The sequence below is a fragment of the Pseudoalteromonas sp. CO109Y genome, assembly GCF_004208935.1.
GTDB lineage: Bacteria > Pseudomonadota > Gammaproteobacteria > Enterobacterales > Alteromonadaceae > Pseudoalteromonas > Pseudoalteromonas shioyasakiensis.
In genome coordinates, this window is sequence record NZ_SGPD01000039.1 from 1 (window position 1) to 57,671 (window position 57,671).

Genomic DNA, 57,671 nt, shown 5'->3' on the forward strand with positions numbered 1-57,671 from the left:
CACCCTAGGGTATAAAAGTCCCATGCAGTACGAACAAGTTAATTAAACCCCGTGTCTACTTTATCGGGGTCAGATCAGCTACAGGTCGTCTGACCGCTGAAGGCTGAAAGCTGACAGCTTCTTTCCCCTTTCCCCTCGCTAACTTTACTCTTTCTAACTTCCCCCCACAAAAAAGCAGCCATAAGGCTGCTTTGAAGGGAAATCACATTTTAATGATGGGCATTAAATGTGGTTATTACACTTAAAGTGCTTTCCATACATCCGCGACACCTGGCTCGTCTCCTTGAGTCCACCATTTCGCTTCGTATTTATTACCTTGGTAAGTGACTTGGTCGCCACCGTTGTAGATACCCGCAGCTTGCCACACAACATCACCGTTCCCATCGGTTGGTTGTGAAGTTGCTTCCCATGGGCCGCCTAAATCAGGGCGCTCACCTTGTGTCCACCACTTAGCGGTGTACTCTACGCCGTTATAAATCACCGTATCACCACCAACATAAGTCGCCGCTGCATCCCATGTGGTTTCACCATCTGGCGGAGTTGTTGTACCAGAATCTGTCACGGTGACATTAAAGCTCACTGCTGTTGCAGTTTGACCATCACTTACCGAAACCGACACAACATAACTTGTATCTGCATCAACGCTGCCCGCTTGTAAACTCACATCAGCACCAGAGCCTACTAACGTTAAGCCTGCTGGCACTGTCCAGCTGTATGAAAGCGTATCTCCATCAGCATCAGATGCCGAAACAGCCACGTCCACACTCGCGTCTTCTGCCACTGTTTTATCAGTAATTGCCGCAACGACTGGTGCTTGGTTCTCGCCTGTCGTTGGTGCTACTACATTCACTGTAACGTTACGGCTTACACTTGCCTCGCCATCGCTCACACTGACAGTAACCGTGTATTGCGTATCAGCACTCACTGATGGCGCTGTGATTACAAGGGTATTTGAATTTTCACCGCTTACTGTTAACGCACTGTCAGCTGTCCAGCTAAAGCTTAGCGGATCGTTATCAGCATCTGTTGCCGATGCACTAACAGATACACTTTCGCCAGAGTTAACAGATACAGTGCTTGATACAGATACCACTGGCGCTCTATTGCTAGGCTCAGTGACGGTACCACCAAGTGCCTCGTGCATGGCATTAAGAATATCGCCATTATCAGCATCAATTTCCCATGCAAACAGACCACCTAAATTATATTGATTAACATAAGCACCTTTTGCCAAAACAGAACGACGGTTATCGTATGTAATTAATTTACCGTTGCTACGGTTCCATACATAAGCGGCTTCGGCTTGTTCGTCATAACCTGTTTCAAACCCATTGATGCCATTTTCTGCAGCGCCCAACATGTAAGTTTTGATGCCTTTGTAATCAATAACACCGTCTTCCCATACGCCTTGCGCTGTAGTGCCTTTAAGTTTGCCGTTGCCTGGTGCTGTCATAGGGTTATCAGCGATAGTCGTGTTTTCTGGATAAACGCCTTCCCAGCCACGGCCATACATAGCGGCACCTACCACGATTTTCTTCGATGGTACGTTTTGCGCGAGTAGATTTTGCACTGCGTTATCAGTTGTGTAAGCAGGGCCTTTATATGGAACGCCTTCTTCATCAACACCCGTGCCATCACACTGACCAACACGGAAATGCGATGAACAATAAAGCGCAGCCTGATGGCCAGTTACATTGCTCCATGCACCATAGTAGTCGTAGCTCATTAAGAAAATGTAATCCATATATTGCTGAGCTTGTGAGTAGTCGACATCTTCAATTTTGTCGTAACCTGCACCAATCGCTGATGTTAACTCATACTCACGACCTGTCTCTGCTTCAAGCTTATCAAGCATCGCGCGCAGCTCTTGCATTAACGCAACGTATGCTGGGCCGTCAGCAACTGGGTCGCCTAAGTTTGGATTAGCACCCTGACCACCTGGGTATTCCCAGTCAATATCAACACCGTCGTAGAACTTCCACGTTCTTAAAAACTCTTCCATTGATGCAACAAACGTGTCGCGATTTGCTTTATCGGTAAAGTAGGCAAATGGGTCTGATAAAGTCCAACCACCCACTGATGGTAAAATTTTCAGATCAGGATAGCGCTGCTTTAACGCCATTAACTGCGAATACGTACCACGAATTGGGTCATTACTATCAACACCTGGTAGTGCTTTTTGAATCGCAGCCCATGGGTCGTGGATCACGACTTCAAAATCTTGCGAGCCTGCACACGCCGTATTTAGCGCGTTTTTAGGACCGCCAGTTAATGAATCATTAGGTCCACAAATTGGAATAAATCCATACAAGATATGACTGAGGTTTTGCGCTGGGATATTAGTTACGTCGAAATCGCGACCATAAATACCCCATTCAACAAAGTAGGCACCGGTTACAAGGCCATCTTTGGTGCCAATATCTTGGTTGTTTGGATCATAATCCATCGGCAATGGCGCTAAGTGACCGCCATCTGTATCGGCAATAACAATTGGCTTACCTTCACTGCGAGCACAGGTGGTACCGCCTTCACATAGTTCTACATATAATGTGTGACGACCAGCTTTATCATACGGGAAGCTAATAACACCACTTTTAGTGCCCGCTGCCAGCGAGCCTTCATTAACCAACATATCATCGAAGTACACTTTATAGCTGTCGCCGCCGTCACCACTCCATGCGTTCCATTCAATGCTGATAGTGACTTCATCAACGCGGTTCACCAAGCTCTTATATGAACCGGTGCCTTCAAGGTCAACCTCAACAAATGAGTACTCTTGTGGTTCCCAAATAATGGTCGGTGTTGATGGCGCTGCATTTGCTGCACTTGCAAAGAGTGCAACACCAATGGCTGCGCTTAATTGTTTTATATTCATGATTCTCTCTTATCTGTTTTTATATAGCGTTACGCTGTTATTGATAAAGTTTGAACTACAAAACTTTAGATTTCTGTCCATACTTGGCTGGCACCCGGTACATCTCCTTGGGTCCACCACTGCGCTCGGTAGCGCTGTCCTTGATAGGTTACTTCGTCGCCGCCTTGATAGGCTTTGCCGCTGTTCCATTCGATTGATGCACTGCCAGATTCAAGCTGCCATGCATCACTACTGTCTGGTTGTGCGCCTTGGTTCCACCATTTCGCACTGTAAACTCCGCCGTTAAAACTCACTTTATCGCCCGTGTTGTATTGGCTTGTGCTATTCCAAGCAGGCACGCTCGGATCAACAGGATCAGGGTCGACAACAGTGCTATTAAGCACAGTCACGGTAAAACTTACTTGGCTTGTGAGCTCGCCATCTGACACCGATACGCTCACGGTGTAACTTGTATCAGCATCTACAGCGGGGGCGTTTAGCGTGATGTTGGCATCGCTACCCGTAAAGCTCAGTGGTGCCGGTACATCCCAGCTATAAGTTAAGGTGCTTTGCTGATCATCAAAGGCGTGCAGGTGTATCGCTGTGCTGCTCTCTTCTTCAACTTGAAGGTCATCTGGTTGATGAATAATTGGCGCGGTATTTTCAGGAGCCGCTTGTACGCTTAGTGCAAAGCTGTAGTTTGCATTCGTTGTAAAGACTTGATTAGTCATTAAATCAGACGCATCAAAGGCAATATCTCCGGCGCTATTTTGCACGCCAATATTAACTAAGTGCGCGTAATTAAGGTTTAACAACGCTGCAAATTCAGCCTGCCAATTAGCTTGATTATCAGCAGTGATCTGCATTTGTTGAGTAAGTAACTCTTGGCCATTTTCATCAAATAACCGAGCTGACACACTACCGCCAACCTCAGCGTCTTGTCCTTGACGAACAAAGTAGCTGATTGCTGTCCAATCGCTTGGCTCTGTCGGGGTCGCATCGCTAACGATATTAATATCGCTACAGTTGTAGAAGCCTTCGCCACCGGCATCATCTCGTTGCCAACGCGTGTATAAAATGGCATCGCCACTGCGCCCTTGTGGAATCGACAGGCTCATTTCATAGTAACGATCGTTGTTAGCGTCAATGCTAAAATCAAGATTGCCGTACTCTTCAACAAGCTCTAGATCGTCCCAAGTAAGCACTTGAGTTGCACTATCAAAGCCCGGTTTTGTTAAATAAAACTGCCAAAAACTCGGGTTATGCGGCGTACTCGCTAAAAAGCGCACTAAAATATCGCCATTTGCATTAGGAATAACCTCACTGCGTTGCCAATGCGCTGAAGGTAAATCCATACCGCGTTTTTCTGGGTCGCCTGCGGCACATAATCGGCCATCAGGTACACTTTGTTTTACTGCTTCAAGGTCAGTGTAGTTAACCGTATTTGCCGAGTATTCAATGTCTTGCACAAACTGCACATGTCCTGCTTCAACAAATGCTGCGCGGCAAGCGAGGTTAGGGATCCCTGTGCCATCAGCAGGCCACCAGTACCCGCCATCAGCATTACAAAATGCTTGGCGTGCCTTTGGGCTTTCTAAGAATCCGTGGGCATTCACATGGCTTGATGCACAGGCAATCAGCATGCTGGTTGCCACTGCCGATAAAGACAATGCCTTTGATTTCATTACTTTCATTGTTGTTCTCGCTGTAGTAATGCGGAGCAAAGTGCTTGCTCCGCTTAGTTGGTTAAAGCGTGCAACTCACCGTCCAGTCAGCCGATGTGCCTGGCTCTGTGCTCGTCCACCACTTTGCTTCGTAAATCACGTTGTTGTGATTCATTAAGTCGCCGCCAACAGCATGGCTTGGGTTACCAGCCCAGTCAGTTTGCGGCCAATTTGGATACACAGGGATGCTTGCTACATCAACACCATTACAGCTTCCCTCGCCACCCGTATCACCACCGGTATCACCACCGGTATCACCGCCAGTATCACCACTGCCTGCAGTGCCATCTGGTAGCATTGGGTATTCGTATTTAAAAGCGTAAGTTTTGCCATTTTTCTCAATAGTGAAATTAGTTGGCCCCGTAATTGGCATGTAGTACATAACTTGTGCCTCAACGGTTTCACCTGTGTTAAATGACTTTTCGATACCGCCCCACTCATTCACTAAGGTGATTGAAAAACGATGGAACTCATTTTCAAAGCCGCCGATATTATCGCCAGCTGCATTCGAGCCATTCGCTTCAACAGCCATGCCGAGCTTTTCTTGTGCATTCCAATTTGATTTGAAAATTGCCGAGGTAGAAACGGGCACATCAAAGCTGATTTTTGCGCCGCTTAAGTCGATATCTGAGTTATTGGTGAATGCGAATGTAGGTGAAATTGGGTAGTTATCATCACCAATTGGGAAGTCTTTCACTGTAAAGCTTACGTCTACAGCTTCGCTTGGCAGGGTAAAATCGACATTGCCTTGATGAGTGTTGTAAGCCACACCACTTTGGTTAAATTTATCGTAAGCAAGTGTGGTTAAGCTTGAGCCCATGAAGTACTCACCTTTCGCTGAGTCATAATCATAGTCACCAGCAAGCTCCCAGAACATAATGCCACCAAGGCCATTGTTGATAACATAATCAACTTTGGTTGCCATTGATTGCTCATCTTCAATTGATAAGAATACCTTTTTCTCTGCATTCCATAGCCATGGAGCAACCGCTACATCATCGTAAAAACGTGTGTAAGTACCCGTTAATACATCATCTGCATCGGTTTCTGGCGTTAGGCCATAGATTTCAAGGTAAGAAGGGTTAATGCCATTTTCGAGATTTTTCGCATGCCATAGCGGGTTCGAACCTGCTGGCATTTCTTCACCAACATCGTTCTTATCGTGCCATAGGTTATCTATGCCAAGTGCGCCATTACCGCATTGGTTTTTCTCACCAACGCCTGTCCCTTTAGCACATTTTGATTGATCTGGCAGCGCTGCTTGGCCCCATAAACCATTAGTACCGCCCGACACATCTTTAAAGCCACGGGTGTAATATGGAATACCAATATTGATTCGACCCGCAGAGACCGCACCGCGGAAGTAACGCACAGCCCAATCCGTATTTAAGTAACCAATACCTTCAAACTCAGCGGTGGTATAAACGCCCCATTGCGCTAATTCAGAATCAAGACCGGTATCAAACAAGGCTGCGTTGTGGCCTACATGTGAATTCCATGCACCATGTAAGTCATAAGACATAATGTTAACGTAATCGAGATACTTCACGCTTTGGAATGTTTCCATACCACGTAATAAGTAACCTGAAGATGGCGAAGCAATTGTTAACAAATAATGCTTACCTGCCTTTTCACCTGCAATATCAAGTTCTTCACGTAGTTTTTGCATCAATACGCGATACGAGGCATTAAGACCTGCACGACGTGCATTAGAGATAGGAAAATCATCAGGGTGGCCTGAGTCATTCATTGACGATGGGTATTCGTAATCAATATCGACACCATCAAAGCCGTAGGTTTCAATAAATTCAACGGCACTTTTCGCAAAGGCATCAATTCCCGCTTGATTCACGGAGCCATCGGCATTGGTTGTCATCGTGTAGAAACCACCGCTATTTACGCGAGTACCGTCTTCACCAAAATAACCGCCAGTTTCAGCCCAACCACCTACAGAGATTAAGGTTTTTACATCTGGGTGTTGTTTTTTGAATTTATTGAGTAAGTTAAAGTGACCTGTGTAACTAAAACTTGGATCCATTTCAGCGCCTGTAACGCCCGGCCAAGTCATATTTGTCGCTGGGTTGCCAGCTGCATTGGGATCACCAATCGAGACCTTGTTATTGCCATCAACATGCGCAAAGGCATAGTTAATATGGGTGATCTTGTCCCAAGGGATATCATTCACTAAGTAGCTTGGCTGACCATTGGCACCATTTCGCCAACTCGTAAAATAACCAATAACTCGGCGTGGATGATCGGCGCCCATTTTCTCGCGGCCATTTGTATCATACACACTACAGTATGGGGTATTCACACCCGGTGTTTGGTATAAGCCTTGCGGTTTACAATCGCTACCAGGTTCTGTTGCTTCAACAACATTAACAACTTTGCTTTGTGTATCCGTCGCGCCTTCGTTATCGGTCACCGTTAAGGTAAATGAAAATTGCCCAAGTGCTGGAGCCTGCCACGTATAACTTGAAGAAGCGGCACTTGCTTGATGAACTTCAGTGCTGTTTTCAGTTAACGATAACGCAGTCACTTGGCCATCGCTATCAGTGCCAGAAAGCGCAAACACCACACTGTCACCCACAGTTACTTGTGATGGCAGTGAGCTAAATTCAATGCTTGCCACTGGCGCTTGGTTAACCGGCTCAACGTCATCAGACACACTCACTGAATGTGCAACCGCTGTAGAGGTTAGCCCCAAATCATCCGTTGCGACCGCGCTTATCACATGGCTGCCTTGCGTTGCTTGCCAGCTCGCTGAATAAGGTGCGCTTGTCACTACACTCAGCGATGTACCATCAACAAAAAACTCTACACTTGCCACGCTACCATCAGGATCAGCGGCGACAGCGCTTATGACAACGCTGTCACTTGTGGTAAATAAAGAACCCTCTGCGGGTGTTAAGCTGCTAATTTGAGGTGCTTGATTCTCATTGACAACGCTGTCACAAACACTCAATAAACGCCACTCTTGATCGACACCAGAAGTCTCCACAGGGTTGGTTTGCGTCCACCACTTCGCTTCATAAGCGCTACCTTGTGCCTGAACCTGATCACCACCAACATGTGTTTGCCCTTGTTGCCACACTTCTAAGTTGCTGCAATCAATCGCAGCCTGTGCTGTAAAGCCGTATAAACCTAGTGACAGCGCACTCAGTTTAAAGGCATTTCTTATTAATTTATGCGAGCTCATTCGCTCCCTCCGCCCAAAGTTTTAATAACATTTATTTTACAAATCCAACTTTAAAGTAACACAAAGCGCTATTACGTCAAGCTTGTATTTACCTTTAAAGGGTAAAATAAACACACTTTTTGATGCGAGATTCAGTTAAAACCACTAAAAAAGAATTAATTATTTTTATCAACAAGCAAAAACGAGGATGATTCTACCGAGTAAGAATGAACATAAAGTTAACAATATTTTAACCATGGAAAGCACGGCACTTCTGGCTTGTATAAAAAACAAGCAACGTTTGTGTGAGGGTAGGCGAAAATAATTACCGTATCGATTATGGGTATATAACGAATAAATTAGTTTTCAGGTAATAATTTCTATAAAAATAGAGTGAAAATTATTCTTAACACGAAATTTAGTCATAAAAAAAGCAAACACTCAGTGTTTGCTTTTCACAAAAATCCTATTTGATCACAACTTAATTAAGCAGCGATTAAATAGGACTCTCGTCCTGCATGTTTTGCCTTACGTTGATATGCACCTTTACCTTTTTTAGGCTTCTCTACTTTTGCTGTGAACAGCTTAGATGTCACCATTGCGGCGTACACATTATCGTTAATGACACCGCGACCAGTATCTACTTGGCCTTGTGTGCGTTGTTTCTTTTTGCTCATTTTTTGCTCCTATTAAATGTGTTGCGAGTATATACCTAGCCTAGCGCTACGCAAGTATTTTTAAGGAAAAATCGATGATTTTTTACCCCTTACTTTGTCTTACTCGTTTTGACTAAACACCATGCCTTGTTGTCATTTTACTGACTAAATTCGTATTTTGATTGCATTCACTACCTAACTGCTGGCAAAACTAGCGAAAACAACCATAGTTAATTAAAAACAAACAGGATTACGATGACTGACTTTCTCTTAATCGCCTATATATTCCTCATTGCAGGCATTATCGCCGTGCCTATTGCCAGCAAATTTGGGCTTGGCTCTGTGCTTGGCTATTTACTCGCAGGTATTGTTATTGGGCCAACACTGACATTTTTAAATGTTGATGTGATTGCCATCCAGCATTTTGCTGAGTTTGGTGTAGTAATGATGCTGTTTATTGTTGGCTTAGAACTTGAACCCAAAGCGCTTTGGTCAATGCGAAAACAGCTTATTGGCCTTGGTGGCGGACAAGTGATTTTATCAGCTGCCGCGTTTACTGGGATTGGTTTAGCATTTGGCCATGCTTGGCAAACAGCACTTACAATAGGCTTAATTTTATCGCTTTCATCGACCGCGATTGTGCTGCAAACGCTTTCAGAGCGCGGGCTATTAAAATCAGATGGTGGCCAAGCCTCATTTAGCGTACTACTCACCCAAGACATAGCCGTTATTCCTATGCTTGCGTTTATTCCCTTGCTTGCTTTACCTGAATTAGCACCCGCCATTGCAGGTACAGCCCATGCAAGCGAAGACGGTCATGGTGGTTTGAGTTTGGTAGCAAACCTTGAGAGCTGGCAAGCAGCGCTGGTTACTTTAGGTATGATTACGCTCGTCGTTTTTGGCGGTAACTACTTAACCGCACCGATTTTTAGATTTGTTGCACAAGCACGGCTTCGCGAGCTATTTACCGCTACAGCCTTATTCTTCGTGATTGGTATCGCTTTGATGATGTCATTAGTTGGCTTATCACCTGCACTTGGCACCTTTTTAGCGGGTGTTGTGCTTGCAAATTCACCTTATAAACATGAGCTTGAAAGTAATATCGATCCCTTCAAAGGGCTATTACTTGGATTATTCTTTATCACCGTTGGCGCAAGTATCAATTTTCAATTACTCGCAGATAACCTAGCTACCATCGTGCTATTAACCGGCGCACTGATTGCAACTAAAACAGTTGTGCTATTAATTTTAGGCCGCATTTTTGGCTTAAGAGGCGCCGCACTTTGGTTGTTAGCACTAGGGCTTGCACAAGCTGGTGAGTTTGGTTTTGTACTACTGGCTTACAGTGTGTCTAATAATGTTTTAGCCGCAGCCGTTGCCGACCAACTATTACTGGTTGTGACCTTATCAATGCTGCTTTCGCCGGGGTTATTTATTCTCTATCAACGTGTGATAGCACCGCGCTTTATTTGTGAGCAAGCAGGAAAAGAAACAGAAGAGTTCCCTGATGATAGCCATGTGATCATCGCAGGCTCAGGCAGAATGGGTGGGCTGGTTGACCGTATTTTACAAGCTGGCGGCTATAAAACCACCGTGATTGATTACAACTACAAACAACTTGAGGCCCTTGAGCGTGTTGGTATTCGTAACTTTTTTGGTGATGCCACTCGACCAGATCTACTCAGTGCTGCAGGCATTGAAGATGCAAAACTGCTGGTTGTTGCGCTTGATGATGCCGAACAAATCACTAAATTAGTTCGCTATGCGATGCAAAATTACCCGCATTTACATGTGGTTGCCCGCGCCGTAGACCGCCATCATGTATACGATTTATGGGCTTACGGCTGTCGAGATATTATTCGCGAAACCTACGACAGCACCATGCGCATGGGCCGTTCATCATTTGAAGCACTCGGTATTGAACGAGAAAAAGCCCAAGAAATGGTCGATATTTTCAGTGAGTTTGATAAAGAAATGCTACGAGAAGCTGCCGATGTCTACGAGATCGGCGTGCCATTCGAAGAAAACCATGCCTATATCGAACGTATCACCAAATTATTCGATGAAAAAGAACCCGAAATAAAACAACAAATGCGCGAGATATGCGAGCGAGTTAAAAGGGACTAGGTTCGAGGGGCTAGGGGCTAGGGACTAGGAGCTAGGTTCGAGATGCGAGGTGCGAGGTGCGAGATGCGAGGTGAGAGATGTGAGGTACGAGATGCGTGGTGAGAGATACGAGATACGAGAGTAAACGCGATATAAATCTGATGCGTTCGTAGGAATGGCTTTAGCCATGAGCTCTAAAACACCACACAAATGTAAAACTAGTAGACGTAGGCGTGAAATTTATTTCGCGCGCCATGCAAGCATAACGCCTACGTAGCTAGGTTCGAGGTTCGAGGTTCTAGGTTCGAGGTTCGAGGTTCGAGGTTCGAGGTTCGAGAATAAACGCGATATAAAATCGCTGCTACGAATTTGATGTCGTTTGTAGGAATGGCTTCAGCCATGAACTCTCAAACACCACACCTATGTAAAACGATTAGACGTAGGCGTGAAATTTATTTCGCGCGCCATGCAAGCATAACGCCTACGTAGCTGGGTTCGAGAGAAACGCGATATAAAATCGCAGCTACAGACTCGTGTCTCTTGTCTCGAAACTCGCTAACTTTCCCCTTGCAACTTTACTCCCGTAACTTACCAAAATATAAAGGTATTAAATAATGTAATAAGGAGTATTACAGTATGGAAACGCTTAATAAAAAGGAAAAGCTGCTATCTATTTTGTTCAGATTGGCAGCAATTATTAATTTAACTGTCGGTATTTATTCGCTTATATTACAAGATCTAGACTGGATCGAATTCATTAGTTGTCTAGCAATTTCACTTATAATTTTAGCGGGTAGCTTAAACCCAAAGCTATTCTTTAAACCGGTAAAAAACATATTTTCACTACACTTCACTTTAGAGCCAATAATTAATTCGACTATCTACTACACAATTATAATTACAAGTTTGATTTTATTATTTGGGAGCATCCTACTAGAAAAATTTTGGAGTGCTTAAATGCGGGTGGATACCCTAATACAAGATGCGAGGTGCGAGATACGAGATACGAGAGTAAACGCGATATAAATCTGATGCGTTCGTAGGAATGGCTTCAGCCATGAGCTCTCAAACACCACTCAAATGTAAAACTAGTAGACGTAGGCGTGAAACTTGTTTCGCGCGCCATGCAAGCATAACGCCTACATAGCTAGGTTCGAGAGAAACGCGATATAAAATCGCTGCTACAGACTCGCATCTCATGTCTCGTATCTCGCACCTCGAAACTCGCTAACTTTCCCCTTTCAACTCTCTAATTAAAGACAACTGTCATTGATAAAGCGACAAATGTCGAATACTACAATTAAGCAAAAAAATAGCGCCGTTAGGCGCTATTTAAGTTTCATATCAACTTAGGAATTAAAAACTAAAACTTAGTTTTGCGTAGTAGGTCATACCATCAAAACCATAAGGTAGTGCACGAACAGGGTATTTGAATGCTTTATTCGTAATAAAATCAAGCGCTTCATCTTCGCCTAGCTCGTCTGGCGTTACATCAAAGATATTATCAATACCCGCCGATAGCATGAGTTCGTCAGTTAGCTGATAGCCCACGTTAACATCCACTAATACCGCTGATTCTACCGTGCTTGTGTCTTTAAACTCACCGGTAGGTGATAACTCATCAGGTAAACCAATGTGGTCATTACCAAAGTATTTAACGTCTGTTTCACCATAGTAGTTAAAGCGTAGCATGCTGTTGAAATCACCACGATCGTATTCAAACGTTAGCGTTGCACGCTCACCAGGTTGACCGTCTGTTAAGAAACTACGTTGTAAATCATCAAGGGCGATTGACTCAGGAATCCCCTCAGGTGCATTTACATCATCAATTTCAGTTTCGTTAATGTTACCCGCAAAGGTTGCTGAGAAATTACCGTCATACAAATCGGTGGTGTACGAAGCAATAATATCAACCCCTTTGGTGGTTGAATCAACTGAGTTTGAGAAGTAGTTAGCTTGCTGTGCTCCTGTTGCATTAAGCGCGGCCACGGCCTCGGCACTAAATGAAACATCGTCCGCCGACATTAAGCTGCCAAGGGTAATTCTGTCTTTAATAGCAACATGGTAAAAATCAACGGTTAGCGATAAATCGCTAGTTACGTTGTAAACAAAACCTGCACTTAAGTTTTCTGAGCTTTCAAGGCCAAGGCTATCAACGCCAAGTGCTGATGGGAAATCAGAGCCCGCTGTTGCTGTGAATGATTGCAATAACACGCCACCAGCACCTAAGTTGGTGGTGTAGGCTGTATAGGCACTTTGTTGCAGTGATGGTGCTCTAAAGCCAGAAGAAATCGCACCACGCACGGCAAAGTCATCGGTAATTTCATAGCGCGTTGCTAGCTTACCAATGATGTCATCACCTGCATCAGAGAAGTCTTCATAACGAAGCGCTGTACTTACTTGCCATGCGTCCGTGATCAGCGTTTCGGCATTTACATAAAATGCATAGCTGTGACGGCTCTCTTTGTTTGACGCTTCAGGGCGTAAACCGTTATAAGCTTGGAAACCACACTCAGCGAATACGCTGCTGTCGTTTACCGCAGGGTATGAGGTATCTGAATTAGCTAAACCACATGCATAAGAGGCTTCTTCGCCCGGCACGATTTCATAATTTTCTTTACGGTACTCAGCACCCACAGATACGTATAATGGCTCGCTGCGACCAATATCTACAATACCATTAAGGTCTGCATTAACGGTTGTTTGATCAAATCTAAAGCCACCTGAGTATCCGCCTGAAGGGCCCGCATTAGCAGCAATATCAGCATCACTTGCATCTGGGTTATTCGCCACATATTCAGCAGCATACGACGCATTTAGAGTATTTTTTGAAGTGAAATCATAGCTATTCTCACCATATACGGCAGATACGTCATAGCTCCAATCTGGATTTAGCTCTCCGCGCAAACCAAGTGAAAACGAAATATCTTCGGCTTCGTTATCGATACGAGGTAAAAAGCCATCGCCATATACTTGCACAACGTTCTTCGCTGCTTGGTCAAAGTTACGGTAAAAACCATTACCTAGGGCAGTACGGTTTGAGTATCCGCCAAATGAGTAAAGCTCGGTCTCACCAAATGGTAATGCCATGTTATAAAACACAGAGGTAAATTCGCTATCAGCATTCCCCTGTCCCCAACGAACTTCGTCAGACAGCGTACCGGCTGGTACATCAACTGAGCCTCCAGTATCACGTTCAGCTCGGTTGGTGCCATCAGCATCACGGTATTCTAAAGAAAAGTTAATGAAGCCGCCTTCATCACCTAAATCAAAGCCACGGTTTAAACCCATTGAAATAGTGTCACCATCGCCTTCACCCGTGCTACCCGCTTGCACATAGCCCGTTGTAACACCCGTTGAATCGTTTAACGATAAGTTGATAACACCGGCTATCGCATCAGAACCATATTGCGCAGCAGCACCATCACGAAGTACTTCAACGCCTTTTAACGCAGTAAGCGGAATCGCATTCATATCGGTACCCGCAGCACCGGCACCTACAGTACCATTTAAACCAAAAATAGATTGGTTATGGCGGCGTTTACCATTTATAAGCACTAACGTTTGGTCTGGCTGTAAACCACGAAGAGTCGCAGGTCTAAATAAGTCAGAGCCATCTGACACTTGCGTACGAGAAAAGTTAAATGAAGGAGCCGTCGCTTGCAGACTTTGGCCCAGTTCAGTGAAACCACCTTTGTTTAAGTCGTCAGCATCAATCAAATCAACCGGCGATGTTGATTCGGTAGCCGTACGATTGGCAACCCGCGAGCCTAATACAGAGATTTGTTCGATGTTTTTATCTGCTTTTACAGCAGATGCTTGCTCTGCTGCTTGCACTGAAGTCGCAGAAACAGCCACACTAACCGCAACGGCCAGCATACTTAAAGAATGTGTTGTCATGTGTATCCTGTTGATATTCCGGCTTTCCTTAAAACAAAAAGACGCCCCTTTTGGAGAAATTAAGAAAAGCACTAAGCACGTGTTGTTGATTTTAGAAATCACGATTTTGAAAGCTAACTCAAGCCTGCGAATTAACTCTTGCAAAACATCCTATCAACAAATCCACAAAATGAAAGAAAAATCAGGTACGACTTAGGTATAAATATTTCCATTTGTAGTATTAATGGAGTTTTTAAGGTTGGGATTATTCATTTTTCAGTAGAAATAAGCAAAATAATGCAACTATCAGCTTATCTCCACTATGGAGGGAAATGTTTACTGATCTTGCTCAAGCATCGCCAGTTTTTCATCTTCAAGCATTAACGCCATAGTGGCAATCTCAGATAAGCTCTCGTCTAGCGCATTAAAGAAGGTGACAAACCCTTCGCCTAGTTTTTCTGGTTCAGGATGATTTGCCAGCGCCTGATCCCACATTGCAAAAGTAGTAAGTAAATCGAGTGTTGCTTCAAAATTATCAATAAACAACTGGCCATCTTCGCTTTCGTTTTCTTGCTGCGAATCAGCCTTGAGTAAAAATTGTAAATCGCTGTGCCAAATATCTTGGTTCACAATGTACGCTGCAATATACCCGCTACAAAAGTCTTGTAGTGCTTGGCTTGGTTCATTGCTGTTAACTTCATTTGGGTATAATTCGGCTAAGATTTTCTTTTGTTCAACTTGTGCTTCGGTAACGTTGTCGAGCAGCTCAATCATTGCATCGCGCGGCTCTGAATCTGTCATTAAGGTGTTGAATACCGCTTCATCATTATCGGCAATATAATTTGCTAACTCTGACTCACCAAAAAACTCTGAGCAGGCTAACAAACCAGACATATAGCCAATCACTTGATCCAAGCTGACTTGATTAGTTTCGCTTTGACTAGCGAGGTAATTTTTAAATACATCCGAACTTTGTTGGTTAAGCATATTGAGCCTTTACATGTTGTTTTGGTAAGGGTGTATTCCTACCCTAGCGAATTCACAAATTTTTGCAACAACTGAAATACTGTCAGCTAGTTACAGTCTTCCTGACCTGACTTTGTACCGGGAACACGCAGCTAATTCGTGTGCCCATTCCTTCTGTACTTTGAATATCAATACATCCTTGATGTTCATGCACTATGGCATATACCATGGTCATCCCCATGCCGGTACCTTCTCCAACGGGTTTGGTGGAGTAAAAGGGATCGTATATTTTCGCAATGGTTTCTTCTGACATACCGGCGCCATTGTCTTCAACATCGATATAAATATGCTGCTCAAGTTCATACACAGCAACGGATATTTCAGCTTTTGCGCTTAAATTATCACAAGCTTGTTTGGCATTAATTAAGATATTAACAATCACTTGGCTTATTGCGGGTAAGTTACACCAACTTTGCGATATAGGACTGTATTGGGTTTGTAAATTACAATCACGGAGTTGGTTTGCTAGTAGTTTAACGGCACTTTTTACCGCCTCGGTCATATCGGCAAATTGCTTGTCGTGACCTTTTGGCCGAGAAAAATCCAGTAAATTGGCAACAATTTTACTGATCCTTTGCAAGCCTTGTGAGGTGTCGCTTATTAGTTCAGGTAAGTCATCAGCCATAAAGCGAAACGAGTGCACTTTATTAAGCTCTGTTAACTGCTTACAAAACGTGGCTTTATCAGTATCGTTGCAGGCAAATTCATCACATACAGCAAGTAACTCGCTAAAGTAATTACAGTAATTTTTTAAACAATCGACATTACTAATGCTATAGGCAAGAGGGTTATTTATTTCATGGGCAACCCCAGCACAAAGAGTGCCTAAAGTGGCCATTTTTTCGGCTTGAATGAACATAGCTTGATGATGCTCTAAGTCAGCAATTTTTTGCTCAAGCTCACTGTTTAATGCCACTAGAATACGGCTTTTGTCTGCGAGCAATTGTTCAGCTTCTTCTCTGGCCGCTTTTTCTAACAAATAGGCTTGCTTAAAGTCATCCATATTCGTCTCAAACTCTGTTTGTCTCTTTTAAAACCTAGCACAAGGCTTGATTTAAGGCTATGTTATTGATTAACGATGACTCATAGTAAAACGGTATGGCAGAACAAGTTAGCAAGCAACATATTCAGGTTTTATGCATTGATGACGACGAAATCGTCTTGAGGACTCTTTTGCGCCTGTTATCAGCGAATAACATCACTGCAAAAGCCTGCTCAGATCCACTTGAAGGGCTAAAGGTTTTGGCTACTTATAGCTTTGATGTGATCATTTGCGACATGCGTATGCCAAACATGGACGGCGCCGACTTCTTTGCACAAGCACTTAATATAGACCCAGAACCACACCGAATTTTGCTAACCGGTTACTCAGATATCGACAACACCATTGCCGCTGTCAATAAAGGTAAAATTCATGCCTATATCCAAAAGCCATGGCAAAACGAATTACTGCTACGAAACATTAGTGATGGCATAGAAAAAACCTCATTAAAGCGCCAAAACAAGCAGTTAGAGCAAAAAATCAAAGCGCAAAACAGCCAGTTAAAAGAGCTAAACAACAACCTTGAGCAAATGGTAGAAAAGCGTACGTTACAAATTCGAAAAGTGCTCAAACAACTCGAAGAAGTCAACGAGCGTGAAAAACACGAGCACCGTACCACCTTCGAAATCTTATATAACTTTATAAACGCTAACCCCTACCTAGATGGTAACCAAGCGCAAAATATAGCCACAACTTGTAAGCAACTAGCACAAAGCCTTGGCTTAGAAAAACAGCGAATTGAAAGAGCAGAAATAACAGGTTATCTTGCACAAATTGGCTTGCTCGCTATGGAGCCTGAGCTTTATAAAAAGCCAACCAGAGAACTAACCGAAAACCAAAAAAAAATCTTTTACACCCATCCAAGTACCGCGCAGTTAATGCTCATGCCTGCTACCCATTTACATGATGTCTCGGAGGCTATTTATTACCAATTCGAACATTACAATGGGACAGGCCAACCTAAAGGCTTAAAAGGAAAAGAAATTCCGATAAAAGCTATGATATTAGCGGTAGCAAGAGATTTTTGGCTAGCAGTTGAACAATTCAAGAGCGCAGACGAAAGTGACTTTGAAAGAGCACGTGATCAACTACAGCTATATAGCGGAACCTATTATCACCCTAAAATCCTAGAAGCCCTTAACAACATAGAAATTAAGTGTGCCAGCGATCAAAAAGTCGGCACCATGAAAATTATCTCGGCTCAAGATCTTAAAAACGGCATGGTACTTGGGCACGCACTAAGAAGCTACGACGGTATTTTGTTATTACCTAAAGGGCATGTGTTTGGTGCAAAATCAATTGCAAAGCTGCAGCAGCTTGAAGCAAGAAAACCGAATCCTTTCAGGATCATGATCAAAAATTAGCGAATAAAGTGATCACATAATCAGCTTACTTCGTTACAATGTGATTTATATTACGATTACTTCATATAGGAGCACTCAGTGTCGCGATTTTCCGCCATTACCGATAAGCCTCATGACGGCCGATTCAACAAAAAAACGGGCATTTTACTGACCAACTTAGGGAGCCCAGACGCCCCTACTACCGCGGCACTTAGAACTTATTTACGCGAGTTTTTATCGGACCCTCGAATTGTCGAGATCCCACGCTTTATTTGGATATTCATCCTTTATTGCTTTGTACTTACGTTACGCCCAAAACGCTCAGCAGCACTTTATAAAAGCATCTGGACTGAAAACGGCTCACCGCTCACGCATATTACCCGAGAGCAAAGCAAAAAATTGGCAGCCCTTTTAAAAAACAAAGGACACCACGACACTGAAGTGGTCATGGCCATGCGCTACGGAAACCCTTCAATTGAAGCGGGCCTTGAAGAGCTGCGCGAAAAAGGCATCACTCGCGTGATCGTACTGCCAATGTACCCGCAATATTCAAGCACTACTATTGGCTCAACGTTTGATGCTGTATCGAATGTTCTTCGTAAGTGGCGCTGGGTGCCTGAGCTACACTTTATTAATGGCTATCACGACAACCCAACATACATTGATGCCCTAGCCGCTAGCATTAGCGAAGATCTTAATGCCCATGGCACGCCCCAAAAATTGGTGTTTTCGTACCACGGTACACCTAAACTGTTTTTAGAAAACGGCGACCCTTACTATTGCTTTTGTATGCAAACCACCCGTTTAGTAGCAGAGAAACTTGGCTTTGAGAAAGACTTTGCTGTAACAACTTTCCAAAGCCGTTTTGGTAAAGCTGAATGGTTGAAGCCATACACAGACGCAACCCTTGAAAGCTACCCTGCTGAAGGGATTAAAGATGTTGCAATTCTAAGCCCTGCATTTAGTGCTGACTGTTTAGAAACGTTAGAAGAACTCGAAGGCGAAAACCGCGAAAACTTTGAACACGCAGGCGGTGAAAAGTACCGCTACATTCCTGCATTGAATACCCGCGATGACCATATCAATGCGATGTTTGAAGTGATAAAACCATTACTTAAATAACAAAAGGCCCTAGTTATTATATACAGTAACTAGGGCCTTTTTTAATATTTAAGCGTGTCATTAATCCTTACGTGTCATAACCAAAGTTACCGTGCCAGCAACAATCCCCCAAAACGCAGAACCAACAGAGAACAAAGTTAGGTTTGAAGCTGTAACTAAAAAGGTCACGATCGCAGCTTCGGTATAATACGCCTCAGTTAATGCTTGTTGTAAGCTACTCGCAATGGTGGCGAAGAGTGCAATGCCTGCCAACGCCAAAATTAATGCCTGTGGCAAACTTGCTACCAAACCGACCAAGGTTGCCGCAAGGAGCGCCATAATAATGTAAAAAACACCACCAGCAATGCTTGCCCAATAACGTTTGCTTGGGTTTTTATCGGCCTCAGGGCTCATACAAATGGCAGCCGTTATAGCCGCCAGGTTAATGGCATAACCACCAAATGGTGCAATAAATACATTTAAAAGCCCGGTTACATTTAACGCTGCCGATACAGGAGCTTTGTAATGATGTGCTTTTAAAACAGCAATACCCGGTAAGTTTTGCGACGTCATGGTGACAATAAACAGCGGCAAACCAACACTTATCATGGCGTTTAAGTCAAACTCAGGCGCAATGTAAGCAAACTCGCTCATTTTCCACTGCCAGCTAGAGGTATCAATCTGCCCAGTCACACCAGCCATTAAAAAGCCCGCAACAACCACTGCAAGCATAGCAAAGCGAGGAAAATAGCGCTTTCCACATAAATAAACAGCCACCATTAAACCAATGACTAAAGGTAGCTCACTCATAAAGTTGAACACATCAATACCAAAATTCACCAGCACGCCTGCAAGCATGGCACAAGCCAATTGGCTTGGGATCTTGTTCATCATTTTTTCGAACACGCCGGTAATACCAGACAAAAACACCAGCGCCGCCGAGAACATAAACGCGCCAACAGCTTGGTTTAAGCTATAACCTTGGGCACTTGAAATAAGGAGTGCCGCTCCGGTTGTTGACCACGCGATAAGAATGGGCACTTTGTAGTAATAAGACAACGCAATCGAGCTGACGCCCATCGCAAGACCAAGCATTAACACCCAGCTGGCAACTAAATCAGGTGTGCCACCTAACACCATAACAACCTGATAAATAAGCGCGATTGAACTGGTAAAGCCAATAATAACGGCCACTAATCCAGCGGTTGCTCGACTGATGAGCTGACTCATGTACACACACTCCTTGGCAATTAAAAATCTACCATATCCTATGATTTGCCAGATGGCACTGTACACTTTTGTAGTATTTTAAGATTTATTTACTATACAGATGACACAAAAAAGGCGTGTTATAACCACGCCTTTTGAAAGTTTAAACGGCCTCTAAACAAGGCTCTTCGACAACTTTTGGCTTATCAAAAATACCTAAACGAATGCGAATGAAGTGCAAAATCTCTTTGGCTACATCAATACCCAACGCACCTTCTAAGCCTTCAAAACCAGGGCTTGAGTTTGCTTCACAAATTTTAAAGTGCTGCTCATCAAACAATAAATCAATGCCAGCCACATCAAGGTTAAGTACGTTCGCAGTTTGGGTTGCAAGCCATTCGATTTCTGGCGTAATAGGAAATGACTTACCTGTACCACCAGCACTGACATTCGCTTTAAAATTTTTACCCTGTGAGTTACGTTCCATACACGCAACAGCACGGCCACCGATAGTAAGTACTCGCAAATCACGACCATGACTCGACTTAACAAACTGCTGTAAAATGATGTTTGCTTGTGGGTTTGCCGCTTCAATCAGCTGCATTAAGTCATCAAACTCTTCTTTTGATTTTGATAAGAACACGCCACTGCCCTGCGAGCCCGATAACGTTTTAATAACCACAGGAAAGCCAATTTGCTTTTCAACCAAATCAATATTCACCGGAAACTTAACCAACATGGTATTCGGCGTAGGTAAATTACATTCAGCAAGAATTTGCTGTGCAAACAGTTTGTCTTTCACTGTTTCGATTGATTGCGAGCTATTGACACAATAAACACCTAAACGCTCAAGATGGCGGATAATCGCCAGCGCAAAATAGGTTGTACTTGCACCCATACGAGGAATAACAAAGTCCGGTAATTCAACAGATTGACCATCAATTAAGATACTTTTACCGTCTTCACGAGTAATAGTTAGATCAAATTGATCTGGCGAGTAAACTTGTAAATCTATGCCCTCTTCTTTGGCTGCAGCAAGTAAACGTTCAACTTCATAGGTTTCTTGCTTTAACAAGCCTTGGCTATCTTTATAAATGATCCACCCGCGCATGGTAGGTACCTCTAGTCTTGGAGTTTCGGTGACAAAAAAACGCGGATTATGCTCAGCATTCAGAGCCGAGTAAAACAAATTAATTTTATCGACACGATAATAAAAACCACTACTTAGTGATTAACTATTGACCGAGTTGTTAACTTGAGGTAAAAACTAACAATGAGTTAACATAAAACCCCGTAAGAGAAACATGTGAACAGGACGCTTGCATTAATCTTCATTCTGCCACTTACAGCATTTGCACTGAATGAATGGCACATTCAAAGTGATGGTTTTAAAACAAAACCAAGCACACAGCAGTTTGTTGCCTCTTACAAAGCAGAAGCCGACCAAATAGCCCCACAGCCCATTGTGAACTTAACTGCGCCGCTTAATCAGCTATCTAATCACGCGCACGATTACCTATACAAACAAGGCCGTTTGCCTGACCAATTAGCAAACACCGCATTCAGCGAATTTGATTTAGACACCCTAAAAACCCTACAACCTGGCGATCACTTTATTTTAGTCATCGACGAATACCTCAGTTACACCGTCGAAATTAGTAACATCATCGAAGCCAGCAATGGCGATAGAAGTGTATTTGGCAAGGTCAATGATCATGCTAAAGCAGGCCATCAAGCCGTGATGACCCTCACAGAAAACACCCTACAAGGCCAATTTGATGCCGGTAAGCAAAGCTACAAGTTTCAAAGCCATGGTGAGTACGGGTGGGTAACGAAGTTGTAGGTAACGAGCTACGAGTTGCTAGTTTCAAGGGGAAAGGGGAAAGTTAGCGAGTTTCGAGATACGAGGAACGAGATGCGAGATACGAGTAACGAGATACGAGGAACGAGTTTCGAGTCTGTAGCAGCGATTTTACATCGCGTCCTAGAGCCTATTACCTAGCGCCCAGCTCCTAGAGCCTAGCGCCTACTACCTAGCGCCTAATACCCAGCTCCTAGCGCCTTTCCCCTTTCTAACTTTACTCTTTCCCCTAGCAACTTTCCCCTAAAGCCTTTCCCCTCACCAACTCACACCTACTACTCAATCGCGGGCCATAAACTTTCACCGTTGCTGTCGATTGGGCTTAAAATCTCAAGGCCTAGAATTTTGGCGATCAGCGGGTACACATCTAAATTACTTACTTCGTCTAAACGTATGCCTTGTTTAAAGGCGGGGCCGGTGGCGATAAAGGTTGCAGCCATATCTTCGCTATAGGCGTAACCATGAGTGCCTAAATAACCGGCCATTTTGCTGTCGGTAAACACCCGAGGCGCGTCGGTTTGTAAAATAATATCGCCAACGCGCGGGCCTTTATCATAGTGATAATCACGCTTTTGCTGCTCGCTTAGCACGATATAGCGACCATCAGCGGCTTGAGCAAGCTTTTTACTGAATCCATTAATATCTGCTTTGCTATCTGGTTTTGCATAATATAAAACCCGAGGGCCGGTGTTTTGCACTATGAAGTTGTTGTCTTGCGGCAAGCTATCAATTTTAATACTAAGGCTTGGATCTACAGACGCCATACCGTGATCAGACACAATCACTAAGTTAATGTTTTCATCAAGCGCTCTTAAACGGTTCGATAAATCAGCCATTAAACCATCAAGCTTTTGCACTGCGTCATAAGTTTCTTTAGCATCAGGGCCAAACTCGTGCCCCATGCTATCGACCAACGAAAAATAACTTATCACTAAACGTGGGCGCTGTGCTTTTGGCAAGCTCAACCACTGAATAATTTGATCAACACGCTTTTGGTAATCACTGTGTTTTGAATAATGATAAAAGTAATCAGGCAGCATGCCGTTAAAGCGCGCATCTGATTCAGGCCAAAAATAGGTGGCGGCTTTTAAGCCTTGCATTTGTGCAAGGTTCCAAAGCGGAATGCCATTTACCCAAGTGCTGTCGTCTTTCCCTTTACCCATTTTGTAGCAATCGTTACGCTCAGTATCACAAAAGCGGTTCTCGACAATGCCATGATTAACAGGCAATAAGCCGGTTATAATCGACAAATGATTCGGAAAGGTTTTGGTCGGGTAAACAGGGCGCATTTTGTTTGCTCTCACGCCCTGTTCACTGATTGCTTTTAAGTGCTTTGCATGGTGTTTTTCAATGTAATCCCAGCGAAATCCATCTATCGAAATAAGTACCACAGATTGCTCTTGGTCCGCTTTTACAAGAGAGCTGAACGCTAATAAACCCGCTAAAACTAATTGCCAAATACGCATGCGAAACCCTTTTTAGTTCAATTTGTTAATTTGCTCAGAAACTTTACCAAACTGTTTTGAAAATTTTGTGATCATGCTTTCGAGCTTTTTCACACTACGCTTTAAACGTGAGCCGTTTATTTGGCTATAAATAAAGCCCCAAACGCCTGTAACCACACTTAACACAATAAACACAGCAACGGGTAGGCCATCTAAGTGTTCAACCACTTGCGGGTTATTATTGAGTAAATCAATGCCAGCATCTGGTACAAGTGTATTAACTAGTGGGTAAAAATCTTGGGCATCAAAGTACCACGCTAGCCCTACTGACGTAAGACCAAGCAATACCATACGGTTAAAGCCATGTACCATGCCAAAATTTCTGACAGAAGAGTTGTTGTACTTAATGTCTTTACTCACATTAACCGCATACTCACGGTAATACTCAGAGTAACGCTTAGTATCAACACTGCTGTAGGCGTAATACACCCAATCACCAATATCAACAGAGCCCAGTAAATCTTCACCCGCTTTAAAAATAAATGGCTCACCCGATGCGGTTTCGAGCATGATTTCACCTTTTAAAGTGGTGCTACGATTACGATAAACCTCAACGCGCTCTTTTACATCGCTACCAACATACATGCCACCTCGATAGGTGGTTGTGGTTTCTGTGGTGGTCACGGTTTGGCGGGTTTCATTGGCATGTGCGCTTTGCTCTTTTTCTAATACTTTGCCAAGCACTGCACGGTGATGAATAGTGCCTTTTTCGTTACGTGCCCAAACATTTTTATGCACATAATCGTTTTCATAAGCAAGGCTATACTCATCCATAATGGCATGCTCAAGATCAGCAATACTGGTTGGTTTTGTTATGCTTGGCTCTAACGCTTTTTGAATGCTAATGGCTTGCTCATCATCTTTTGCAAGTGACTGTTCTTTTTCAGCAATCGCTTCAACGTGTTGCTTAGCGCCACAGCAATAACAATGTGCAGCATCTTGGCTAATACGCTGCTGGCACGAAATACAAATAACATCTGACTTACTTGGCGTTCTTGCCAGCATGTTATAACCCAATTGATTTAGGGTGGTCGATAGCATCACATCTGTTGCCGCTAAAATCGCATCATACTTTGCTTCTTGTTTGGCTTTGGCTTTTTTATGGTAGTTGTGCTCTGCCATAAACACCCCAATTGCCACAGGCAACGACGCAAGTAGCGCAGGCAAAAACTCAAGCTTTGCAGCAAACAACATGATTAAGAATGTAATAACACTTAGCACCAGCCACAATATCGTTCCGCCAGTGTAGTTTCGGCTAATGGTTTTGTCCCAGCTGCGATATTGTTGATCGGCAAAATGCACAATCACAACTGGCATAAAGCGGTCATTTTTAACTACCCGCCTAGCATTGCCATCAGCAATTCGATAATTAAGCGTTAACGGTGTTTCCTGAAAAGCAGTGATCACATTCCCTTTTTGTAAGTTCGCAATCACATCTTTTTCTGCATCAACACTAAACTCATGAATAATGCCGTCTTTGTCTTCTACTTCTAGCCACCAATAACCATATAGCATGTTGTCTTTATTGGTTTTATAGCGGCGCTTATAGTAATACATTGATTTCACAACGCCTGTGATCGTACTCGCTTGTGGCGCATAGTTTTTTACATCAACCAGCAAGTCAGGGCTGAGTTCTTCAACCGTGTGCATTTGTCTTTTTTGCTCAAGAGCTTCTCCACAATCACAACAGTGAAGATCGGTGGCATACACCGTATTTTGGCAATGTTGCATTTTCATTCCTTGCTTAATTAATTGCTTAAATCAATGGTTAATGTTTGTTCGCCAGCATCTACTTGGTGCCAACGTCGATACGTTTTATACCCAGGCGCCGACACTTGAATATCATAAGCGCCAGTTTTTAATGTCATGCCGGGGCGATATTTAGGGCCGATATTCATAATGCGAATAGTGGCATTTGCCGGATTTGTGATAACGGTAAGTTTAGTTTTTTGCTCAACCAGATATTGTCTACGCTGTTGCTGCTCAGCACTTAAGTTGGCATCGCCGTGGCGCAAAATATCAACCTTGGCTAAAGCATGGCTCAGCGGGCTAAAGCTCTCGTAAATATGCAATTTTTCTTCAAACTTTAAACCAAGCGGATGCAGTAAAGGCTGGGCATGCAAAGTCCAACGAATCGCATAACTAAACACCGGATTGCTCGACTCATCGACCTTGTCTAAAAAGTAGTTAACAGGGCTTTGGTCGTCTTCGGTAAAGGTGTTATGCACAAACATTACTGGCACTATCAAAATCAGCGCAGGCATAATCAGCTTTTGCAAAACAGATACAGCAGTGGTTGGTTGCTTTTCTTGCTTAGGTTTAATCAATTGCCACAGTTTTAACGGCAGCTTGCTAAAGGTTAAGCAAATCAAAAACAGTGACAACGACATCGAGATAGGCGGAATAATCACCGAACGCAATGCTTGTTTACCGTACTCGGCATACTCGCCACCATCAGCAAATTTACCTTCTGAGCTATTAAGCATAGCTAGGTATTTGTCGGTGCGTTTTGCAATGTTTGGATCAAGCACCTTGTCTTTAAAGTTCTTTTTATTCCAATCGGCGCGAATGTTTTTTACGTATAAATCGCCCATTCTATCGGCAATTTTTGCTTGAATTTGCGGGTGTAGCTGAAACGCAACCCAGCTTAAGTTTGGCTTTAAACTCATGCCGCGTTTGCGCATTTCGCTTTGCCATTGTGCATTAGCTTCACTTGTAACCTTATTGGCTACAGCATTAGCAAATGCTTGGCGTTGATTCACATTCCAGTTACTTTCAAGCTGTAACCCTTTGCTGGCAAAATGTCCTCTAAGCTTCTTTTGTGTTGTTTCGTGAGCACGAAACGCCATTAAGTTTTCAATCGTAAATGGGTAGCCCGTTTCACTCACAAACATCTTATGAAAATTTGGATGTTGTAAAAAACGCAGCTGGTAATGATCTGGGTCATCGGTGTATTTGTAGCGCTTGTCTTTAAAGCCGCCATCGCCACCGGTTGCTAAACTAGCAGCTTGTAGTGCGGTATAAACACCACCAGTAAGCACCCCCATTAAAATCGTGCCTGCGGCATTTTCAGCAACCGAAACATCTTCTTCAATAAGCCAGTAATCAGGCTCTATGTAGCCAATACCGGCTTTTAAAATATTGCTTCGGTAGTCTGCTGCTTCGCGTTCATAACAACGATTTCGGCGGTCTTTTTCACTGCTTTTATCATAACGCTCACGGCATTTTGCAATGCTGTGGTGGTAATCATAAATCTTCGGGCCATACTTTTGTGCGCGTGCTGACGCTTTTGCTATATGGGCTTTTTGTGCTTGTTGGTATTTGCTCCAGCCGCTATTGATCTCTTGTTCAACTTGCTGCCAATAACCTTGCTCGCGCTCACCGATACTTGCCAAAGTGCTGTTGTACTTTTTACTGCCATCAGCATAGGCTTTGTATTTAACCACCAGCTCATCATATAACTGGCTGTAGTTTTTATAATGTTTATCAAAATCTTGATACGCTTTTTTCTGTACAAACGCAGCAATAATCTTACGCTTATCTTGCTCTAGGTTGTCTGAAAGGGCGGCATCGCTATACAGTAAGCCACCAAACAGCGCCAAAAAGGTCAGGTTTTCTGAGCTATGTAATTGCTCAGGGTTGTAATCAAGGTCGTTCACTTTAATCGAGTTAATCGCCAGCGCGTCTCTAAGTGCAGCACTGTAGGTAGCAAACTGGCGCTGCTCTGCGGTTGAAGGCTCAATTAAGGTTTTTTCAATGGCATATTTTTGGCCAAAAAACACCACCGGCCAAACTAAACACAATAAAGCGATAAACGAGATAATGCCACGGCCTACTTTGGCAACCATAGCTTTTGGTAAAAAGTCAGCTAACAGCAGTGCAACACCCACCCCAGAAACAGCTCGGCCATAAATTTCAAGGTGTTCAAGATCTTCTGCCGAAGGGGTACCTAAACCGACTAAAGAGACTAACTGGGCATTAAAAATTGCCTCGGGTAATAAATATAAAGTAGCTAAAACAAGTAGCAAACAGCGCCACCAAAACGGCTTTATTAAATCAGTCATAATTTTATTCTTATTGTTTTTTACGCAGTTCTAGTTCAACAGCAGGATCTGTTTCTAGGCTAAAATCTTCATCGGCTTGGCGAGTCCCAATTTCTAAATTAGGTGCTGAAGGAGTCGATGTTACTTTTGGAATATAAGTTTTTTCTTGAGTTGATTTAAGCGTGCCGCCCACCGCAGGGTAAAGCTGATTCCCTTTATAAGCATACAGCTCATCAAGGCGCTCTAAATCAAGGTCAGCAGGCATGCTGGCAATCAACTTAGCGTCTGCTTCATCGCTAAAATACGGCTGCATTTTTGGTAATTCAAACACAGAACAAAAGCCATAAACGGTATCGTCCATAATTACTGAGTCAGGGCGAAGAGAACGCGACTGCGCTAATAGGCTACGCTCATGATAGTCGTGGCCGTTAATAGAATAAGTGGCAATCATAATACCGCGCGCTTTAGCAACCGGCTTTAAGCGTGCTGCACTTTGCTTGTAATGACGAATATCAAGCACATAACCAAAGTTACGTTTTAGCTGTTTTGCTAATTTATCGAGCTTAACTGGGCTGTCGTAACGTTTTTCACGATGATAGCGATTACCAAGAGCTTGTAAGCTCTCAAGCTCTTCTTTGTTGCGCTCGTAAATTGGGTCGCTACCAGCGCCACGTTTTAGGTCACTTGCTAACTTATTCATTGAGGCTTTTGCCGGCGACTGAATAAATGCCAAGTAAATATCTGGGTTAATGTCGCGCATACGGGTCAGGTTGCGCATTTCTAAACTGCTAAAAAAGTAGTTACCACCGCCAACAAACTCATACGCTAAATAATCAAGCATTTTTAAATCGTTAACTGAAGCCTTTGATTTTATCTCAATATTCAATTTTTGATGAGGCTTACGATAGCGCGCAAATGTGGCAGCAAGCTCTCTAAATGAAGGTGGCATATCATCGGTAAGTAACCCGGTATCTTGGTTACGATGACGTAAATAGCCCCACTCTTTTTTATAGCTCATCGACTCAATTTTGCGGCGCTTATTGTCAACTGTGCCTGTTTCGCGACCTGTACGGGCATCATGATGTACAACCCACACATCGTCACGGGTAATTCGCACATCAATCTCAACAACGTCAAAATTGTTGTCGATGGCATCAATTACCGCGTTAAGCGAGTTTTCTGCATAACGAATTGAGCCACGGTGGCTCTGCAAATTAAAGTTACTGCATTGCCTAGCAGAGGCGTAGTTGATATTACCAAGTTGGCTTTCATAAAACCCTCGTGCATACAGTGCACCCTGCTTGGCCTTAATGGCATTTTTTTCGGCCACCGTTAAGGTGCTTTCAGCGCTTGGCTCTGGGGTGCTCTTACAAGCCGTTAAACCAATACAACACAGAAGAATACTGGCTAGTAGCCATGGTTTTTGAGACAAAGTTTGCATCATTGCTATACAGCCAAAAGGCTTTCCTTTCTAATACAAGATAATGAAGAAGTGCGTAAAACTGAATAATATATGAATAAAGGCCACGATTTAAAGTAATAACTTTAATAAAAATGAATATTTTAATTTAAGATACAAGCTGTTAGATTTAATTTAATAAATGGCAAAAAGTTGCTAACAAAACGCAAAAGCCCGATTTTACCGCTTTGTGGGAATATAAAATGATCGATTTTGGTAAAAAAATAACGCCTGCGCGCGAAATGCGCTCTACCAATAATTTACACACTGCGCTTGAAAGTGATCGGGGCCGCATTATTAACAGTGCTGCAATTCGCCGTTTGCAACAAAAAACCCAAGTTTTTCCACTCGAACGTAATGCTGCAGTGCGCTCAAGGCTTACCCACTCGCTTGAAGTACAACAAGTGGGCCGGTTTATTGTGCAAACCATTTTTAATAAGCTCAGTGATGCAAAACAAAAAGAATATGGCTTAGCTGGGCTTGAGCGCCCGCTAGAAAGCCTAGTAGAAATGGCGTGCCTAATGCACGACATAGGCAACCCGCCGTTTGGTCACTTTGGCGAAGCAGCCATCAACCAATGGTTTGATAAACACTTAGACGCACTGACTCCTGAGCGCTGTAAAGGCATTGGTATTAGTGTGATCTTTAAACACCTTGCCCAAGACATAAAAAGTTTTGAAGGTAATGCCCAAGGTATTCGCATAATTCATTCATTACTTTCTCTAAACTTAACCTACAGCCAAAGTGCCGGAATTTTAAAATATACACGCCCGGCCAGCATGGCGAAAATAGACAGCCCGCAAGATAAAAACTACTTGATGAAAAAAGTGGGTTACTACTTCAGCGAAAAGCCGTTTATTGAAGCGCTGCAAACTGAACTCGAAATTGAGCAATACTGCCGCCATCCAGCCAGCTACATTATGGAGGCCGCCGACGATATATCGTATTGTTTGGCCGATATAGAAGATGCGGTAGAAAAAGGTATTATTAGTGTTGAGTCGCTTTGCGAAAAGCTAAAAGAGCAATACACCCGCACACTCACAAACCTAACCATAGACGATACCAAACACAGCGACTTTGCCGAAAAAGCCATTGATTATGCGTTAAGTAAAGCGCAAGAGCAGCCGTACAATTTTAACAGCGAATTTTTTATCTACCTGCGCGTGACCTTGCTACACCCATTAGTAAGCTACGCAGCAGAGCGGTTTATTAATAATATTGAAGCCATTTACCACGGTGATTTTAATCAGGCTTTATTAGAAGATCGCAGTCACTTGCACGCCGTCACGCTCACCTTAAAACAAGTGGCATTAAAGCATGTATTTTGCCACAAAGAAGTAGAGCGATTAGAGCTACAGGGTTACCGTATAATTAGCGGTTTACTTGACTGCTATAAACCTTTACTAGCCCTTGATGCTGATGCTTTTAAACGCGTGTTAAAAGGCGACCAAAACTATTTAATTGAAACTCGTCTGGTTAAAAAACTATCTAATAAACATTTAAATAGCTACCAAAAAGCCATTGATGCCCTAAAAGCCGAACCGGATCATTTTGCCGCTTACGAGTTCTATTATCGCTGCCGCTTAATTCAAGATTACATAAGCGGAATGACTGACCAATTTGCTTACGACGAATACCGTGCGCTCATGGTAATTGATTAACCACTACGAATACGCTTAATTTGTTAACCAAATGTGGATAAATTACTCGTCTCAGCTTAGAATTAATTAACTGTTAGGTCATCGACTAAACCTTACTGGTCCGGAACTTATGCCAATTATAAAAACAACTTTTCTCTTATTACTCCTAAGCTTAAGCTTTACGAGTAAAGCGCAGTACAACGAAGCCATGTGTATTTTGTTAAAACAGCAAATGCATGAATACCGCTTTAACACCAGCAATAAAAACTATCGCTCAGCTGCCAGAAACTATGAGAAAAACTGCAAAAATCCAACGCCAGTAAACAATGCAGCTGCTTTCGAAAAACTAGAACAACAAACGAAAGAAACAGCCCCAGTTAATTCAACTGCAGCGGCTAACCCTAGGGTGCACTCAGGCGCTATTCAAGCAGAACCTGAAGAAACTACGGCACCTATTTCAGAGCAAACCGTTGAACCTATCGAACAGCAAATGCCAGCAATTGAGCCTGAAGTTCAAGAACCAGAGCCTGTCGAACAAACAAGTGCCTCTGCAGAACAAACCGAAATACCAGCAAAAGTTGACCGTATTACGATTTCTGATGCTCCTGAAGAACCTGTAGTAGAATCAACTACTAGACCTGCTATTCAAAATCAAGCCACTGAAGTGAAAACCCAAAGTGCTGAGACTGCAACTGCTGAAAAACCAGCTGAACCTGAAGTAAAAGCAGAACCGGCACCGAAGCCTGCGCCAACACCTGCACCTATGCCAGAACCTATTCCTGCAAACAGCGATAGCTCTTCAAGCTCATTATTAATGCCAAGCTTAATTGTGTTGTTGGTATTACTTGTTGCAGGTTTAGTGATTGTGCGTATTCGTCAAAGCAAAAAAGCAGACGCCGATTCAGAACTTGAACAAAGCTTAATGCAAGCTAAAGCCCTTAAAGCAGCTGCAGAAGCACAAGCAGCAGCTGAAAAAGAAGCTGAAGAACTCAAAGAAGCAACAGCCGCAGTGCTGGCCGAAGAACAAGAGCACCCTCATGAAGACAGCTACCCGCTTGCCAACGATACATTTACAGCAACCGAAACAGATAATAATGACGAGCTTTCTGAGCTTATGCACTTTAGTGCTCAGCGTGATAAAGAAGAACAAGAGTCTGAAACTTCACCTGAACAACCACCAGCAGAAGACTTTGCTGATGCCCATCAATTTGAAGATCTTGAACTTGGTTACGACGAGAAAAATACAAACGACGCTGATGACGACTTTTTGGATGAGCAGCGCGGCCTAGAACAAGAGCTAAAATTAGCAAACCTTGATTCAACGTATAGCATCAACGAGGAAGCTGAGCCGCAAGCTGATGACGTTCAGCAAGACGAGCCTGAAACACAGCCGGAATCAGAAGAACCGAGTTATACTGCTTCGTCATCATTTGGCTTTGACGAGTACACAACCAAAGAGCCTATTGAAGACGAGCCTCTTACAACTGAGCCATTTGCAGATACTGATAACAATGAACCAGAGAAGCCAGAATTAGAAGAGCCAAGCTTTACGAGTTCGTCATCGTTTGGCTTTGATGAATACGCAACTAAAGAGCCTATTGCCGACGATGAACCAGTGTTAGCCGAGATAGAAGAACTCGAAAAGCCGGAAATCGATGAGCTTGAGAAACCAGAAATTGAAGAGCCAAGCTTTACAAGTTCGTCATCGTTTGGCTTTGATGAATACTCAACTAAAGAACCGATTACCGACGATGAACCAGTGTTAGCCGAGATAGAAGAACTCGAAAAGCCGGAAATCGATGAGTTTGAGAAACCAGAAATCGAAGAGCCAAGCTTTACTGCATCTTCTTCTTTCGGTTTTGATGAGTATTCAACTAAAGAACCGATTGCCGACGATGAGCCAGTATTAGCTGAGATAGAAGAACTCGAAAAGCCGGAAATCGATGAGTTTGAGAAACCAGAATTTGAAGAGCCAAGCTTTACTGCATCTTCATCTTTCGGTTTTGATGAGTATTCTACAAAAGAGCCGATTACCGACGAAGAACCGTCTAAAGATGAAGTGCCTGAATATGACTTATCGTCATTGATGGGTGATGATTTATCGTTTGCAGATCATTTTAATGAAGATGAGCACACAGTCACTGCGCCAAACCCAGCAGAAGAACACGACGACATTAACGATGATGATTTAGCTAAAGCCTTACAAGCGTTAGAACAAGAACTACAAGATGAACCAGCTTCCGTTAACGTAGAAGAGCCGTCACAGCCAGCGGTAGAAACTGTTGATTTGTCTGACGAACTGAGAAACGACGATAAGCTTGAAGAAACGCCTGAAGAAAAAAGTGAAGAAGCCGACAAAGAGCCAGAGCAACAAGATGATAAGCCGTATAATCCATTTGCTAACCTATCGCTAGATCCAACCTGGGACCCAAATTCAGACGAAAAGCCTGTGATAGAAAGCAAAACCAAACAGCCAAAATCACAGGCCTTAATTGACGCAGAAGAGCGCGCCAAACAATTTAAAACGGATGAGTGATTAAGTTACAAGAAACGAGTTTCGAGGTGAAAGGTGCGAGGTGCGAGATGCGAGAAACGAGAAGAAAGCCCGTAGGACTGGCTTTAGCCGGGAATGGTTTGAGTAAGTGACGAGTAACGAGAAACGAGTTTCGAGGTGCGATCTCACATCGCGTCATAGCGCTAAAGCCCAGCGCCTATGTTTCCCCCCGTAGGCGTGAAACTTGTTTCGCGCGAAATAAATTTCACGCCTACAGTATCGTATTTTACCTAAGCAATGTGCTGGCACAAACTAACTTAAAGCTTAGAGTTTTCTTTCCCCTTTCACTTTTACTCTCGCTAACTTTACTCTCGCTAACTTTACTCTTTCCCCTTCCCCCTCGCTAACTAAACACTCACTTAACCACTGGCCGTGGGCGCATTAACCAATGGAAAATAAATATCAAACCAAAAAACACCGACACGGCTAAAACACACAATACAATAATATTGGTTGGTAAAAACGAATCGGTGCTGTAGCTATAGCGTTTTAGCTCTTGCTCAGCGCTTAACTTAGCTCGTTCGGCTTTGCTAGGTAAAACAAACTCATGAAACGAATCTGTTGGTTTTGCTTCTGTACGGGCAAGTTGCGCACTTTTTTGCTGCCATAACATATCAAATTGCTGAAACTGAATTTGCTTATTTTCAAGACACGATTCAAGGTTTTGCAGCTGTAATGAACGAGCTGTACAACGTGGCGGCATAACATAAAAGCGCTCCCATGCAGCTTGTTTGCTGATGTAGGCTTGCTCTGTTAATGGCTTTGCCAAGCTGTTTTCAAGCTCTGTAATATCAGGGTTATACAACGACGATTTAAGCTCAGCAATTTGCTCTTCACTAAAACAGGTTTCGGATATACGCGCCGATAAGCTTTGAATGCGCTGTTTATAGGCTTCAATTTTGTCGAGAAGATTGGTTTTACGCAGGGCTATTTGCAGCTCTATACGTTCGGCTTGCATGCTTTGACATGCTTCTGAAGGAGCACTTTGCTGCGCCCAAGCAAAAGCGGGCAACAACAAGGCTGTTGTCATTAAAATCCGTTTAATCATTAATTTACGTCACTGTAAAAGTTAGGGGTACAGATTAGCAGTTTCTAGTAAAACTGCAACAAATCTGCGCCAAATTCACTAAAAAGGCTGATCTATCATTACCCAAAAATTTGCTCCTTCTTTTGAATTAGCAAGCTCTGTTCGAACGACTAATCCCGACATCATAGCTCTTAACGAAACACCATAGTCATAATGGTAGTCTTGCCATAATGCATCAAAGGTTAAATGAGGTGCCACTCGACCCGCTTCTACAAAGCCAACTAACTGAAACCAATCCAGCTTCAAAAACTTTAACCAATTTACATCTGCTATTGGGTTATATTTAAGGGTATAGCGATATTCGAATGCCCCATAAATAGCGGCTTTGTCATGAAACCGATAAAAGTCATAACCCCGTAAACGCTTAAATCCTCCTAATGTAGCGCCTTCGTTGTACGGTGCTGCATCAGAGATAAACTTAGTGCCATCAAGAGTGTGATTTACTTGCCAACTAGGTGAATAAGCAGCCCAAAAATTAAATGCTAAAATACGCTGATGAGCAAACTCACTTGCCCCTAAAGAAATAAACTTACTGCCATTAAACTGCCACAAATCCCAATCATAAATATCGTCACTCCCTGGCATTGATTGGCTATAGGCAAGATACTGCCTGCTTCCGTAACTTGGGTTAGTTGCAAAATCGGTGTTGTCATAGAGCAGGCCAAATTCCATTGCTGAAATACTGCCATCTTGTGTACCCTCATTAAATTCAAAGCTTTGCGAGCGCCTAAAATAGCGTGCAGTTGCAACCATTACACCCGATTCCAACGGGTTCCACTGTGCCCCGCCCGATGGCTCAGAAACCAACAAGCCGTTTTTTAGTTGGTAACGCACCATACCTGTTTGCGATGTTGCGCCAAACGGTAAAGCGTATTCGATGCGAGCGTCAAACCAATTAGAGCTACCATCGGCTTCTAAATACACCTCGTTTGAAGAGTCATTACTACCGGGGAACACGGCGTTGTCAGCAATGGGCACTTTATGGCCTCCGGTATAAGCTCGCTGATCAGGAAAATATGCAGCCATACCACTGGCACTAAAATACCAGCGTTCTGAATCTAACACCTTATAGTTAAACAGGCCTGCCCACGCGCCTTCGCTCACGTCACCTTTAAACGCAGTAGCGCCAACGGTCATTTGTGGTTGATGGTAACCTTTGATCATGCCACCCACACCAAAGTTAAGCCCCATGGTATCGGTGCTAAATAAGTAGGGAAGCACTAAAGACTCGTGCTTTTTATTCGCGCTCTCAACACGCTCAATACTTGCTTTTACACGGGAAATATCAGCATTGGCCGTTAGGCTTGCAGCCACACAAACGACACAAAAAATAACTTTAAAGTTAAGCATTACTAGCTCCTTTAGTAAGCGACTTAAATAAGCATAGCTGGTGCTTAAAAACTTTAAAATGATTTAACGCAAATGTTACTGATGAAGTTGATAAAACTGCTGATCATCTAAAGCAAATTGAGCAAGCAACCAATCTTTAAACAGCTGCACTTTTTGCCATTTAAAATGTTCGGGCGGCGCAGCAAGGTAGTACTTATATTGGCAGTGATACTCATAGTTTGGATAAATCTCTAGCTGACCAAGTTGCAGTTGAGTTTCGATTAACCGCCGCCTTACCATTGCAATACCTTGCCCTGCTAACGTGGCTTGAATAACCAGTGCAGCGTTATCAATTTCAAGTGCGGGGAGCGCATCTGGGCTTACAGCTAATTGCTGAGCCAAAGTTAACCAACCGCGCTCTGCGTCTGGGCACACATCTTTAATTAGTTTCTGTGCCAGAATCTGCGGTTTAAGGGGTTTATTAACATCAATGGCACCGGGTTTATAAGCCAAAAATAGGCTGTCGTCGCTGATAAGCTCACTGTGCAAACCTGGGTAGTTTCCTTGACCAAATCGAATGCCTAAATCAACTTGCCCCGCTGAAAAGTCGGCAAGTTGATCGCTTGGTTCAATACGCACTTTGATATTGGGGTATTTGTTTTGAAAATCACTAATACGGCCCAGTAACCAACCACTGGCGAACGAAGGCAGCACAGTTAAGTTTAACGTATTCGGGTGGCTATCTTGGCTAACAGCCTGCACACCTGCCTGTAAATGACTAAAGCCCTTAAGTACATGGGGTAATAGCTGTTCGCCTTGGCGAGTCAGCTCAACATAACGGGTATGACGAGTAAACAAGCTGCAATCAAGCTGTTGTTCTAACAAGCGAATTTGTTGGCTAACCGCAGCTTGGCTAACAAACAATTGCTCTGCCGCAAGCTTAAAACTACCTAACTCTGCCGCGTGCTTAAAATACCAAAGGCTTTTTAATGGAGGTAACTGCATACGCATTTATGGTTAATAAAAACTTAAGCATAGGCAATTTTTAATCGTTTGTCAGTAGTAGTAACACGAGTAATACTCATATTGCCAACCGCGACAAGACAAGGACAACCACCATGAAATACTTAATTATTTTATTACTTTTATTTGCCTCAAGTTTTAGTTATGCCAACCAACCCGTAATTACTCAGCTTGATACCGATGAAGGCTACCCTTATAAAAACTTAATTAAAAAAGTAGAGCGAGTAGAAATTCGCTATGTAGAAAACAGCCATTCGGTGACCTGCAAAGTCAATGTGCAAACACTGCACAACCAATACATGGGCAAAGAACAAACAGTCTCAGCCAAGCTATTTGCAAAACGCCCAATGGCCGCGTGTTTAACCCGCGAAAAAGCTAAGCAAATCCTGCATATGCTGTAACCATTTCAACCTTGTGAAACTAGGCTACGAATAGCTGTACTTCCCCAGTAGCCTAGTTTTTTTTAGCTGACGGCGTGACCTGTTTTGTCTGACGGCTGAACACTCTTTTATGTTTTATTCGGCACTAAAGTACCTCCTACAATACCTCCTACAAGATTGTTATTGCAGAGAAGAACACACGACCTAACAACCCCACAGGTCGACTTTCCCCTAGTACCTAGCCCCTAGAGCCTAGCTCCTTCCCCCTAGCATCTCGCTAACTTTTCTCTCAACACTCCTCTACCTTCTCTACCTCAACCGGCTCTGCCAAGGCATTTTCATAAAACGCGAACACAGCCTTGGTATAAGGCTGAGCATAATGCTCATCAAGGGCGGCTTGCGATTCAAACTGCTCAACTAAAAACAAACAACGCTGCTCTTTGCTTGCAAACAACTCAAAACGATTACAACCAGGCTCTGCACGAGTGGCTGCTAATATGGCCTGTAAACGCCCTTTACAGTCGTCAAATAATGCCGCCTTTGGGGTAATTTTTGCCACGATATTAATCATACTGACTCCTTACTATATAACTTTAAAACCAATGCCCGAATAGGCGGGGCAACCGTAAAAGCCACCACAAACGCAGCAGGCCATGCATTGGCAAATGCCTTCATCCAACTTAGAAAAAATGTATCGCTCAGCCCTAAGTTGACATAAGTGACCCATGCCGAAAGTAAAAACGACATTAAAAACGAAAATGCCGCAGTAAAAGTAAAATGAATTTTCATATGTCCTCCTTGGCGTTACTATATTTGCATTGGCCTAGTGGCAACAGTCACGAAAATGCAAACTAAGATTGAGGGAGTCGTATGCTGGATGATCTGCATTTATTTATTGAAATAGCGCGCCGTAAAAGCATGAGCCAAACAGCAAAAGATTTAGGACTGAATCTATCGACCCTATCAAGGCGCATTCAGGCGTTAGAAGAAAAACTCGCTGAGCCATTACTGCAACGCACAGCCCGAGGCATTGTGTTAACCGCCAAAGGCGAATCACTGTATAACGAGTTAGGCGAACAAGTGCTTGCTCTTAACAGCCAGCTTGAGCAATTAAATGACTCGCCCGCCGCAAAAGAGTTTTACCTGTTGTGCCCACAAAACATCATTGCGGGCCCACTGATAGGGGCAGTTAATCAGTTTGCGATGGCAAACCCTGCGCTAAACCTCCACATTTACCCAAGTAATGCCAACAGCCAACTAAGCCAAAAACGTTTTGACTTAGCTATTCGCATCGGCGAACAACAAGACTCAAGCTACTTTCAAAAGCGCCTAGGCATGATCGCAATAAAGCTAATTAAAAAGAAAGATGCCCCAACATCAAGGCTGATACTGCCCTATTCAGAGTCACAACTTCCCAGCGGTTTACTAAACAAATTAAAAACCGAGTATAAACAAATAAGCTTTTGTTTTGATATTACAATCGCCAGAAAAATGGTTGAAGCAGGCTATGGCATTGGCTTACTACCCATGAGCGAAATATGCTGTATAGAAGACACCAGCAACTTTAGTTATATCGACTCCCCCCACAACATTCCCGCAAGGCCAATTTACGCCCTCTGGCCACATTCACGCACGCCATCAGCGAATGCCCAATTGTTGATAGAGCAACTTCAAACCAGTATTGCAGACGCACCGAGTTTACAAGGAGAAGTGTTGGTGCTGTAGTTGCGAGATGCGAGATGCGAGATGCGAGATGCGAGGCATTGTAGGTCGGGCTTTAGCCCGTTTAACAACTCAATCTTTAAACCAACGATAAAGACCAAACACAAACAACATGGCCGCAATGCCAGCCAAGGCTAATTGCCAAATTTTAAGGTCATTCAACTTTGTTAATTGCGGACCAACACTCTCATTTAAAGGAGCCGAAGCTTGTATAACGGGTGCTTCGATTACCGAGCTTTTTATCGCAACTTGGCTTGTGGTTTTATTTGCATTAATTTCTGTAATGGTCGGCTTTACAGTAATAACAATATCTTTATAGTCTGCTTTAGCTTTACCACTCCAAGCAGATTCAAATAGCGCCTTTTGCTCAGCTTTATTTTCGCTACACCATACAAAATCAGCTTGCTGAATATTCTTCGCTCTACAACGATCAGGTAATTGATAAAATTGCCCCCAAGCATGGCGCTTTTTATTGTCATTATATGAATTTGAATACACCGTAGAGTTATGTACTTTGGTGTTTAAAAGTGCGGTAGGGTTCGAGCGATACGTATAATTACCGCCATTACCAGTACTTCTTTTTGGGTGTTTGCAGTGTCTCGCCAGCAGCGTAAAAAGCTCATCTAAACGTTGATTCCACCGTTCACCTTGCCTAGCCGTGTAGCTACGATTCATTCTCTTACGAATGTCCTCGCGCTCAGCCTCAATGCTATCACAGCGACTCTTTGAATATTGCTCTTCAGCAACCGTGTTGAAACTCGCAAGCAAAGTAGCGAGAAATAAAATCCATTTATTCATAGCATTACATCTGTGTAATTTGGTAGGCCACATTGTACCAGTTTTAGGGTGTGGAAAAAGTGGCCATTTAACTATTTATTTTGTTATGTCGCGTTGGCGACGGCAACCAAAGAGAAGTAAACGCCGACTTCTCTTTGGAATCTCTCGGCGCCCCAAGGTTCACACTGTTCCCTCAATTTGAATTAATTAAATGAACGTAAACAGCGTAGATAGACCATCCGTGGCCAAGCTACGCTTTTTACAGCATCCATGCTGTAAATTACTCATAATTAATTCAATTTCGGGTGCGAACACGGGGTAAATCAGCATCCTCTACAAGGCTAAATTTGTCGATGTACAAAGAGTTATGTATATTAATTTTAACTTAGCTGAGAATTTAAAATGACAGAGCAAAATCGAAAAGGTGTTTGGCTTAGCAGTAAAGATGCGATGAAGCACCTTAAAATAAGTGCTTGTGAATTAATGCACCGCCGTGAGCAAGGTTCGCTTAAATTTGAAAAACGCGGCCGCGCTTATTTTTATTATTTACTCGAACCTCATCAGACCTCTAATTAACTCATAAGAACCTATAATAGGTCCAAATTAATTAAATGCTCAACTCAACATGAATAAACCATTGCTTATTATAGGCTCAGATAAAAAATATTTTGATTACTTAGAAGCAAACCCCAGCGCATTTCTAGCCAATATTCAAAGTAATAGAAGCCCCAGCTATTTTGTTTTACATCGAACAACTTGTAGAACCATAAATGGGTCAACACATAAAGATAAACCGGGCGCCTTTACCGAGAGAAGTTACATTAAACTAGTAAGCCATGATTTAAATAAATTAGAAGCTTGGGGTTTGAAAGAAGGTTTTATAAAAGATAGATTCAAATACTGTAAAACATGTAAAGTAGGTCTATAAATACGAATTTAAATAACCCTATGGACTTTCCTGAATACAAGCAATTAATTAAAAGCCTAAAGCATGGGAAGTCTTTACCCACCGCTGTTTATCTTCATAAATCTTGTATCGCAGAATGCTTGCCAGAGGCCCTATCAGCATTAATAAATACAACAATAAAAACGTTAGAGGTTGATGCTGATTGGAATCTAATAAAGCTCTATAAACGTGATTTTAAATTTACCCTGCTCGAGTACCCAAGTTTTGATCAAAGCTCATACCCAGAGCTTCTAAAAAGCCACACTATAGACATTTACGAAAACACGGCAAAAACGACAGATTACAGTAGCTCTGCTAACCCACCAATACTACATCGCAAAGAAACATTCGTTTTACCAAACTACCCTAATTACAAGCTCTTTAAAGAATTAACGAAAGAAGGTGAGCAAATAGGCCTTTATCAAAACACCAAAAGTATTGGCTTCAAAAAACAATGGCAAAACTTAATAAAACGCAAAGGCTACAAGTTAGATGAAAATGGCAGACTTCATCAAGTAGCTAAAATAGTTGAATCAAAAAACCCCGAACAACCACAACAAATACAGCGACACCTAACAGCTATAAACAGAGACAGATTATCAGCACCATTCCAAAAGCTTGCAAAGTATGGCTACTTAAATGGTGACTATTCAATACTCGATTACGGTTGCGGGTTAGGTGACGATGCGACCGAGCTTGAAGCTCATGGACTAAACATTAATGCCTGGGATCCTGTTCATCGTCCTAATGCAATTAAAACACCATGCGATATTGTTAATCTTGGTTTTGTACTCAACGTGATTGAGGATCAACAAGAACGCCAAGATACTTTAAAAGATGCTTACCAATACACAAATAAGCTATTACTTGTTTCTGTCATGCTGGCTAACGAAGCTAAGCAAGAGCACTTTAAGCCATACAAAGATGGTGTGATAACTAGCCGTAATACGTTTCAAAAATACTTTAGCCAAGCGCAAATACGCTGTTATATAGAGCAAGTTCTAAAGGTAAAAACAACTCCATTTGGGCAAGGTATCATTGCCGTTTTTAAATCTGCAGAACTTGAAGAAGCACACCATCTTGAACTGCAATTTCAAAATTATAATTGGCAACACATTACACAACGTCCATTACCTAAGGTTGTAAATAAAGCTGAGCAAATATCGTTATTTGAAAAGCATCAAAACTTATTAGCTGACTTTTGGCAGTACTGCTTACACTTAGGCAGAATGCCTGCCAATGACGAATTTGAACAAAGCCCCGCAATTAGGCAAATATTTAGCAGTCATAATAAGGCATTCCAGTTATTGCAAGGCTACTACGACCAAGCCGAGTTCAACCAAGCAAAAACCAAAAGGCATGACGATTTACTTGTGTATTTTGCCCTTAGTCTATTTGGAAAACGTAAAGCTAAAAGCCATATGCCAGCAAAGCTTACCCGCGATATAAAAATACACTTCGAAAGCTATAATCATGCACTCGAAGAAGCTAAGTCACTGCTATTTTCAATTTCTGAGCCTGCCAATATTGGTAATGCATGTTATCAAGCATATGAAAATATAAAACTTGGCGAACTGCACGACAATCATTCTTACATTTTGCCTACCCGCTTTTTAAACCAACTCCCTGCTATTTTACGTGTTTACATTGGCTCTGCAGCGCAGCTTTATGGCGACATAGACGAAATAGATTTAGTAAAAATACATATGCGCTCGGGCAAGGTGACCTTTTTAAAATACGATGACTTTAATAAAAAGCTGCCACTCCTCACGATGCGAGTAAAAGTAAAATTACTCGAACAAGATATAGACTACTTTTTCTATGGCGATGATTACCCAAATCAACCCATGTACAACAAAATTGATTATTTACAAAAAGGCAGTAGTGAATACAAAAGCCAGCAAAACTTCGATAAGAAACTAGCAGCCATGCTCAAAGGAGTCGAAAAATCAGAGTGGCCAAACTGGCCAATACTGCAAAAGGTGTTTGAGTATTGGAAGATAGAATTAAAAGGAGACCGTTTTATAAAACTAAAACATTAAAATCCTATGAAAGTTTATTTAATTTGCTAAAATAACCTCTTTTAAAGCAAGTTTTATGTAGAAATATTACGTAAGGTACGTAATAATATTACGTAAACCATGCATAATGGACTTGCACCAATGAGTAATTTAGATTCAAACTATTGTTACAGCTTCCCTGCTGTAAGAGGCCAGCAAGCTGGCAAACCTTTTTACATTGCTACCTGCCCGCTTCGACTTATCCCGAAAATATTCGTTTATGATGAAGAAGAAGTCCCTGTCGAATTACGAGCGCAGCGTACTTTAAATAAAAATCGTATTCCTGAAATGGCGCGTTACTTGGTTGATTCTCCAAATGATTATGTTTTTTCAGCAATTACCGCATCTGTTGGCTCAGAAGTTGATTTTATAAGCACTGGTGATGGTATTAACTTAGGAACATTAAAAGTACCTATGGATGCCCAAATACTTATAAATGATGGCCAACATAGACGTGCCGCCATTGAAGAAGCTATTAAAGAAAGACCAGAGCTTTGCCAAGACAACATCGCTGTACTTTTCTTTGTTGACGAAGGCCTACAACGCAGTCAGCAGATGTTTGCCGATTTAAATAAGTATGCCGTAAGGCCAAGTGCATCTTTGTCGACCTTGTACGATCACAGAGATCAAGCCGCTGAGTTGGCTCGTTACCTTGCTTTAGAATGTGAACCATTTCTGGGCTTTACAGAGTTTGAACGCTCTGCAATTGCAGCAAAAAGTAGCAAGCTTTTTACCCTTAGCGGTATTAAGCAAGCTAATAAAGCCTTATTTGGTAAAGGCCTTAAAGAGGGATACACCGATGAAGAGAGAAAAATAGCGGTCTCATTTTGGCGCAATCTAAACCAATATATGCCTGAGTGGCAGCAAGTAAGAGACAAACAGCTTTCAGCGACAGAGTTTCGACAAGAGTACATTAGTGCTCATGGTATAGGGCTTCAAGCTTTGGCAATAGTAGGCAACGAACTACTAAAACTCAGTGAGCCTGAGCAGAGTAAATGTTACACTCAGCTACATAAAATTGATTGGCGAAAAGCAAACCCAGCTTGGAAAAACCGTGCTATGAACCATGGTCGACTCTCTAAAGCCGTTTCAAATATATTTTTAACAGCCATAGAAATAAAAAAACAAATTGGCTTAAAGCCCTCTGTTGAAGAGCTAGCTAAAGAAAAAGAATTGTTAAATACATGACATTATTAAATCAGTACGATCTAGACGACTATATCGAGTTTATAGAAAACGAGTCATTTGCAGGTGGAAAGCTTCATGAATTTGTAGCTAATACGCAGCGAGTGTATATGGCCGACAAACGTCCTTGGGTTATAGGCTACAGCGGTGGTAAAGATTCATCAGCTGTGATGACACTCGTTTATTTTGCGTTATTAGGATTAAAGCCCGAAGATCGCCATAAGCCTGTATTTGTTGTTGCATCAGACACCCTAGTTGAAACACCTATGGTTGTTGATCACGTCGATAAATCTCTAAAACTTATTGAAGAAGGCGCAAGACGCGAAGGTTTACCAATTTCTTCGCATAAGGTTGTGCCTAAATCTAACAATACTTTTTGGGCAAACTTACTAGGCAAGGGTTACCCGGCACCAACGCGTAACTTCCGCTGGTGTACTGAGCGAATGAAAATTGATCCGGTAAGTACATTTATAAAAGAGCGTGTTAGTGAATATGACGAAGTAATCGTTGTACTTGGCTCTCGCTCTCAAGAAAGTGCCTCTCGTGCCCAAGTTATCAAAAAGCACAAAATTGATGGCTCTGATCTTGCTGTACACACTACATTAAATAATGCATTTATTTACACTCCAATCGATACATGGAGCGTAGATGACGTATGGAAGATATTACGTCTTTGCCATTTAAAAACGGAAGAAACACCATACGGCACAAAAAATAAATGGCTAGATAAATATGACCTTGAATGGGAAAACCCATGGGGTGGTAAAAACCTAGTTTTATGGAATCTATATAAAGACTCATCTGGCCAAGGTGAATGCCCTCTCGTTATTGATGAAACAACGCCATCGTGCGGTAACTCGCGCTTTGGATGCTGGACTTGTACTGTTGTCACCAAAGACCGCGCAATGGAGAGCTTAATTCAAAATGGTGAGCAATGGATGCTACCACTGTTAAAGTATCGCAACATGCTTTCACGCAGTACTTCACCAAAGCTTAAAAAGAAATATCGCAACCATATACGCCGTGATGGTCGACTTGCATTTAAAACATTAAAAGAAGACAAAGAGCGCGTACTTACCGACGATTACACAACGGGCCCTTACTTATTAAAATACCGTAAACATGCCATGCGTTTGCTGCTTAATATTCAAAAGCAGTTTAATGAGCAAGGTAGAGATGTAGAGCTAATTACTGTCGATGAGTTGCACGCTGTACGTCACGAGTGGCTTAACGATCCTAACGAGCCTGATTGGGACGATTCATTACCTGCTATTGTATTTGATATTTTAGGTATTAAGTTAGACTGGACGATTGATGACTCAAACCAATTCAGCTTTACCGAAAGCCAGTTATTACATGACATCGCACCTAAATATGGCGTGTCACCGCAAATGGTTAAAAAGCTGATCGATGTTGAAAAACAAATGAGTGGGCTTGCTCGCCGTACCGGTATATTTAATCGAATTGGTCGCCTAATTCAGCAAGACTGGGAAAGCGCAGAGACTATTATTGCCTCTAATTTAGATATCCGACAAAAGCAAATGCGCCAAAGTAATGAAGTAAAAACGCTTGAAGACGAGTTAAAGCAAATAAACGCAATGTTAAAAGCTGAGGGCATAGAATGATTTTTAAAACACTCACGCTTAATAACTTTCGAGTTTTTAATGGCGAAACCTGTATCGACTTAACACCTCGCAAAGAAGGTGTTTTTGAACGCCCAATTATATTATTTGGTGGTTTAAACGGTGCAGGTAAAACATCAATTCTAACTGCAATTCGTTTAGCATTACTTGGTAAACGCGCACTTGGTGCCGTGATCACTAAAAAAGACTATCTTGCTTATTTAAATGAACAAACAAATAACACTGCTTTAAAAAGTGATGAAAGCGCACAAGCACGAGTTTCATTAAGCTTTACACACACTCACCAAGGCGAACACAAGCTTTATGAGGTCACACGTCAGTGGCAAGCAGAACAAGATGAAACATTAACGCTTACAATTAATGGAGTGCTAGACACTTCTCTTAATAGCGAACAGGTGCAAGCTTTTTTACATGAATTAGTGCCGCCGGGGATTGGCGACTTATTCTTTTTTGATGGTGAAAAAATTGCAGAGCTTGCCGAAGACGACACAGGCTCGTACTTAAAAGAAGCAGTACAAAAACTGCTTGGTATCGACATAATTAATCGCCTTGATTCTGACTTAAGTATTTACCTTAAAGGTTTGGGTGCAGAAGCAGCTGACAAAGAAACAATCAAAAAGATTAATACTGCCGAGGCCGAAAAAAAGGCGATATCAGAACAAGTTAATGAAGCCCAACAAAATGCAGACCATATCGGAGTTAAGCTTACTGAGCTTAAAACCCAAATAGCCTCTAAAGAGCAAAGCATTCAAGCGCGTGGCGGCGCTTGGGCAAAAACCAAAGATCAAGAAGAAGCCAAAGTATCTGAACTCATTGAACTTGAAAAAGAGCTCACAGCTAAAATTCGCCAAGAATTAAGTGGCTCATTACCAATGGCTTTAGCACCAACGGCAATGCAAAGCTTAATTGAGCAGCTAACAAAAGATCAAAAAATCAAACAAGCAAAAGCATTTGGCAATGAGCTGACCCAAGCTTTACCTGACTTAGAAGCTAAATTAGCAACGCAATTTAGCACTCAAAGTAACGATATTATGGCAACGGTAAACAGTTATTTTGGCCAATTAGTTGCTCAAAGTAGTATGGAATCGCCTGAGCTTGATATTTCTGATTCTGAGTTTGCGCTTATTCAAGCACAGGTTACTGATGCTCAAAAGTCACAGGCATTACTAAAAGAGCTAACACAAGCCCTTGAATCTGTTCAAAATAAGCTAAGTACCTTATCAATAAATATTGAACGTGCACCAGATGCAGAAGAGCTTAAGGACCTATACGAATCGTTACGAGCCCTTGAAAAACAGCGCGATGCAATTAGCAAAGAGTACATTAGCGAATTACTTAAAGCGAAAGACCTCAAAGCGAAAGAGCTCGAGTTGGCAAAACGTTTAGAAAAGTTCTACGCGAAGCTAAAAAACAAACACTCATCAGACAAAGCTGTAGAGCGAGTAGAACAAAGCCAAAACGTACTCCACGAATTTAAAGAAGCACTTACTTCACAGCGTGTTAGCCAGCTTGAAGAGCTATTTGTAAAGGCATATCGCAAACTTGCTCGTAAAGAAGATTTAAAGCTATCAGCTAAAATTGACCCTAACAGCTTTGATGTAAACCTTGTTGATGCCGAAGGCTCAGTGATTAACCGCAAATCAATGTCTGCAGGTGAAAAACAGATTTTTGCTTTTGCTATTTTAGAGGCACTAGGTAAGCTTTCTGGCAAAGTACTACCTGTGGTGGTAGACACGCCTCTTGGCCGATTAGACTCAAAACATCGAGATAAGCTCATTAAGCACTACTTCCCTGAAGCCAGCGAGCAAGTAATTTTACTATCAACAGATACCGAGGTAGATGAAAGCTTCTACCAAGCTATTGAGCACAAAGTGTCTCACGCGTTCGAAATTGAATTTAATCAGCAAACTAGTAGCTCAACTCTTCGTGAAGGTTACTTTTGGGCTGAACTTGCACAGAAGGCCGTATAATGCTCCCACAAACTATGTGGCTTAATAAAGCCGTTGAAGAACAACTACAAACACTAAAAGGCAAAACTGGCGTTACACCAAACGTTGCTGCCCGTATTGCTTTTTTTCGCTCGGTTGAAAAAGGCTTTGTATTTGATAAAGACACTGATTATAAGCTCTCTGGCAGCCTAAAACTGGATAAACACACTTGGCTTGGTAAAACCCAACAAGTAACCGAGTTATTACTAAAGCAGCGTTATCCTGAGTATTCTGATAAAGAGTTACAGATGGCATGGGCAGCTCATATTGAAGATGGTATTTCGGCAATTAGAAACCAAACAAATCTAAAAAACCTAATTGATTATTTATAACTTATGTTTGCTGCATGATTTCAAGTTGAAACCTTGCAGCACACTCTATATCTAAGGATTTAGTTGGTTAGCCCTAAGTGCTCCATGAATTGCTTCTTAAATTGAGCAGAGCCAAGAGCTTTTACTGCGGTGACATCATCGTTTTCAGCTATGTAATTCTGAAGAAAAGTTTCCAAATCATCTATGAGTTTCTCGAACTTCTCGTTTTGAAAAAACTCTTTGAGGTAGATTATATATGCATATTTCAACTGATTTCCATTTAGCTTTGATTGCTTGTAGCACCTGATAATTTGAAAGTAGCTGTCGATCAACTTAGGTGCTTCACTTAAATCAAAATCTTCTATGAAAAGCTTCCTGTAATTCTCTTCAAAAAGGCCTCTCGTACTACTAGTTGTTTTTTCTGGCTGACCACCCTTTGCTTTTAACAATTTAGCAAATGTCTCCATATTTATAGTATGCTTATACTCTTTGTCATCCTTTGGTCCGGTGTCTCCCGTTTTCCTTGCGTATGCAATATCACACTCATCTAGATATCGCTCGATTTCTATCTGCTCGGTTGAGAGCGACTTCAAATCAACAGCTTTAATAGGGTTTTGACTGTTAGTATATTCGGCAATCTTATGGGCTTCATTTGCTTCTCCATCAGGCATAAACATTCTGACTAAAACTTCAGCATCATACAAATATTTCTCTAGGTTTTCAGGTGACTCTTTATTAAATTCATGAATAGTTCTTAACGTCTGTCCTCCATTTACGACCTGCAGCCCGTTTAATTTCACTTTAGACCACTGCTTCCCAGCCAATGTTTTTGATATTATGTTCTCTGCTATTAAAGTGATGCCGTTGTTATACATAAAAAACTTTTTTGGATCATTTTTTAGTGTCTTAGCGATGTTTTTATTATACTTTGATCTTTTAACTAAACCTCTGACGTTATCAAACAACACGCCAAAGTCTAGGTTTACAGAGTGTAACGAATCAGCGTCTTCAATGTTTAGTTCATTACGTAACTCATGGGAGTTGCATGTAATTCTGAGAATTTCACTGCATTTGACTCTTGCTATAAACGACTTCGCTGATGCCTTGTTGTCTTCGCTATAGCTCATCAAAGCTTCTTTATCTATGAGTAGCTGGGCATCTATATTTTCTGGCCTAATAGTCATGAAGCTTGAAATAGTAGGCAGTGCAAGTGAGTTTATTCCAATTGCATACATTTCAGCCAAGCTTTCAAGCTCATAGTTCATTTGCTTAACTTCTTTAGCTTCGTTACTAACCTGATAAAGTTCTACTTTCCAGTCATCGTTTGGCCGATTAAGTACGCTTGATACAAATCTAATTTTTTCTTTAATATCTTCAGGATACTTATCCAGAGCTCCACTTCTTTCCTTTATAGCGAAATTTAAAAATTTGGTCGAAATAAAGTTGTCATTCAATTTCTGATTTTTATCTGGGTTAAAACTATTCCTGTACTTAAAGTTAAATAGTTTTAGCTCTAGTTTTTCATCGTCAATATAAATAGCATCAACACCACAATCGTCTACTGCACGTTCAAATACCAATTTATTGAAATTCGTGTCTATTACGCAACTAGCTAACTTACCTATATCCGACTCATTGCAGACCTGTTCTAAAATGTAAATATAAAAAGACAGCCTGCGCCTTTCAACTTCAGAAATATCTAATTCCAATCCCAAGTGATCTGACAACAGCTTGAAATATTTGTCTAGTTTCTTATTTAAAATTATATAATCATGCCTCGTGGCCATAAAATCTCTCTTCAATTATTATGTAACTTTTTAACACAAACAGTTAGCGGACTAGTTATCTAGCTCCCAAAATGCTTTATCTTTGATACGTTTAATTTGCTTTTCACCGTTGATATAAAGGCTAGTATGTTTTTCTAGCTCGCGAATATTTTTCATCAGTAGCTCTTGCTCTGATTTATCATCCACATTGAATATGCCTTTAATATCTTGATTTTTAATTTGCGCTACGCGGTGCACTATCCAACTTAAAATGTACGCAGAATAGTCGTTTTCACCGGTTTTAAAATGCGTAATATCTTGTGTTGATAAGATGACACCAACACCATATTCACGGCCTTCTTTTAGTATTTTGCGAAGGCTTGGAAAGTTCTGCGACATAAAATTGTCTGCTTCATCCACCAGCACAAGTTTAGTTACTTGCCTAAAGTCACCTTGCACTTCGGGCTTTCCTTGTTTTTGCATTTGCGAGTAAAACAAATCAAGCGTAAGTGCTACCACTAAGTTTTGAACTTCGCTTGGGTAACCAGCTAACTCTACAACCGTAATGCCATCTACTAGATCATAAAGCGACATACACTTGGAAGTGTCATCTTCAAATACTTCAAGCTCACAAACACTTTCTAGCGCAGCATAAAGCGAATCTTCAGCGGGCTCACTATCTAAAAATAGCGCCCAAAGGTCTGCCATTGTTGGTGCAGCTTTGTGCCATGTTGATTTGTCAGATTTATGAATACCCGCAAGGTCGTAAGCTTCACCTATAAGCTTACGTAATTTAAGCTGCTGCTTAGTACCTAAGTTGAATGCTTTACCCATCGTCTCTGAGAAACCGCGGGCAGTGTGCACAGGCAACATTGGCGTATCACCAAACAAACTAAGAGGGTTGTACGGGAGCTTATGCAAATTAAACTTTTTGCCACTCGTAGCATTTAAAAATTTATCATCCACATAATCTGACTTGTAATCAAAAATCAAAATGCCAATCGGTTTTCCCTCTACATTTTGATGTTGATTTCGATAAAGCTGAGTTACTACAGATTTAGTACATTGGGTTTTACCTGTTCCCATTGTGCCTATAATGCCTGAGTTGGTATTCATAAACTTGGCGGTATTTGTGGGCTCCCAATAAACAGGTTCGTTACTAGGTATAACATGCCCCACCAATACTTTTAATGGCTCTTTCTCTTTTCGCTCAGCCACTACAATCGGCCCATCTGCTTCAGCAACTTTAGGATATACAACTGGGGTTTCAGTATTGACTACAGGTGCATCATCACTCGTTTCGGGGTTGTCACTTGCAGGCTTAATGCTAATGCTCTCATCAGCTTGAGTACTACCATTCAATATATATTGTTCGGGTATATAGCAAAGTTCACAGCTTTGAATGTTGCTTAGCAAGCTTTGCAATGGTGTGCTGATAAAGCGATTTAAATTTGCGCTCGGTAATTTTATTTGCAGAATGTCGTCTTGTAGGTCGAATTCTTCTTTTGCAAATGAGGCATTTTCAAAAAATGCCATCATGAAACCTTGCGGGTACTCAGCTAAATCGGCAACTTGGTAGTCACCTTGTAACCACCATTCTCGCTGTGATTTAAGAGCATCAAAGTAATCTGGTTGATAAACTTTATATAATTCAAACTTATCAACTTGCATTAAAATTTGTCTTACGAATAGGCCGCGATATAAATGCCCTGCTAAGTCGTCACGGCCAAATAGGTTTTCAACTAAATAGCGCTTTAACTCTTTAGCTTGTTTAACGCCTTTATCATGAGTACGTTGCTGACCAATTTTCACTTCGAGCGGTAGCAAATACATGTTTTGATCTTTGAAACCAACGAACAATACATCGTCTGAAATAGCGCCGCTTTTAAAACCTTGAGCAAACCGCGAAAACTCACTTTCACTCATTTTTAAACCAACATTACCTGCTACGCGTAGCATTTCGGCCACGCTCATGGGTACCCAGGTAATATCGCTTTGGTGTAATAGGCAGTTAATGTACTTATAAGCGCCAATGATACTTTTTTTCTCTTTTCGCTCGTTATCATTGCAAGTGATCATTTTAAGCAACCACTCACCATTAAAGGCATTAAACTCATCAATTAAGCCTTTAACACCTTGCGAAAGTACTTGGTCGTATAAATCGCGGCGCTTTGTTACGGTGATTGCATCGTAATTAGCTGAATTCGAAAAGTTGTCTGAGTAATGTATTAGTACGGCATCTTTTTGCGATTTAAAAAAGTCGAGCGTTACTTTTGGATCAATAATTACTGTCCAAACAGAGCTCTCATAAACATCTTCTAGTAACTCGGTAAGCTTGCCCGCCACTTTTAATGCTAGACCATTATTGGTTTCATACTTTTGCCCGCACCAAGCTGCTTTGGCTAGATTATTAAATTGACTGCTCAGTTTGAGGCTTGGGTTATTATCTAACGCTAAATTCTGCAAACCGTATGTTGTAAGGTAAGTATTTTGCTCGTTATAGGCGGTTTCACCTGCTAATAAACCATGGCATGCAACACCCGACTTTTCGGTTAACACATCAACAGGTGTTGGCTCAACACTTGTGTCGTTACGAACAAAACTAATGTGCGCATAAGCAAAGTCAAGTTCACTTTCTAATTTGAACTTGCTGTAAGTTATACGGTTTTTAAGCATATCTGCTATAGCATCAGCTTTGTCTTTTTCACCGCTCAGCTCTGCAAGTTGCTTTAACTCATCGTAACTTGGCGCATCGGCAAACTCATCAAAGTAAGTACGCTGTAGTGATTTATCGTATAAATTTACATGGATCCGATTTGCATCGTCTGGTGTTTGTTTTTTTAGATAATCAACTAACCCTAGAAACAATGCTTTGTTATCGGCATTATTAATTGAGTTGATATGCAGAGTTTCTTTTTTGCCCTTACTAAATAGCACATCAAATGCTTTAGCAAACTCGCTTGCTTTTTGTCTTACCAGTGGGCGTACATAACCTAAACTAACGTCTTTATTTGCAACTAGATTACACCACATGCGATTGTCAGGCAGAGCTTGGTTGTATGCAAAACCATCTTTTGCGTGCCAAACAAAAGGTAATAGTCCTTCCGCATTTAAGCGTTTTAATGTGGCTTTTGGTAATGTATTAAAGCTTTTGTCGTTTTCATCACTCGCTTTAGTTACTAATTGAGTAAAATAAGCTAAGCATAGTGGGTGATATGGCGTTATAAACTCTTGCTCTTCAAACTCTGCGATACCAATATTTACTAGCATGCTAGACTCAGGCGAGAGTAATGCTTTGGTTTCTATTTTTTCTATTTCGCTTAAATAGCACTCAACCACATTTTGCGCCAAGCTTGTAAACTGTTTTCCCCAAGAGCATGTACTTATTAGCGCTTTACGTGCATCTAGATAATCAAATAGTTCGCTGTAAGCGTTATATAGTGATGGGTGAGTATTTTCGATATCGCTTAGCATTAATTGAGGTCGCTGCCCCACTGTAGTTGCTAGGGCCCTATTATCTTGTAGCTCTGCTTCCCATTTTAATAGCGTTTTACGCAAACCTTTAGGTGTTAGGTCTTTACCATCTAATACCACTTTCTCTTTTGCACGATTATAGAGACCGTTAAAATCATTGTTATATAGTCGGTTAAATAAATTAGTATCTAAAACTAATGGCAAAGATAGGCTGTCTGATGACACTGCGCCATCGACCTCAAAGTTCAAAATACTTTCGCCACTTTGGACGGCAAAGGTAAGTGTATCGGTTTCATTTGCAAACTCAGCAAAGTCAACTACTTGAGTTTGTTGAACCAAAAACGTTTGATTAGACTGAGTTACCTTAGCAGTACTACCCTGCTCTGAGACTTTAAGCATTCCAGCATTAGTTTGCAGTGTAATTAGTTGTTTTCGAGGTACAAGTAAAAAGCTATCAGCTAAGTCCTCAAGGAAAAATGCCCCTTTTGGTAACACAAGGATCCGGTATTTAAATCTCTCTTGCGGCTTTTCTCTTTTAAAGTCAACGCTAAAGTAAAGAGGCTGCCCAGAGAAAGAGCCTATAACTTCAACGACACTATGCTTTGCTGAGCGGTTATTTACATCTAGCGTAATTGGCTCTTTTGTGTGTTGCAGTTTTAATTCATTTTTTAAAATCTTGCCGCCAGTGAAGTAAGACTCTAATTTAAACTCAGACTCACCCTCTGGCATTTCAATGATTAGATGCCTTTCTTTTTTATTTTCACGAGCAATAAAAGTAAGGTTTTGCGCAATTTCTTTTTCAAATGAAAGTAGATTTTCTTTGTTATCTCTACGCTCTTTTAAAATTGCGCCAAAATCTAGATCTTGCCAGTTTTTATTATCACCAAAGTGCTCTGAGACAAACTTTTCACCAAGGTCTAGATCACCCAGCTTCTCAACTAGCTCTTGTGGGTATTTTTCAACAATTTCACTAATATTTTCAAATAACTGATGGTTTTGTGATAACCGCTTATCTATTTGTGCCGTATCATCCCAACCAATTATTGTGTTGTCATTAAATAGGCCCAGCTCACGAAATTGAATAACGCCATCTTCAAGTGCTTCAAAGAGTTCACTGAAGCCGAACATGGTTGCACCATCTTCAATTATTAATTTAAAGCGGTGTTCAAGTAAGCATTGAGAAATTTGATCCGTACCATTAATTGATGTGATCAATTCACTCAATGAATGCTTTATTGTAGAGGGGTGCCAAACCTCGCCAACATTGCCTAAGTCTCTTGCAGAGTTAATTAATGTATCTAAGTACGAGTTGTGTACTACAAGTAAAATGCAATCGCCCAGCTCTCCATCTTGGCTGGATATTAAATCGCGTAGGTGCGAAATATAGTTTTCACTTAGGCCATTTTCAGATTCACTGTGTACAACTGGAATGAGTTTTTTATCAGCTAGAGATAGAGCTTTAAATTGCTGGTTTATATCTGCCGTTAGTATTTCTACAGTCGTGTCTGCCTTTCTTAATAGGGCTTCATATAAGTTTTGGCTATTTGAGCTATCCGGAGAACGAAATTGAAAACGACTTTCGCCTTCAAAGCCCTTAGCTGCCCACTTACAAAAGTGCTCGACTAAAAAGTCTTCATATAGTTTTTTTGACATATACTGCATCCCCACTGTCACTCATTCGCTCAACATTACCCATGCGCTCAAATAGGTCTATTAAACATTCTTCACTACTTTTATCAAAAAATACGCCACGGTTTTGAAACTCAACTAGCAGCTCATGAAGTCTTAGCTTTTCTCTTGAGCCAATTGAGATATTGGTAAGTAATAAAAGGTAGTCCTGATTTAAAACAAGGTATGAACCAGCCCGTCCACGACTTTGTTCAAAAGGCTTAATTAAGGTTTCACGCGTTGCTTTTACAAAGTTATTAAAGGCTGTTTCACGTGTAGCGCCTTTCTTAAACTGCTCAGTAAATAACTTTATTAGGCTTGTTATTGCTTGATCTATATCTTCTGCCGGTAGTAGCTCACTAGTTAATTTACGGTCTTCATGAAAATCAGCCGCATAGTTGTTAAGCGCATCAATATCATTACTTGTTAATTCACCAACAAGCTCCCACAGCGGCACAATTGATGATTTAGCGTCTTGCAAGCTCTCGTTTAAAGCAAGATAAGGAAATAAAGCATAACTAGATTCAACAACTTGTTTGTGCCCATGAAGCTGCAACTTTGTACGCTCTTTACTTGCTTTTTCGCTATCAAGAATGAAATAACATGGCTTTACTTCTGGTTGGCTAGACCAACCACGTACATTTAGTGCGAGTTGTGCGGTGTATAAAAAGCCATATAGCTTTAAAAATGACTTAATATTCTGTAAAAAATGCTCTGGGTAACCTACTAAAAACTCTAAGTCTTTTTGAAAAAACTCACTAAGTTCAGGTAAGTATGGCTTGTTAAATTTCTTTAGTTTTTGACTTTTTTTAGTAACCAGAGGCGAATCAAATACAGTTTTGATTTCTCTTTCTAAAAAATTTAAGTGTGACGCTGGCGGCTGAGTTAATTGTAAATCGCCCAACAGGCCAACTAAAAAAGCTGTTAAACGCTCATCACCCGCATTGCTACTTTCTGGGTTTAATACTTTCAGAGCTTGCATTTCTGGCGAAATATTGAGTACTTGCTCGTTGTCGAAGTACATTTTTTCAATAATATGCCAAAAAGGCTCACCATCAAGTTTGTTTGTAATTTGAGTTTTACAAAGCAACTTAAAGTCATCTAGCGTATTAATCGTTTTCTCTAGCTCTATGTTATGTAATGACTTGATAAAAAAGCCAACAACGGTTTCCCATTCATACTTATTATTTGCACTGTTGGCTGAAACAGGAAAATAGCTAGCTGCACTGTTATTTTTAGGTTTTAATTGTTCAACTAATGGCATTGCTTATCCCTCACTTACCATTATTTCTTCGTCATCTAACTCTAAGAGGTACTTTTGCCCATCGCCGGTAATGACCAACTCATTTGACGATTTAGCTTCTTGAATAATTTCACTGGCTAATTCATCTAATAGAATAACTGAGTTTTTATCGTGCTTATTTGGTCGATAGCCATTATTAATATTCATTAACAAAGCTAATAAGTTGATGTTTATTGGTAAGGTAAATTTTGTGTTTTTCAACTTGAGCCGAGCATTAAAAAAAGCACTACTCGTTGTTGTATTCAACTTAACTTCGGCTAAATCCATTGATAAATCAGCAGGAGCAGCCACTTGATACTCGCCAAAATCAGACAGTAAGAAGTACTTCTTACCTAGTTTAGGTGCGTTTCTATTTATATAAGTTCTAATTGCTGCAATTAATATTTCGCGATAAAAAGCTTTTATTTCACTTTTTTGCTCTGGTGTATCTTTGAAATCTTTGTGGAGCTGATAAATTTCAATGTATTTATCAATCAAAGTAGCACTGAAATCAGGTTTGAATTGTTTGTGAAAGTTGTTTGCAAAATCTTCATATTTAAGAACATAAAACAGTCTTAAATATTGCGCCCCTGTATTTAAACCACTGATTCCAAAAGCTAGAAGAGCATCTTTAAATGCCTGAAACTCTTCATCAGGCAAGTTTAAGTCATAGGCAAGAATAAAACGGTCTATTTCTTTTGTTCTTGAGTTTGCAGGATCAAAATCTTCAATTTTATTTGCAAGCTCATTGTCACCACCTGCAAATAGGTTATCAAACAAGTAGCCATCTGAAACCAAAAGCTCATGAATAAAATCGAGTAACGCACGTGCAGTTAAAAACTGATCTCTCATTAACCTCGCTTTAAAAAGTAAATCAACAATTACTCGTTGTACTGATGGGATACTCAGAAGCTCAAAGTTTGTGATAATACGTTGTGAGCCAAAATCATTTAGTTGTTTTTCTTTTTCAACTAATTGCCTGATTATATTGTCATTTGGATGGGTGATTCGATCTAATAACTTTTGCGCAAACTCTGAGTCGTAGCCATGCTCGTGGATTGCAAACTTAGGATAATCTTCAAAGTTAATAAAGATAATGTCTTCAGTTATTGATTTACGATTAGTTAAATAGCGAGCTATAACAGTTTTAATGTTTTGATCTTTACCTTCCTCTGCATAATTGCCCATCATGCCAGCATTGATGCCTACAACAAGAGGTGTTGATCCTTGATTGAATTTTTCAAAGACTTTGTCGAGCGTTTCAATAGCAGTACCTTGAGGATCAAAGCTATGAGTTGCATCTAAGTGGAAGTTAATTCGTTGACCGTATTGTTGCTTAGCTTTGGTTAATAGTTCTGATTTACCATCACCACTGCTACCACATAAAAATAGAATTTTTTTATCATTTGCACCAAAGCTCGAAATAGCTTTATTTACTGCTATCTCAATTGGCATTTGGATGTACAGGTATGACTTGATTTCATCAAGTAGAGACTGACGCTGAGCGTTTCTTTCTGTAGAAACAGCGTAAGGTGAAGACTTTGATAAAACGCTGAGTGCTTCTTTTAAGCGCATAAACTAAATCCTGTTACTGCGGCTTAAAGTGAATAAACCGCTCCATGGTTATTTCTTGATACTAAATGACGAGCCGTTAAGCCAGCATTAAGTTTAGGAACAATCTAGCATGAATAACCATGAAAAATATAGGTTTTTTCGATGAATGAAATAATAACTCTAATTTATCGAAGAGGATTTTAATGCAGAAATGCACTGCAACGGGTTACAATCAATTTTCAAGTTTTGTTTTATAAGACTAAAGAACTATCTAAAACTTTAACTCTTTTTATGAT

37 protein-coding genes are annotated in these 57,671 nt (G+C 41.6%); 14 read left to right on the forward strand and 23 right to left on the reverse strand.

Annotated elements, in window-relative coordinates:
* Nucleotides 1–241: 241 nt before the first annotated feature.
* From EXT43_RS16150 to arfA, 4 genes are all read right to left on the reverse strand, one after another.
* Nucleotides 242–2,875, reverse strand: coding sequence for a glycosyl hydrolase family 18 protein (locus EXT43_RS16150; protein WP_130167425.1), 2,634 nt, complete (start codon nt 2,873–2,875; stop codon nt 242–244).
* A gap of 65 nt (nt 2,876–2,940) precedes the next feature.
* Nucleotides 2,941–4,548: a lytic polysaccharide monooxygenase gene (locus EXT43_RS16155; protein ID WP_130167426.1), complete on the reverse strand. Its 1,608-nt coding sequence runs from the start codon at nt 4,546–4,548 to the stop codon at nt 2,941–2,943.
* A 52-nt stretch (nt 4,549–4,600) separates the two neighbouring features.
* Complete coding sequence (locus EXT43_RS16160) at nt 4,601–7,777, reverse strand: glycosyl hydrolase family 18 protein (protein ID WP_062564742.1); 3,177 nt, start codon at nt 7,775–7,777, stop codon at nt 4,601–4,603.
* A 464-nt stretch (nt 7,778–8,241) separates the two neighbouring features.
* On the reverse strand, nt 8,242–8,433 hold the full coding sequence (gene arfA / locus EXT43_RS16165) for an alternative ribosome rescue factor ArfA (RefSeq protein ID WP_054563243.1): 192 nt from the start codon (nt 8,431–8,433) through the stop codon (nt 8,242–8,244).
* A 234-nt stretch (nt 8,434–8,667) separates the two neighbouring features.
* Between arfA and EXT43_RS16170 the strand changes: the two genes are divergently transcribed.
* Entirely contained in the window at nt 8,668–10,539 is a 1,872-nt protein-coding gene (locus EXT43_RS16170) for a monovalent cation:proton antiporter-2 (CPA2) family protein (protein ID WP_062564743.1), read from the forward strand.
* A 1,335-nt stretch (nt 10,540–11,874) separates the two neighbouring features.
* On the opposite strand, the gene EXT43_RS16175 is transcribed toward EXT43_RS16170, so the two are convergent.
* From EXT43_RS16175 to EXT43_RS16185, 3 genes are all read right to left on the reverse strand, one after another.
* The gene (locus tag EXT43_RS16175; protein ID WP_130167427.1) at nt 11,875–14,418 is read right to left on the reverse strand and encodes a TonB-dependent receptor; all 2,544 of its coding nucleotides are present in this window, start codon (nt 14,416–14,418) and stop codon (nt 11,875–11,877) included.
* A gap of 315 nt (nt 14,419–14,733) precedes the next feature.
* Nucleotides 14,734–15,384, reverse strand: coding sequence for a UPF0149 family protein (locus EXT43_RS16180; protein ID WP_054563239.1), 651 nt, complete (start codon nt 15,382–15,384; stop codon nt 14,734–14,736).
* 82 nt (nt 15,385–15,466) lie between these two features.
* Nucleotides 15,467–16,426 carry an ATP-binding protein gene (locus tag EXT43_RS16185; protein ID WP_130167428.1) on the reverse strand — a complete coding sequence of 320 codons (960 nt, stop codon included), beginning with the start codon at nt 16,424–16,426 and terminating at the stop codon, nt 15,467–15,469.
* A 95-nt stretch (nt 16,427–16,521) separates the two neighbouring features.
* Between EXT43_RS16185 and EXT43_RS16190 the strand changes: the two genes are divergently transcribed.
* Together EXT43_RS16190 and hemH are read left to right on the forward strand one after the other, a co-directional pair.
* The gene (locus tag EXT43_RS16190) at nt 16,522–17,829 is read left to right on the forward strand and encodes an HD domain-containing phosphohydrolase (RefSeq protein ID WP_130167429.1); all 1,308 of its coding nucleotides are present in this window, start codon (nt 16,522–16,524) and stop codon (nt 17,827–17,829) included.
* Between the two features lie 78 nt (nt 17,830–17,907).
* A complete protein-coding gene (gene hemH / locus EXT43_RS16195) occupies nt 17,908–18,930 on the forward strand; it encodes a ferrochelatase (protein ID WP_130167430.1) in 1,023 nt (340 codons plus the stop codon).
* Nucleotides 18,931–18,990: 60 nt separating this feature from the next.
* Here the strand turns inward: hemH and EXT43_RS16200 are convergent, their stop codons facing one another.
* Complete coding sequence (locus EXT43_RS16200) at nt 18,991–20,139, reverse strand: benzoate/H(+) symporter BenE family transporter (RefSeq protein ID WP_130167431.1); 1,149 nt, start codon at nt 20,137–20,139, stop codon at nt 18,991–18,993.
* A 142-nt stretch (nt 20,140–20,281) separates the two neighbouring features.
* Entirely contained in the window at nt 20,282–21,229 is a 948-nt protein-coding gene (locus EXT43_RS16205) for a RimK family alpha-L-glutamate ligase (protein WP_062564751.1), read from the reverse strand.
* 195 nt (nt 21,230–21,424) lie between these two features.
* On the opposite strand from EXT43_RS16205, the gene EXT43_RS16210 reads away from it, so the two are divergent.
* Nucleotides 21,425–21,961: a hypothetical protein gene (locus tag EXT43_RS16210; protein WP_130167432.1), complete on the forward strand. Its 537-nt coding sequence runs from the start codon at nt 21,425–21,427 to the stop codon at nt 21,959–21,961.
* Between the two features lie 293 nt (nt 21,962–22,254).
* Here the strand turns inward: EXT43_RS16210 and EXT43_RS16215 are convergent, their stop codons facing one another.
* The 4 genes from EXT43_RS16215 to EXT43_RS16230 are packed head-to-tail and all read right to left on the reverse strand — an operon-like array spanning nt 22,255 to nt 28,971.
* Nucleotides 22,255–23,445, reverse strand: coding sequence for an ectonucleotide pyrophosphatase/phosphodiesterase (locus EXT43_RS16215; protein ID WP_130167433.1), 1,191 nt, complete (start codon nt 23,443–23,445; stop codon nt 22,255–22,257).
* Between the two features lie 12 nt (nt 23,446–23,457).
* On the reverse strand, nt 23,458–25,215 hold the full coding sequence (locus tag EXT43_RS16220; RefSeq protein ID WP_130167434.1) for a hypothetical protein: 1,758 nt from the start codon (nt 25,213–25,215) through the stop codon (nt 23,458–23,460).
* Nucleotides 25,216–25,232: 17 nt separating this feature from the next.
* Nucleotides 25,233–27,548, reverse strand: coding sequence for a carboxypeptidase-like regulatory domain-containing protein (locus EXT43_RS16225; RefSeq protein WP_130167435.1), 2,316 nt, complete (start codon nt 27,546–27,548; stop codon nt 25,233–25,235).
* 10 nt (nt 27,549–27,558) lie between these two features.
* Entirely contained in the window at nt 27,559–28,971 is a 1,413-nt protein-coding gene (locus tag EXT43_RS16230) for a glycerophosphodiester phosphodiesterase family protein (RefSeq protein WP_240701522.1), read from the reverse strand.
* A gap of 218 nt (nt 28,972–29,189) precedes the next feature.
* On the opposite strand from EXT43_RS16230, the gene dgt reads away from it, so the two are divergent.
* Nucleotides 29,190–30,647 carry a dGTPase gene (dgt, locus tag EXT43_RS16235; protein WP_054563229.1) on the forward strand — a complete coding sequence of 486 codons (1,458 nt, stop codon included), beginning with the start codon at nt 29,190–29,192 and terminating at the stop codon, nt 30,645–30,647.
* Between the two features lie 109 nt (nt 30,648–30,756).
* Nucleotides 30,757–33,162, forward strand: a complete 2,406-nt coding sequence (locus tag EXT43_RS16240) for a hypothetical protein (protein WP_130167436.1) — start codon at nt 30,757–30,759, stop codon at nt 33,160–33,162.
* Between the two features lie 373 nt (nt 33,163–33,535).
* Here EXT43_RS16240 and EXT43_RS16245 read toward each other — a convergent pair whose 3' ends face one another.
* The 3 genes from EXT43_RS16245 to EXT43_RS16255 all read right to left on the reverse strand — a co-directional run bounded on the left by EXT43_RS16245 (nt 33,536) and on the right by EXT43_RS16255 (nt 36,601).
* On the reverse strand, nt 33,536–34,228 hold the full coding sequence (locus EXT43_RS16245) for a hypothetical protein (protein WP_130167437.1): 693 nt from the start codon (nt 34,226–34,228) through the stop codon (nt 33,536–33,538).
* 78 nt (nt 34,229–34,306) lie between these two features.
* A complete protein-coding gene (locus EXT43_RS16250) occupies nt 34,307–35,617 on the reverse strand; it encodes a BamA/TamA family outer membrane protein (RefSeq protein ID WP_130167438.1) in 1,311 nt (436 codons plus the stop codon).
* A gap of 75 nt (nt 35,618–35,692) precedes the next feature.
* The gene (locus tag EXT43_RS16255; RefSeq protein WP_062565916.1) at nt 35,693–36,601 is read right to left on the reverse strand and encodes a LysR substrate-binding domain-containing protein; all 909 of its coding nucleotides are present in this window, start codon (nt 36,599–36,601) and stop codon (nt 35,693–35,695) included.
* Nucleotides 36,602–36,714: 113 nt separating this feature from the next.
* On the opposite strand from EXT43_RS16255, the gene EXT43_RS16260 reads away from it, so the two are divergent.
* Nucleotides 36,715–37,020, forward strand: a complete 306-nt coding sequence (locus tag EXT43_RS16260; RefSeq protein WP_130167439.1) for a hypothetical protein — start codon at nt 36,715–36,717, stop codon at nt 37,018–37,020.
* A gap of 268 nt (nt 37,021–37,288) precedes the next feature.
* Here EXT43_RS16260 and EXT43_RS16265 read toward each other — a convergent pair whose 3' ends face one another.
* Both EXT43_RS16265 and EXT43_RS16270 read right to left on the reverse strand, forming a co-directional pair.
* Nucleotides 37,289–37,570 (reverse strand): antibiotic biosynthesis monooxygenase, encoded by a 282-nt coding sequence (locus EXT43_RS16265; protein ID WP_130167440.1) that lies wholly within the window; start codon nt 37,568–37,570, stop codon nt 37,289–37,291.
* Complete coding sequence (locus EXT43_RS16270) at nt 37,567–37,788, reverse strand: DUF2798 domain-containing protein (RefSeq protein ID WP_054563225.1); 222 nt, start codon at nt 37,786–37,788, stop codon at nt 37,567–37,569. The genes EXT43_RS16265 and EXT43_RS16270 overlap by 4 nt, the downstream gene beginning before the upstream one ends.
* An 81-nt stretch (nt 37,789–37,869) precedes the next feature.
* Between EXT43_RS16270 and EXT43_RS16275 the strand changes: the two genes are divergently transcribed.
* Nucleotides 37,870–38,724 carry a LysR family transcriptional regulator gene (locus EXT43_RS16275; protein ID WP_130167441.1) on the forward strand — a complete coding sequence of 285 codons (855 nt, stop codon included), beginning with the start codon at nt 37,870–37,872 and terminating at the stop codon, nt 38,722–38,724.
* Between the two features lie 69 nt (nt 38,725–38,793).
* On the opposite strand, the gene EXT43_RS16280 is transcribed toward EXT43_RS16275, so the two are convergent.
* Complete coding sequence (locus tag EXT43_RS16280; protein ID WP_130167442.1) at nt 38,794–39,519, reverse strand: hypothetical protein; 726 nt, start codon at nt 39,517–39,519, stop codon at nt 38,794–38,796.
* 381 nt (nt 39,520–39,900) lie between these two features.
* Here EXT43_RS16280 and EXT43_RS20715 point away from each other — a divergent pair, with 381 nt between their 5' ends.
* From EXT43_RS20715 to dndE, 6 genes are all read left to right on the forward strand, one after another.
* Nucleotides 39,901–40,074, forward strand: a complete 174-nt coding sequence (locus tag EXT43_RS20715; protein WP_165385115.1) for a hypothetical protein — start codon at nt 39,901–39,903, stop codon at nt 40,072–40,074.
* 372 nt (nt 40,075–40,446) lie between these two features.
* The gene (locus EXT43_RS16285) at nt 40,447–42,486 is read left to right on the forward strand and encodes a DNA phosphorothioation-associated putative methyltransferase (RefSeq protein ID WP_130167443.1); all 2,040 of its coding nucleotides are present in this window, start codon (nt 40,447–40,449) and stop codon (nt 42,484–42,486) included.
* Nucleotides 42,487–42,606: 120 nt separating this feature from the next.
* Entirely contained in the window at nt 42,607–43,692 is a 1,086-nt protein-coding gene (dndB, locus tag EXT43_RS16290) for a DNA sulfur modification protein DndB (protein WP_130167444.1), read from the forward strand.
* Nucleotides 43,689–45,314, forward strand: coding sequence for a DNA phosphorothioation system sulfurtransferase DndC (locus EXT43_RS16295; protein WP_130167445.1), 1,626 nt, complete (start codon nt 43,689–43,691; stop codon nt 45,312–45,314). Before dndB ends, EXT43_RS16295 begins: the two co-directional genes overlap by 4 nt.
* On the forward strand, nt 45,311–47,302 hold the full coding sequence (dndD, locus tag EXT43_RS16300) for a DNA sulfur modification protein DndD (RefSeq protein ID WP_130167446.1): 1,992 nt from the start codon (nt 45,311–45,313) through the stop codon (nt 47,300–47,302). The genes EXT43_RS16295 and dndD overlap by 4 nt, the downstream gene beginning before the upstream one ends.
* Nucleotides 47,302–47,652 carry a DNA sulfur modification protein DndE gene (gene dndE / locus EXT43_RS16305; RefSeq protein WP_130167447.1) on the forward strand — a complete coding sequence of 117 codons (351 nt, stop codon included), beginning with the start codon at nt 47,302–47,304 and terminating at the stop codon, nt 47,650–47,652. Before dndD ends, dndE begins: the two co-directional genes overlap by 1 nt.
* A gap of 59 nt (nt 47,653–47,711) precedes the next feature.
* Here the strand turns inward: dndE and EXT43_RS16310 are convergent, their stop codons facing one another.
* From EXT43_RS16310 to dptF, 4 genes are read right to left on the reverse strand one after another with little or no spacing between them, the layout of a single operon-like run.
* Nucleotides 47,712–49,418 (reverse strand): AIPR family protein, encoded by a 1,707-nt coding sequence (locus EXT43_RS16310; RefSeq protein WP_130167448.1) that lies wholly within the window; start codon nt 49,416–49,418, stop codon nt 47,712–47,714.
* Between the two features lie 51 nt (nt 49,419–49,469).
* Nucleotides 49,470–54,524, reverse strand: a complete 5,055-nt coding sequence (dptH, locus tag EXT43_RS16315) for a DNA phosphorothioation-dependent restriction protein DptH (RefSeq protein WP_130167449.1) — start codon at nt 54,522–54,524, stop codon at nt 49,470–49,472.
* A complete protein-coding gene (dptG, locus tag EXT43_RS16320; RefSeq protein ID WP_130167450.1) occupies nt 54,505–55,803 on the reverse strand; it encodes a DNA phosphorothioation-dependent restriction protein DptG in 1,299 nt (432 codons plus the stop codon). Before dptG ends, dptH begins: the two co-directional genes overlap by 20 nt.
* Before the next feature lie 3 nt (nt 55,804–55,806).
* Nucleotides 55,807–57,396, reverse strand: a complete 1,590-nt coding sequence (gene dptF / locus EXT43_RS16325) for a DNA phosphorothioation-dependent restriction protein DptF (protein ID WP_130167451.1) — start codon at nt 57,394–57,396, stop codon at nt 55,807–55,809.
* Between the last annotated feature and the right edge of the window lie 275 nt (nt 57,397–57,671).

What these genes read in the sequence shown, in the direction of transcription:
- EXT43_RS16275 (WP_130167441.1), top strand. Translation starts at nt 37,870, where the DNA reads ATGCTGGATGATCTGCATTTATTTATTGAAATAGCGCGCCGTAAAAGC.
- EXT43_RS16180 (WP_054563239.1), bottom strand. Translation starts at nt 15,384, where the DNA reads ATGCTTAACCAACAAAGTTCGGATGTATTTAAAAATTACCTCGCTAGT.
- dptH (WP_130167449.1), bottom strand. Translation starts at nt 54,524, where the DNA reads ATGTCAAAAAAACTATATGAAGACTTTTTAGTCGAGCACTTTTGTAAG.
- dptF (WP_130167451.1), bottom strand. Translation starts at nt 57,396, where the DNA reads ATGCGCTTAAAAGAAGCACTCAGCGTTTTATCAAAGTCTTCACCTTAC.
- EXT43_RS16230 (WP_240701522.1), bottom strand. Translation starts at nt 28,971, where the DNA reads ATGATGCAAACTTTGTCTCAAAAACCATGGCTACTAGCCAGTATTCTT.
- EXT43_RS16285 (WP_130167443.1), top strand. Translation starts at nt 40,447, where the DNA reads ATGGACTTTCCTGAATACAAGCAATTAATTAAAAGCCTAAAGCATGGG.
- EXT43_RS16295 (WP_130167445.1), top strand. Translation starts at nt 43,689, where the DNA reads ATGACATTATTAAATCAGTACGATCTAGACGACTATATCGAGTTTATA.
- dndD (WP_130167446.1), top strand. Translation starts at nt 45,311, where the DNA reads ATGATTTTTAAAACACTCACGCTTAATAACTTTCGAGTTTTTAATGGC.
- EXT43_RS16185 (WP_130167428.1), bottom strand. Translation starts at nt 16,426, where the DNA reads ATGGATGACTTTAAGCAAGCCTATTTGTTAGAAAAAGCGGCCAGAGAA.
- EXT43_RS16175 (WP_130167427.1), bottom strand. Translation starts at nt 14,418, where the DNA reads ATGACAACACATTCTTTAAGTATGCTGGCCGTTGCGGTTAGTGTGGCT.
- EXT43_RS20715 (WP_165385115.1), top strand. Translation starts at nt 39,901, where the DNA reads ATGACAGAGCAAAATCGAAAAGGTGTTTGGCTTAGCAGTAAAGATGCG.
- EXT43_RS16240 (WP_130167436.1), top strand. Translation starts at nt 30,757, where the DNA reads ATGCCAATTATAAAAACAACTTTTCTCTTATTACTCCTAAGCTTAAGC.
- arfA (WP_054563243.1), bottom strand. Translation starts at nt 8,433, where the DNA reads ATGAGCAAAAAGAAACAACGCACACAAGGCCAAGTAGATACTGGTCGC.
- EXT43_RS16155 (WP_130167426.1), bottom strand. Translation starts at nt 4,548, where the DNA reads ATGAAAGTAATGAAATCAAAGGCATTGTCTTTATCGGCAGTGGCAACC.
- EXT43_RS16265 (WP_130167440.1), bottom strand. Translation starts at nt 37,570, where the DNA reads ATGATTAATATCGTGGCAAAAATTACCCCAAAGGCGGCATTATTTGAC.
- EXT43_RS16255 (WP_062565916.1), bottom strand. Translation starts at nt 36,601, where the DNA reads ATGCAGTTACCTCCATTAAAAAGCCTTTGGTATTTTAAGCACGCGGCA.
- EXT43_RS16225 (WP_130167435.1), bottom strand. Translation starts at nt 27,548, where the DNA reads ATGACTGATTTAATAAAGCCGTTTTGGTGGCGCTGTTTGCTACTTGTT.
- dptG (WP_130167450.1), bottom strand. Translation starts at nt 55,803, where the DNA reads ATGCCATTAGTTGAACAATTAAAACCTAAAAATAACAGTGCAGCTAGC.
- EXT43_RS16250 (WP_130167438.1), bottom strand. Translation starts at nt 35,617, where the DNA reads ATGCTTAACTTTAAAGTTATTTTTTGTGTCGTTTGTGTGGCTGCAAGC.
- EXT43_RS16205 (WP_062564751.1), bottom strand. Translation starts at nt 21,229, where the DNA reads ATGCGCGGGTGGATCATTTATAAAGATAGCCAAGGCTTGTTAAAGCAA.
- EXT43_RS16260 (WP_130167439.1), top strand. Translation starts at nt 36,715, where the DNA reads ATGAAATACTTAATTATTTTATTACTTTTATTTGCCTCAAGTTTTAGT.
- EXT43_RS16170 (WP_062564743.1), top strand. Translation starts at nt 8,668, where the DNA reads ATGACTGACTTTCTCTTAATCGCCTATATATTCCTCATTGCAGGCATT.
- EXT43_RS16270 (WP_054563225.1), bottom strand. Translation starts at nt 37,788, where the DNA reads ATGAAAATTCATTTTACTTTTACTGCGGCATTTTCGTTTTTAATGTCG.
- EXT43_RS16200 (WP_130167431.1), bottom strand. Translation starts at nt 20,139, where the DNA reads ATGAGTCAGCTCATCAGTCGAGCAACCGCTGGATTAGTGGCCGTTATT.
- dgt (WP_054563229.1), top strand. Translation starts at nt 29,190, where the DNA reads ATGATCGATTTTGGTAAAAAAATAACGCCTGCGCGCGAAATGCGCTCT.
- EXT43_RS16190 (WP_130167429.1), top strand. Translation starts at nt 16,522, where the DNA reads ATGGCAGAACAAGTTAGCAAGCAACATATTCAGGTTTTATGCATTGAT.
- EXT43_RS16280 (WP_130167442.1), bottom strand. Translation starts at nt 39,519, where the DNA reads ATGAATAAATGGATTTTATTTCTCGCTACTTTGCTTGCGAGTTTCAAC.
- EXT43_RS16245 (WP_130167437.1), bottom strand. Translation starts at nt 34,228, where the DNA reads ATGATTAAACGGATTTTAATGACAACAGCCTTGTTGTTGCCCGCTTTT.
- EXT43_RS16160 (WP_062564742.1), bottom strand. Translation starts at nt 7,777, where the DNA reads ATGAGCTCGCATAAATTAATAAGAAATGCCTTTAAACTGAGTGCGCTG.
- EXT43_RS16150 (WP_130167425.1), bottom strand. Translation starts at nt 2,875, where the DNA reads ATGAATATAAAACAATTAAGCGCAGCCATTGGTGTTGCACTCTTTGCA.
- EXT43_RS16220 (WP_130167434.1), bottom strand. Translation starts at nt 25,215, where the DNA reads ATGCAACATTGCCAAAATACGGTGTATGCCACCGATCTTCACTGTTGT.
- dndB (WP_130167444.1), top strand. Translation starts at nt 42,607, where the DNA reads ATGAGTAATTTAGATTCAAACTATTGTTACAGCTTCCCTGCTGTAAGA.
- EXT43_RS16215 (WP_130167433.1), bottom strand. Translation starts at nt 23,445, where the DNA reads ATGCGTATTTGGCAATTAGTTTTAGCGGGTTTATTAGCGTTCAGCTCT.
- EXT43_RS16310 (WP_130167448.1), bottom strand. Translation starts at nt 49,418, where the DNA reads ATGGCCACGAGGCATGATTATATAATTTTAAATAAGAAACTAGACAAA.
- dndE (WP_130167447.1), top strand. Translation starts at nt 47,302, where the DNA reads ATGCTCCCACAAACTATGTGGCTTAATAAAGCCGTTGAAGAACAACTA.